This window comes from Streptomyces sp. NPDC050423, from assembly GCF_040655445.1.
Taxonomy (GTDB): Bacteria; Actinomycetota; Actinomycetes; order Streptomycetales; family Streptomycetaceae; genus Streptomyces.
On record NZ_JBFAJY010000034.1, the window covers coordinates 1 to 56,878 of the forward strand.

Genomic DNA, 56,878 nt, shown 5'->3' on the forward strand with positions numbered 1-56,878 from the left:
AGCTGCGGGGGCCTTCGACGTATTGCCCGGTGAGAGCAATGGCGGAGGATACGAGATTCGAACTCGTGAGGGGTTGCCCCCAACACGCTTTCCAAGTCTGTTGGTGCAGTACAGAGGCGTATCCGCAGGCATTCACGCACGTTCACGACGGTACTTCGGACTCCGGAAGGGCACAGCGCGCACGACTGCGGACGCCAACGTACGGAGCTGAATGAGACGGCAACTGAGACGGGATCCTGCTCACGTACGCGGAACGATGCCTACGATTTCGGCTCCCTTGTGGTTGCCCATGATGAAGGCAAAGCCGTGGCCGGCTGTGCATGTGAGATCTACGCGGACATACCCACCACGTGTTCCGAGGGGGCTGTCGTAGTCGTCCCGGTCGGGCTGGACGGTGACCGAACTTTGGTCTCTTCCCGAACCTGTCCGCTCGACCTCTGGGATCCCGCAGGCCGGACACAGAAGCCGCCACTGAAGGTTCCATGAGCCGCTGCCGCTGCCGCTCTCGGTCGGCACGAGGGTGCCGTCGTGAGACATGGGCATGGATCTCTCCTTAGGTAGAGGGCGATCGCTGACCATCACAGCGGATCAGGGGCGGCGTTGGTTAGCGTTCATCGAAAGTGGTGGCAGTAGTTGGCAGACAAGCAAAGCCGTAGCGACTAGGCCCTGAAGGGCTACGCACAATGCGCATAATTAGGGATGTCTCTCCATAAAAGCGGCATAGGGCAACTCTTCTTGTGCAAGAACGGGTCTAAGCGCCCCGTATCGCTCATACAATGCGGCCTACGTCACACGCAGGGAGGCCCTCATGGCTAGCGGTGGTTCGGTTCGGCGCGGCAATTTCAACATCGGCGGGGAGCAGGCCGAGGCAGACCCGATCCTTATGGAGGCTTTCTACGAATCGGATGACTACAACACCATCGCGTCCCGAGATGATTCCCATTGCTTTCTAATTGCGCGAACTGGCAGCGGGAAGTCTGCCGTATTGCAGCGCCTTCAGGAAGAGTACCCTGAGCGTGTTGTCAGAATCGCTCCGGAGGACCTTTCACTCAACTACATCACGAATCTCGGCGTTATGCGATTTCTTGATGAACTTGAAGTGAGTCTTGATCCGTTATTTATTGCGTTGTGGAAACATGTCCTACTTGTAGAACTGATCCGTCACCGTTACAAGGTTGACTCACCTGCAGCCAAAAGTAATTTTCTGGCAAGTCTTCGCGAAAAGATTAAGCGTGATCCCGGGAAGCGTGCAGCGCTGGATTATCTTGAAGAATTCCAGGACAGATTTTGGGTGGAAGCTGACGAGCGTGTCCGAGAAATTACGGAGAAGTTTGAAGAGAAGGTAAATAGAGAAGCGAAAGGTACAATCGGCTTCAGTGGAAGTACCGTGTCGAATGCATCTGCGACGGTAGGTGGTAGCTCTGCGGACGTTTCCTCAACCGAGACGAGAAGAGAGCTCACGGAACGATTTCAGCGAATCGTCAATGAGACACAGATGGCCCGTCTCAACAAGATGCTCAAGGTTCTCGATGAGGACATTCTAGAAAGTCGCCAGAACTTCACCTTCGTCGTGATTGATGATCTGGACCGCGACTGGGTGGATGAGAAGCTGGCTAATTCGTTGGTTAGATGCCTGTTCAGGGCTGTTCTGGACCTTCAACGAGTGAAGAATTTGAAGGTAATTGTAGCCTTGCGAACAAACATCTTCGAGAACCTGGACTTCGGGCATAGGAGCGGTGGGCAAGAGGAGAAATTTCGCTCTCTGGCGCTTCACATGCGCTGGAGCCCGGCAGAGCTACGCGAGCTCGTAACAGACAGAATGAGAGTAGTTTCTGCCAAGCGTGGCACGCCTAGTTCCATCTCGGATGTTCTTCCCCGCACAAACGTAGCGCGAGGGGATGCCTTTGATTACATGCTCGATAGAACCCTAATGAGGCCGCGAGATATCATCGCTTTCCTCAATGAGACATTCACTGTCATGAACGGGGACAGGGCTTCATGGGAGGACATTAAGACGGCGGAGGACTCGTATTCACATAAGAGGCTTCTTGCGCTTAGGGATGAGTGGAAAATGTCATACCCTGACATTGACCGAGTCTTCGCCGTGTTTAGTGGCTGTGTGGTCCCCATGTCTCGGGAGGAGTTCACGCGACGTATCGACGACGCCGCTCTCTTGTTGGCTGACCCATATTTTCGGGGATCAGAATGGCTGGATGAGATGACAGCTAATATGTGGAGTAATTCTACGGGGACGTGGGCTGAGTACTACGGGCCGCTAGTAACTCTGCTTTATAACATTGGTTTTATCGGCTGCAGCAGTGGGAGGAATGATGAAGTGAGGTATGTGCGAACATTTCCCGAATATGCGGAACGGCTTAGCAATCTTGAGGCCACTACGGGGTTCACGATCCATCCCACATTCCAGTCCGCGCTAGACGTCAGACTTGATGGCTTTCGCATCTGAGTCTGCATGCTGTTCCGGGGAGTCCTCGCTTCGTGTACTCCGTAGTTCGGAGCTGAATGCAGGGGAACTGGGAGATGGGCCGGGCCAGGTGGGTGCAAGTATGAGGTCAGACCCGTCTTGCTGTCGGCCGGCGATGGGACCCTTGACAGAAGGCAATGGAGAGGCGAGAGGAGCCCACGTGTCGGAGGCCAGTCCGCGCGGAACCTACCTGGTCATTTCAGCGGCGCTGCGGAAGGGGATTGAAGAGGGCGAGATCCGCGGCCCTCTGCCGTCCGAGGCCGATCTCATGCGCTCACATGGTGTCGCGCGCAACACGATCCGCCGTGCTCTCAAGGTGCTCGAAGCCGAGGGCACCCTTGAGTCCGCACCAGGGATCGGCTGGCGTGTCGCCCAAGGCGGCGACCGTCGTTCCCTTGCGGAGAGGATGACGGACGTGATTGCCGAGGATTCTCTGACGATCGGCGACACGTACCCATCCGAGGCGAAGCTCTGCGAGCGCTTCGGAGTATCGCGAACGGCGGTGCGGCGCGTGCTGGCCCACATGGAGGGAACCGGCCTGCTGGCCACCGTTCACGGCAAGGGGCGCACGGTGTGCGCCCTCCCGACTTCCGTCGGCCGGTCGTAGCCTTGGCCGCCATGGGACTGAATGAGTGGGCATACCCGCTATCCGAATCGCTGCTGTCCGAACCTCTCCCACGCCGGTGGGCCCACGTCCTCGGGGTCGCTGGACGCGCTCGCTCTCTGGCGCCGATCCTGGGCGATGATGCGGAGCTGTTGGAAGCGGCTGCGGTGCTGCACGACATCGGCTACTCACCGAGCATCGCCGCCACCGGCTTTCACCCGTTGGACGGGGCCCGGTTCCTGCGAGACCAGGAAGGCGCAGACGAACGAGTGGTCAGTCTGGTGGCTCACCACTCCTGTGCGCTCTTGGAAGCTGAGGAGCGGGGCCTCAGGCAAGAACTGGAGAGCGAGTTCGAGCTAGAACGCCCCGAGCTTGTTGACGCGTTGATCTTCTGCGACATGACGACCACGCCGACCGGTGGACACACCACACCGGCTCAGCGGCTGGGCGAGATTGTGCAGCGATACGGCCCCGACACGATCGTCGGACGCTTCATCCAACGTGCCGCGCCGGAGATCTACGCAGCCGCAGGGCGAGTGGAGAGCCGTATGGTCAGCGCTCCTGCTCGCGGTTAGCCGATATAGGGCTCGTGTCGTGAGTCGTCCAACCCGTGCTGGATGCGCAGCCGCATGGACGGGTGAATGTTCAGCTTGTCGAGGTCCGCTGGGGCAACCCAGCGGACCTCTTTCGACTCACTGCTCGTACGCAGGGTCCCGCCAGTTGGGTGCGCGCGGAAGCAGATGGAGAACTGCTGTCGAACCTCTCCGTCGTCGTACGCCAGAACGTGTTCGGGGTTCGTGTACAGACCCACGATGCTGTCGATCTGCACGGTGATCCCGGTCTCTTCCACTACCTCCCGGACGACCGTGTCCCCGATGCTCTCGCCGATGTCATGACCGCCGCCGGGAAGGGCCCACAGGTCGTTGTCGGTCTTGTGGATGATCAGAATCCGGCCGTCGCCGTCACGGACGACCGCAGTGACCGAGGGCACGACGGAGTTGGCCACAGGTGCGTTGGGATCTCGGAAGTAGTCGATGCGGCTCATGCCGGCAGACCTCCATCGGTAGGGGATGAGATGGGCCGGGCCGACTCCCAGACCCGCTCGATGCTCTCAGCGTATGCATCGAACAACTCGCCCCCTGGGACGCGCTGCAGGTGCAGCACAGGGGCCATGTACGCGCCGACGCCGTACAGATGGCCGTTGGCCAACATCTCGTCGTCGGCGCGGTAGATCGAGTTGTAGAGCGTGGTGTCGTGTAGCCGAAACTCCACCCCGGGCAGCCCGAAGAGCGAGCCGTAGTTGACGAGGGCGTTGCGAATCTTGCTGGCCATCGCGGGGCCGATTCCCTCATCCTCGCCACGAACCGCCACGGCGGCACTGTCCGGGTTTCCGAGCATGAACCGGATACGCACGCCGGCCGATGACTTCTCCTTGACGACTCGGTGGAACGCCGCGTCCTCCGTGAGCCAGAACCCCGAGTACACGAGCACGTCGAAGTGCTCCCGTGCCTGCGAGTAGAGCTGTGGCCACAACCGGTTCGGCACGACAGACCGGTGTGGGTACAGCTTGATCAGCTCAGCGTTCCCGGCCTCGGTGACCTCGGCTGAGGTCCGCTCTTCGGGCCACAGGTAGGACACTTCGCATTGCAACAGTGATGCGGTGGCGAACTGGAATCGCCGGTAGGGCTTGCGCTTCGGGTCGCCGATCCACCGCTCGACTGTCTTCGCCGACACCCCTAAGCAGGCGCCTACTTGATCGAGGGTGAGGCCGCTCTCAACGATCGCGCCTCGAAGCCTCTCGTTCGCCATGTCGGGCTCTCCCTGCTGGGACGACTTGGGACGACTTCACCCTAGCGAGGTCGTCCGCAGGTCGTACATGTACGGGGTCGATCGTCTTCCCTTCTGAGGCCAATCTGTAAGCACATCGACAGCGAGGGGCTCGCGGAACCCGAACAGCCGAAGGGCTTGACGGAGCGAATCTCTCTCTGCATGATGAGGAACACGTACTACATGTTCCTCTTGTTCGGCAGTACCCGTTCGGTGGCGCTGACTCAGGCCCTGAGCTGCATGACCGCAGAGCGCCCGGCGGGTCCCGTGAGGACGGGAGCCCCTTTGACCAGGGGTTACCGCGCTTGCCGGGGAGCGACTGTTCTTTGACAACTGAATGAGGATCACGCCGCCTCTCCTTGGCCAAGTAGGCGGCCACGCGGTTCTTCCGCGTGATGCACAGCGCAACCCACACCACCGCAGTGCTTCGGCGCTTCGGCCGGTTGCCTCCCCTGTCCGACCGGTCCGCATCACGTGGGGCTGTACGGGCGGGGCTGAGGGGAGCCGGGTTCCGCCGGTACCAACAAGCGCGCCGCCCGGAGATGCAATTCCGGGCGGCGCTGACAGGCACCTGACTAGGAGGTCCCTGTGGTCACGAGTCTGACAGATGCGGAGCGAGCCGATCTGGCCCGCAAGAACAGCGATGCGAACAAGCGCAGCCAGGACAACGCCCGCACACAAGGGCGCCGTTGAAGACCTCACCGCAGTGCCGCCCCGATGGTCGCAGGCCGGGTTCGACTCCCGGCCGGGGCACTTACCCCGCCGCACTCGCGGCCCGGGGTTCTCGCCGGGGCGGTCGCCTCTCACCACTTCTCGACCACGACCGCCCCGGCCTTCTCCGTCCCTTCGCAGCTCTGGAGTACTCAATGCGCACATACATCGGCGGCCATGAGGCCGTCTCGGACACCGACTTCGTGGAACTGGCCCTGGGCACCCCGCTGGATCTGTGGCTGGGTGTGGAGGGCGAGAGCGAGATGGAGGCAGCGGCCCGGATGGACGCGGCCCGCGACATCCTCGCCGCCAACCCGGACTTTCCCGACCGTGTGAGCCGCGTCGCCGCTGAGGCGATCGAGGCGTTCGCGCCGGACATCTTCAACGTCATCCCGCTTCCCGTCCGCCGGCCGGTCCGCCGCCGTCAGTCCCGAGGCGGGGTGGCGGCATGAGCGCCCCGACGCTGAACACGGATCGGCCGGCCGTCCCGCCGCTGACCCGCCCGGAGATGGGATTGGCCGGTGTCGGTGCGCTCGCCGCGGCCGGGGTCGGCGCTCTGGGCCTCATCTCCTCCTTCGACGCAGTGTCCGAGGCGGCGGCCCGGTGGGGGTTCGGTGAGCCGTGGATGGTGCCGGTCGGGATGGACGTGTCCATCCCGGTGTTCTCCGTGGCCAACCTCCTACTCATCCGAATGGACATGGCACTGGCGTGGGTGCGGTTCGTGCCCTGGATCCTCACCCTGGTCACCTGCGGACTGAACGTCTCCGCAGGACAGGGGATGTGGGCGAAGGTCGCGCACGGGACGATGCCGCTGCTGTGGGTGGTGTTCTCCGAGATCGGCGCGCACATCTACGCCTCCCGCATCGGCGCGGTGACCGGTCGGCGCATGGACAAGATCCGCGCCTCCCGGTGGCTGCTCGCCTTCCCCTCCACCTTCGCCCTATGGCGCCGCATGACGCTTTGGGAGATCACCTCGTACGCCGATGCGCTGGCCCGGGAGCGGGAACGCGTGCTGGCCCGCGCCGAACTGCGCGAGCAGCACGGGCGCCGGTGGAGGTCGAAGACACCACGCCGCGCCCGAGTGCTGCTCAAGCTCGGGGAGGTCGGCCCCGAAGCCGAGGAAGAGGCGCCGGACGTCGAGCCGCAGCCGCAGCCCGAACCGGAGCCGGAGAGCAAGCCGAAGCCGACTGCGAAGCGGCCCGCTCGCCGCGCCCAGGGCAAGGCGAAGGGGAAGCGGACCCCGGAAGAGATCCTCTCCGAGGCGCGAGAGACCACCAAAGCGTGGCCGGACACGGCACTGACCGCGGACCGTATCCGTACCGAACTGCACGTCTCGCAGGACACCGCCCGCACCCTGCGCGACACCCTCAAGGCCGAGCGCGCCGCCACCCCGCTGCACTCCGTCGACACCGAGCAGGCAGACGACGGTGACGACGCCGGGGCGGTGGCGGCATGAACACGCTCTTATGGGTGCTCGCCGTGGCCGGTCCGCTCGCGGCCGGATGGTCCGTCCACACCATGTGGATGCGCCGCCGCCTGCACACCGCCCGCCTCGACCCGCTGACTGGGTTGCACACCCGCGACGGCTTCACCCGCCGCGCCACCGCCCTGCTCAAGGATCCGCGGGCGGTGGTGGCCCTCGCTGACGTCGATCACTTCAAGCAGATCAACGACCGCTTCGGCCACGCGGCGGGGGATGCCCTGTTGCAGGCGACCGCGGCCCGGCTGGCCCACTACGTTGGCCGGACCGGTGTCGCCGGGCGGCTCGGTGGCGATGAGTTCGCCGTCGTCGTCATCGACGACCACGGCACCGTCGGAGATCTGCTCGCCGTACTCCACGGGGTGCTCGCCCGACCGGCCAGCAGCACGACACAGGACGTCCACACCACGGTGTCTCTCGGCTGGGTCCGCGCCGAAGACCACCCCGGCGAGGACCTCTCCGCACTGCTGCACCGGGCCGATGAGGCCATGTACGCGGCGAAGCAGGGACGGGCCGGGGTCCGCCGGGCGGGGCTCGGCAGGCTCTTCGCCACCTGGTCCGGCCGTCGTGCCGGCCGACGCGGCACCCGCGCCGAATCGGGGGCGGCGGCCTGATGTCCTTCACCTACGCCAAGTGCTACGACCCGACCGGCGCCCGACACGGGATACCGACGTTCCCGTGGTGGCTTGCCCCGGACGGCTACGCGACCCGCCGCCAACTCAGGGCCCGCGGACTTCGGCCCGGAGGCCAACAGGTGCAGGCGCAGTTGATGCGGCGCTCCCGCGGCCGGAAGTCCGGCGTACTGGTCGCCTACCTCTACCGCATCGAGCACGCCAAGCCGGTCCGCCCCATGACCCCGGGCCGAGCCGGGGCGCTCGCCAAGGCGATGACCGCCCGCCGCACCTGCCCCGAATGCCGGATCGATGTTGGGTACTGCATTCCGACTTCGCTCGGCATGTGCCCTGGCTGCGCCTACATCAACGAGCCGCGCGCCGCCTGACAACCGCAAAAAATCATCCCCACAAACTGTGGGTAACGGGGCCCCTTCTGCGGGCCATTCTGAACGCACGGGTCCGGCCGCTCACCTCTCACAGCGTTGGCCGGGCCCGTGCCTACTCCCCTTGTCCAGGAAGGACATTCAGTGAATCACGACGACGAAAGTGAACTCTTCACCCGACTCGAAGCCGATATGAACACCCCCTCCGCAGCCGACTCGGGTGGGGACGTGGTCGACCTCGAGAAGGCGCGGTCGGCCCGTTCCAAGTCGGCCGACTCCCGCGCCGACCGGTCGGCCGACCCGACGCACCCCCGGGCGGGTGCCGGATCGGATGACGAGTCGGGCGGCCCGACCGAGCCGATGATGGTGGACGGTCCGGCGGAAGTCGGCCCCGGGTTCCTGGGCCGACTCATGGGTGCGAAGCGGCGGGCGATCCTGCCCGTGTGGATGCGCTCCACCACCGAGCTGCGGATCGCAGCCCGTTGGGCCGCAGGCCACTACGGGCACCTCGCCGGGTACCACTCGCTTCGCTCCCCGTACTACGCCACCCGCCTCGCCTTCCAGGCACCGCGGGGCGCCGCCCGTTTCGTGGGCGGGACGATGCGATGGGTCGCCGACCGGGAGGGCGAGCCGGTCCGACTCGCATCCGTCCGGCGCGAGGATGCAGCCGAGTACCTCAAGCTCTCCCGGCAGCGGGACGGCCGGGTGCGCTTGCGGACCCTGGTCACCGTCCTCGGCATGTTCGTCGGAGCCGGTGCCGCCCTTGCCATCTACGTACTCGCCCCCGGCTGGCTCCAAGCCCTCTCCACCGGGGCTGTGCTGCTCGCGTTGGGGTCGGCCGGCACGCAGGCCGATGCCCCGGTCATCACCCGCGCAGTGGAGATGACCAAGGCGCCCAAGCTCACCTCAGACATCGTGCTGCGGGCCCTCGGTGCGCTCGGCATTCCGGCGATCAACCACGCCCAGGGCAAGGGTCGGGACGGGTTCACGTTCACCGCCCCGATCACCAGGGACGGGCCCGGCTGGCGTGCAGAGGGTGACCTCCCCTACGGCGTCACCGCCACGGACGTCATCGAGCGCCGCGACAAGCTGGCCTCCGGCCTGCGCCGCAAGCTCGGGTGCGTATGGCCCGAGCCCGTCCCGGACGAGCACACCGGGCGTCTGGTGATCTGGGTCGGGGATCAGGACATGTCGACCGCGACCAAGCCCGCGTGGCCGCTCATCAAGGGCGGGTCCGTCGACCTGTTCAAGCCGGTGTCCTTCGGCACTGACCAGCGCGGACGCTGGGTCGACATCACCCTGATGTACATCGCCGGTGTCATCGGGGCCATCCCCCGCATGGGTAAGACGTTCCTGCTCCGCCTGCTCCTGCTCATCGCCGCACTCGACTCCCGCGCCGAGGTCCACACCTACGACCTCAAGGGAACCGGCGACCTCGACCCCGTCGGCGAGCGCGTCTCGCACCGCCACCGGGCCGGAGACGATGACGACGACATCGAATACGCACTCGCTGACCTGCGGGAACTGCGCACCGAGCTGCGCCGCCGGGCCAAGATGATCCGCTCCCTGCCCCGGGACATCTGCCCGGAGTCGAAGGTGACGTCCGAGCTGGCCGACAAGCCGAAGCTCGGGCTGCACCCGATCGTGATCGGGGTGGATGAGTGCCAGGTCTGGTTCGAGCACCCCAAGCACGGCGCAGAGTTCGAAGAGATCTGCACCGACCTGGTCAAGCGCGGCCCCGCCACCGGCATCGTCCTGCTGCTCGCCACACAGCGCCCGGACGCAAAGGCCCTGCCCACCGGCATTTCCGCGAACGCGTCGGCCCGGTGGTGCCTCAAGGTCATGGGCCAACTGGAGAACGACATGGTCCTTGGCACCAGCAGCTACAAGCGGGGGATCCGGGCCACGATGTTCTCGTGGAAGGACAAGGGGATCCACTACTTCGTCGGTGAGGGCGCCGACGCGCGGATCGTCTCGTCTGTCTACGTCGATGCCCCCATGTCCGAGGTGATCGGGCTGCGGGCCCGCCGCCTGCGCGAAGCCGCCGGGCGCCTCACCGGTCACGCCGCGGGCGAGTCGTTCGAGGACCGCGAGACCAGCGGGTTCGACCTGCTCGCGGACATCCTCGCGGTCGTGCCGGCCGAGGAGCCCAAGCTGTGGTCCGAAGTCGTCGTGGCACGCCTCGGTGAGCTTCGGCCGGACGTTTACGGCGGGTGGGAGCCCGAGCAGCTGGCCGCGGCGCTGAAGCCGCACGGCATCAACACCGGTCAGGTGTGGGGCAAGACCGAGGCCGGGAAGGGCGCCAACCGGCGTGGTATCGAGCGCTCCCGCATCCTCACCGTTATTGCGGAGCGTGACGGAAACCGGGACGCGAGCTAGTCGAGTTCGCCGCTAGACCTAGCAGCACACCCCGCTAGGTCTAGCGGCACCGCTAGCGCCCCAAACCCGCGTTGATCAGGGAGCTAGTCACTAGCTCCCCACCTGCGAAAACCCTTGAAACAGGCCCGGGAGGCCCTCCATGACCCCTGCCCTGCTCGCTAGCGCACTTCTCCTGTTCGTCACCCTCGGTTACGTATCCCTGTGTGCGGCCTCGCCGTTCGGGGACTGCCGCAAGTGCGGCGGCTGGGGCTTCGCGACGAAGACCGACCGCAAGGGCCGCGCCAAGCGCGGCAAGGACTGCCGCCGCTGCAAGGCCACCGGCAAACGCATCCGCATCGGACGCCACCTCTACAACGTCGCCGCCCGACTCCACCGCGACGGCACCCACTAACCACGCAGAGGACCGGCGGTCACCCGCCCTGAGGCGATCCCGACCATGTCAGGCGCTCGCCAGCGTGACCGCCGGTCCAAGCCCCGAACTTGCGAGCACCCGGGGCCCACGCACCCTATCCAGCACTTTCCATCGGCCTCAAAGGAGTTCTTGACGTGGCTGTCACCGTCTCGCTGGTCCTGCTCTTCGGACTGGTCCTGTTCTTCCTGCTCCGCTCCAACACCCTCGGCTGGGGCTCCGCGTTCATCGCCGTCATGTTCGGGTTCTTCCTCGCCTCCACCGGCGCCTCCGGACCCATCAACGAACTCACCACCGCCGTCATCAACGCCGTACCCGACCTGTAGGAGGCACCGCCATGAACGAACCTCTGATCCAGCACCATTGGGTGGCGCTCGCCGCCCCGCGGGTGGCCCCGGCGCTCGCCACGTCCACCGTGCTCATCCTGGGCCGGATCTGGAACGCCAACGGCGCCGAACACAGCACCGGCAACGCCGCGTTGATGATCGTGCTCGCGGCCGGTGCAGCAACGGCCGGCGCGTTCGCCGCCGGGGGCCGCGGCGGGGGTGACGGGGTACTCGCCGCGACCGCGTTCGCGACGTCCGGCGGGCTCGCCCTCGCCGGGGTCGCCGGATACGCCGACGGCTGGTCGCTCCCGATCCTGCTGTGGGCCGTCGCCACCGCCGTCGCGTACGGAATCGCCGCCCGCTACTGGCGCACCGACCGACGCGACACCCTCGCCCACACCCGGCAGACCACCGTCCGGCGCGAGGAACACGGCCACATCGAGCGCGTCGAAGCCCTGCGCGCCGGAGCACAGATCGAAGCCGCCCGTACCGGCGCCGCCTACGCCGAACAGCTCGCCACCGCACTCATCACCCGCGCCGCCCTGCCCGGCTACGACCCGCAGGCACTCACCAACGCGGGCCTGCCCGAACTCACCGCACACAACACCAGCAAGGAGCACTGACCCCATGAGCAACACCCCGAGCGATTTCGCCAACACCGCTGCCGAAGCGATCCGCGACCTCAACCACGCCACCCAGAGCATCAAGGGAGAGCTGACCTACCCGGGAGACGCGTACGAGGTGGTTGCCTCGCTCAAGGTGCTCACCCAGCGCCTGCCGCAGAGCTTCGAGCAGCTCTCCCGCTTCCTGCGGGACCTGGACGAGTCCGGGGCGGTCACTGCGGACTACGGGGACCCGGGCGAGCACCTCGCCGAGGCCCGATCCGCCCTCGCTTCGGGGGTGCTGGTCGCACAGACCCTCGCCGAGTTCCTGGATCACGCGCACAACTCGCTCGCCCCGCTCGGCTACGACATCGGAGCCTGAATTCGCCCGGGGCGGTCGCCCTCTCACCACAAGACAACGACCGCCCCGGCTCTCCGTCCCTTCGCAGAAACAGGAGAACCACCAGCATGACGCATGCGCACAACCCCACGTCGCCGTCGGCGACACTGCGCGTCCCGGAGCCCTACCGCGACCTTGTGAGAACCGCCCTGTCCCTCGCCACCGCCGGGGTCCCCGCACTGCCGCTGCGGGCGGGGAAGGTCCCGTTCGGGAACTGCCGCGCCTGCACCGGCAACGTGTGCGGCGGCCGGCCGAACATGAAGCGCCCCGGATTGTGCCGGTGCCCCGCTGTGTGTCACGGCTGGGCCGCCGCGACCACGAACCCGGACGTGCTCACCTCTCCCGCCTGGGCGGGGCCGTGGCGTGAGGCGCAGGCGCTCGCCTACCACCCGGGCGGGGCCGGGCTGACCGTCGTCGACCTCGACAACGCCGACGCCGTCGCCTGGGCCCGCGAAGCACTGCCCGCCACGCGGACCGTGGCCACCACCCGCGGCGAGCACTGGATCTACCAAGGCGTGATGCAGTCCGCGAACGCCGTCCGGCCCGGTGTCGACATCAAGTCGCGGATGTCCTATGCACGTTGGCTCGGCCCCGGCAGCGGCACCATGACCCGCCTCCCGGTTGCCGTCCGCGTGCTGGCGGAGAGGGAAGAGACCACCCCCGCCCGCGGGGAGGTGGTCTCTTCCTCCGGCCGTACCGAGTGGGACCGCAGCGTGGCCACCGGCTGCCGCCACACCGAACGCTTCGTACGCACCGGACTGGAACGGGGCCTGGCCCTGGTACGGGCCCACACGGAGTCCGGGGCCGGTTCGCAGGCGTTCGGCGTCGCACAGTTCCTCGCCGCGCAGCACACCGCGTGCCCGGGGCCGTGCGGCCTCGAAGAGCTCGGGTGGCAGGTGGTCGCCGCGGCCGTCTCCGTCGGCGTCCCCGAGCCCTACGCCCGCCGGGCCGTCACCAACGGCCTCAACGGCACTCCCGCCGCCGGACGGGTCTCATGAACACCACCAGCCGCCCACCAGCCGCCACTCCGGCCGCTGCGAAGACGGGGGTAGGCGCGGGAGTCGCCGCCCGCAAGGGCGTCCTTTCTGCTGTTCGTCCTGACCCGCAGCCGGTCCCGGTGCGATGGCTGCACATCGTGGCCCCGCCCTCGTTCAGCGCGGCACCGTCGGCGCGGTCCTGGTGCCGGTGCGGATACGACCACACCGCCCGGGGGCGAGCCGGGGTCCTGGCCCTGATCGAGGCCCACACCCACCACCCCGAGCACTGCCCGCAGTCCAGCCACGCGGAAGGGAGCAAGGCCGCATGACCGCCGATCTGTGGGAGGGCTTCGACGCCCTGGACCCCGAGACCATCACCGGGCCCGTGTGGGACGAACCCGTTCCCCTCAACCACCGCCGCACCCTCCCGGACTTCCCCGTGCACACGCTGCCGGCGTGGCTGGGTGACATGGTCGCCGCCGTCGCGGAGGAGACGCAGACGCCTCCCGACCTCGCCGGGTGCCTCGCTCTCGGAGTCCTCGCGACAGCGGCCGGCGGGCGTGCGACCGTGTGCGTGCGCGGGCACTGGCGGGAACCGGTGAACCTCTACACCGCCGTCGCCCTGCCCCCGGGCAACCGGAAGTCCGCCGTGTTCGCCCTCATGACCGGGCCCCTGCTCGCCGTCGAGAAGACGCTCGTGGAGCTCTCCGGACCGCAGCGTGCCGAAGCCGAGACCACCGCCCGGCTCGCCAAGTCCGCGGCGGACAAGGCCGCGCAGAAAGCAGCGGCGGCCGAACCCGGACTGCGCGACCAACTCACCGCGGAAGCCGTCCACCTCGCCCAGCAGGCCGACGAACTCACTGTCCCCGCCAAACCCCAACTGGTCGCGGACGATGTGACACCGGAGAGCCTGGCCACACTGCTCGCCGAGCAGGGCGGCCGGATCAGCGTCATGTCGGCCGAGGGCGAGATCTTCGACATCATCGCCGGGCGCTACTCCGGGGCCCCGAACATGGGCGTGTTCCTCAAGGGACACGCAGGGGACATGGCCCGCGTCAACCGGCAGGGCCGCGACCCCCAGCACATCGAGCACCCCGCCGTCACGATGGCACTGGCGATCCAGCCCGAAGTCCTCGACTCCATCGGCCGCGTCAAAGGCGCCGACGGGCGCGGCCTGCTCGCCCGGTTCCTCTACGCCAAGCCGCCGTCCCTGGTCGGGCGCCGCAACCTCACCCCCGACCTCATCACCGAAGAGACCACCGCCGCCTACGCCCGTCAGCTCGGTGGGCTCACCCTTGCCCTCGCGGACTGGACAGACCCGGCGGTCCTGACCCTGACCCCCGAGGCGGACACGGTGATGCTCGCCTATCAGCGGGTCACCGAATCCCGGCTCGGCAAGGGCGGTTCCCTCGCCCCGATCGTGAAGTGGGCATCCAAGCGAGACGGGGCAGTGGCCCGCATCGCCGGACTGCTCCACCTCGCCGCCCACCCCGACAACGGATGGGCCCTGCCCATCGAGGCAGCCACCATGGCCGCGGCAACAGAGCTCGGTGACTACTTCACCGCGCACGCGCTCGAAGTCTTCGACGACATGGGATCCGACCCCGCGCAGGAAACCGCCCACCAACTCCTCACCCACATCCGGGAACAGCGGCTGGAGGGGTTCACGAAGCGGGAGCTGTTCCGGGGCCTGTCACGCGGCGACTTCCCCGCGATGACCGATCTGGACCCGGCACTGGCCCTGCTCGAAGAACACGGATGGGTAAGGCAACAGCCCCTGCCCCCGCGCACCGGACGCGGCGGCCGGCCGCCCTCGCCCCGCTACGACACCCACCCCAGCCTCACCCCGCCCGTCGTCGGCGCGTGACACAACCCCCAATCCGCTGACAGAACTGACACAACCCCCGCCCCACCCTGCTGACCTGCACAAACAGCCATGATCACGGTTGTGACAAAACCTCCGGAAACTCCGACAGAACCTCCCCGCCCGAAACCGGGCGCTCTGACAGAACCCCCCGCCCGGAGGTTCTGTCAGAGTTTTCCGAGGTTTTGTCACGACACACGAAACCGGAGAAACAACAGGTCAGCGGCCTAACGGCGAGGTTCTGTCAGTTCTGTCAGCGATTCCAGCCCCCTCAGCATCGGTGCACATGCCCGAGGAGTCGCATTGACCATCAACACCCTTGCGCCCGAAGTAGCCCCCGAGCCCGCCGGCGTCGACCCTTCGCCCCTTCTCCTCACGGTCGAAGAGGCCGCGCGACGGCTCCGAATCGGCCGGACGCTCTGCTACAGCCTCATCCGATCCGGCGACCTGGAGTCCGTGACCATCGGATCCCTTCGCCGAGTGCCCCCCGAGGCGATTCCGGCCTTCGTCGCCCGCCTCCGTAAGAGCAACTGCGCCGCCGCATAGGAAGAGATCTCATGGCAAGCGAAGAGAAGAAGCGCACGCGGCAACCCAACGGCGCGTCGTCGATCTACCTCGGAAGTGACGGGAAGTGGCACGGTCGCGTCACTGTCGGCGTCAAGGCCAACGGCAAGCCGGACCGGCGGCATATCGAGCGGAAGACCCGCCCCGAAGTCACGGAGGCAGTCCGCGAGCTGGAACGCCAGCGCAAGGACGGGAAGGTCCGGAAGGCGGGGCAGCAGTGGACCGTCAAGACGTGGCTTGAGCACTGGGTGCAGAACATCGCCAAGAAGTACGTCAGTGAGAACAGCTTCGACGGCTACGAGGTAGACGTCAGGGTCCATCTCGTTCCCGGGCTCGGAGCTCACAAGCTGGAACGTCTGGAGCCGGAACACCTCGAAGCGTTCTACGAGCGGATGCAGCAGAGCGGAAGTGCCGCGGGGACCGCCCACCACGTTCACCGGACCATCCGCGTCGCGTTGAGCGAGGCGGTCCGGCGCGGGCACGTCACGAAGAACGTCGCCGAGATCGCCAAAGCCCCGAGCCTTGATGAAGAGGAGATCGAGCCGTACACCATTGAGGAGATTCAGAGTCTTCTGTTGGAGGCGTCGAAGCTTCGCAACAGCGCCCGCTGGGTCATCGCCTTGGCGCTCGGCTTGCGCCAGGGCGAAGCGCTCGGGCTGATGTGGGAGGACGTGTACCTGGACGCGGGGTACATCCGCATCCGCAAGAACCGCCTGCGCCCGAGGTACGAGCATGGGTGCGGCGACACATGCGGCCGAAAGCCGGGTTACTGCCCGGACCGCAGGCAGATCCGCCGGGAGTTCAAGAAGACCAAGTCCCGCGCCGGCCGACGAACCATCGGTCTCCCGAGCCCGCTCATCAAGCTCCTGCGCAAGCACATGGAAGAGCAGGCCCGCGAGCGTCAGGAAGCGGGGGAGTCCTGGGAGGACAAGGGGTACGTCTTCGCCCAGCCTACGGGCGGGCCGCTCATCCCCAACACGGATTACCACCGCTGGAAGCAGCTGCTAACAGACGCCGGGGTCCGGGACGGGCGCCTGCACGACGCACGGCACACGGCGGGGACCGTCCTGCTCCTGCTCGGGGTTCCCGATGTGGTGGTGGACGCAATCATGGGTTGGGAGCCGGGCGGCTCCGCCCGCATGAGGGCTCGGTACATGCACGTGACCGGTCCCATGCTGCAGAACGTCGCACAGCAGGTCGGTGACGCGCTCTGGGGCGCTGGCTCGGAGGCCGACGAAGCGGAGCCCGAAGGCTCGGAAGGTGGCCCCTCAGACCTCAACTGAGACGGAAAGTGAGACGGAAGATCGCTGAGAGCCTGTCGCCCCGCGGCTCGCGATCTGCGGTTGCACCGTCTCGGGCTGGGACGCGAAGAAGGCCCTGACCAGTCGGAACCGGTCAGGGCCTGCTTCGTATTGCCCGGTGAGAGCAATGGCGGAGGATACGAGATTCGAACTCGTGAGGGGTTGCCCCCAACACGCTTTCCAAGCGTGCGCCCTAGGCCACTAGGCGAATCCTCCGCGGCAAACAATACAAGACGTTGAGGAGTGCTCGCGAACCCGTTCCCCGTTCGCGGTCCCGGCGGGGTCCTGAGGGGTGGGGAGGTGGACTTGCGGGGGCGGGGATCGGCTAAGGTGGGCGTCAGCCCCTCACGTGGCGCTATCTGACTGAACTCCCCCAGGGCCGGAAGGCAGCAAGGGTAGGTTGGCTCTGGCGGGTGCGTGGGGGGCCCTTACGTTTCCGGGGCCGTCCGGTACGCGTCCGGGACGCCCGGTCTTCGCCGTGACGGTGCTCTCGGGGCCGGTGGTGTGCCCGGCCCGGGGCCGGTTGTCGGTCCGCCCCTATAGCCTCGTATGTGTGTCGTCCCTTGCGCTGTACCGCCGCTATCGCCCCGAGTCGTTCGCCGAGGTCATCGGTCAGGAGCATGTCACTGACCCCTTGCAGCAGGCCCTGCGGAACAACCGGGTCAATCACGCGTACCTGTTCAGCGGGCCGCGCGGCTGCGGCAAGACGACCAGTGCGCGCATTCTCGCCCGCTGTCTGAACTGTGAGCAGGGGCCCACGCCCACGCCGTGCGGGGAGTGCCAGTCCTGCCAGGACCTCGCGCGCAACGGACCGGGCTCGATCGACGTGATCGAGATCGACGCCGCTTCGCACGGTGGCGTGGACGATGCCCGTGATCTGCGGGAGAAGGCGTTCTTCGGGCCCGCGTCGAGTCGTTACAAGATCTACATCATCGACGAGGCGCACATGGTCACGTCGGCGGGGTTCAACGCCCTGCTGAAGGTGGTCGAGGAGCCGCCGGAGCACCTCAAGTTCATCTTCGCGACCACGGAGCCCGAGAAGGTCATCGGCACCATCCGGTCGCGTACCCACCACTATCCGTTCCGGCTGGTGCCGCCGGGGACGCTGCGCGACTATCTCGCCGAGGTGTGCGCCAAGGAGGACAGCTTCGTCGAGGACGGGGTGCTTCCGCTGGTGGTGCGGGCCGGTGCGGGGTCCGTGCGTGACTCGATGTCGGTCATGGACCAGCTGCTGGCCGGTGCGGCCGATGACGGTGTGACGTATGCCATGGCGACGTCCCTGCTCGGTTATACGGACGGCTCGCTGCTCGACTCCGTCGTGGACGCCTTCGCCTCGGGTGACGGGGCGGCGGCGTTCGAGGTCGTGGACCGGGTCGTCGAGGGCGGCAACGACCCGCGGCGCTTCGTCGCCGACCTGCTGGAGAGGCTGCGCGACCTGGTGATCCTGGCCGCGGTGCCGGATGCCGGGGAGAAGGGGCTCATCGATGCCCCGGCCGATGTCGTCGAGCGGATGCAGGCCCAGGCGTCCGTCTTCGGGGCCGCCGAGCTGAGCCGCGCCGCCGACCTGGTCAACGAGGGGCTCACGGAGATGCGCGGGGCGACCTCGCCGCGGCTCCAGGTCGAGCTGATCTGCGCCCGGGTACTGCTGCCCGCGGCCTTCGACGACGAGCGCTCGCTCCAGGCACGGCTGGACCGGCTGGAGCGTGGCGCGTCCTTCGCCACCACCGGACCGGGGCCCGCTATGGGGTACACCCCGGGCCCCGAGGCGCTGGCCCACGCCCCCGTCGCCCCGCAGGCTCCGCAGGCAGCTCAGGCCCCTGCTCCCGCGCCGTACCCCGCCGCGCAGCCGGACGCCGGGGCGGGGCCCGCCGCCGCGCGTGCCGCCGCACGCGGGGAGGCAGCGCCGCCCGCCCCGGTGCAGGAAGCCCCGCCCGCCCCGGCGCAGGCGGCCCCGCCCGCCGAGCCCGTACAGCCGCCGCCCGCCGAGGCTCCCGCGGCCGGTCAGCGGCCCGGCGCCTGGCCCGCCGCGTCCGCGCCCGAGCAGGGGCGCCGGCCCGGAGGCTGGCCGACCGCCTCCGCCCCCGGCCAGGCACCGGCCCCGCAGGCCGCCCCCGCGCCGTCCGCGTCCGTGGCACCCGCTCCGGGGCCCGCCGCCCCGGAGCCCGCCCCGGGTATGACGCAGGGCGCCGGACAGGTGCGCAACATGTGGCCCGACATCCTGGAGGCGGTCAAGAACCGCCGCCGGTTCACCTGGATCCTGCTCAGCCAGAACGCCCAGGTCACCGGCTTCGACGGCGCCACCCTCCAGATCGGATTCCTCAACGCGGGTGCCCGCGACAACTTCACGAGCAGCGGCAGCGAGGACGTGCTGAAGCAGGCACTGGCAGAGCGGTTCAACGCCCAGTGGAAGATCGAGGCTATCGTCGACCCGTCGGGCGGCGCCGGACAGCCCCCGCAGACCGGCGGCGGCCGCCCCCCGGGCCCGCCCGCACCGCAGCGCCCGGCGTCGTCCGCGCCGCAGCAGCAGTACGAGCCACGGCCGGCCCCGGAGCGGCAGCAGCAGGGGGGCGGCGAGTCCGCCGGGGCGCCCGCGTCGCCGCCGTACACCGCTCCCGAACCACCCCGTTCGGTCGCCCCGGAGGACGACACCGCCGAGGCCGACGACCCGGACCTGGTCGACTCCGCGCTCTCCGGCCACGACTTGATCGTCCGCGAGCTGGGCGCCACGGTCGTCGAGGAGTTCACCAACGAGTAGAGCGGGCCGACGAGTAGAGCGGGCCGACGAGTAGAGCGGGCCGACGAGTAGTGCGGACCATCGAGTAGTGCGGACCATCGAGTAGCGCGGACCATCGAGTAGAGCGCGCCAACGAGTGAGCGCGTCCCGATCCGCCGGGCGGGCCCTGGCCCGGTGTCCACGGACCGGCGCCCGTCAAGGCCGCCCTGCCCCGGCGGCTAGGCTGCACCCCGTGAAGGTCCTCGTCATCGGCGGCGGCGCCCGCGAACACGCCCTGTGCCGCTCTCTCTCCCTCGACCCCGATGTCACCGCTCTGTACTGCGCCCCCGGCAACGCCGGCATCGCAGAGGTGGCCGAACTGCACCCGGTCGACGCACTCGACGGCGCTGCCGTCGCGCGCCTCGCCACTGAACTGGGCGCCGAGCTGGTGGTCGTCGGCCCGGAGGCACCGCTTGTCGCAGGGGTCGCCGACGCCGTGCGCGCCGCGGGCGTCCCCTGCTTCGGCCCGTCCGGCGAGGCGGCCCGGCTGGAGGGTTCCAAGGCGTTCGCCAAGGACGTGATGGCCGGGGCAGGCGTTCCGACCGCCCGTAGCTACGTCTGCACCACCTCCGCCGAGATCGACACGGCCCTCGACGCGTTCGGTGCTCCGTACGTCGTCAAGGACGACGGTCTCGCCGCCGGCAAGGGCGTCGTCGTCACCGATGACGTCGAGGCGGCCCGTGCCCACGCGCTGGCCTGCGACCGCGTGGTCATCGAGGAGTTCCTCGACGGCCCCGAGGTGAGCCTCTTCGCGATCACCGACGGCACCACCGTGCTGCCTCTCCAGCCCGCCCAGGACTTCAAGCGTGCCCTCGACAACGACGAGGGCCCGAACACCGGCGGCATGGGCGCGTACTCCCCGCTGCCGTGGGCCGACCCCAAACTGGTCGACGAGGTCATGCAGTCGGTCCTCCAGCCGACCGTCGACGAGCTCCGCCGCCGCGGTACGCCCTTCTCCGGGCTGCTGTACGCGGGTCTCGCGATCACCTCGCGCGGCGTACGGGTCATCGAGTTCAACGCCCGCTTCGGCGACCCGGAGACCCAGGTGGTCCTGGCCCGTCTGAAGACCCCGCTGGCCGGTGTCCTGCTGGGCTCCGCCAACGGCACCCTGGACGAGCTGCCCCCGCTGAAGTGGCGCGACGACGCGGCCGTCACCGTGGTCATCGCCTCCCACAACTACCCGGACACCCCGCGAACGGGTGACCCGATCGAGGGTCTCGAAGACGTCGCGGCACAGGATGCCCCGCATGCGTACGTCCTGCACGCCGGGACCCGGCGGGACGGCGACGCGGTCGTCAGCGCGGGCGGCCGGGTGCTCTCGGTGACCGCGACCGCCAAGGACCTCGCGGGCGCCCGCGAGCGCGCCTACGCGGCGGCGGCCCGGATCCGGCTCGACGGCTCCCAGCTCCGCACGGACATCGCGAAGAAGGCCGCGGAGAGCTGAGCCCGCGGACAAGCACCTGACGACGAAGACCGCGGAGGCCTGAGCCCGGAGAAGCACCTCGCGACGAAGACCGCGGAGGCCGGAGTCGTCCACCGTCGAGAGGACGCGGAGGTCTGCGCCCTCTCGCACCCGGGTCACCGCCCTGCGCACCCGGTCCCGGCCCTTACGCACCCCGGTCCCGGTCCTGCCTCCGCTGACGCGCCGTTGCCCCATGGACAGCGGCGCGTCAGCAGCTTTACCCAAAGCCATTCCATCGAGTGACGGCTGAGCCATCCGGATGACGCCCGCCGAAGCCCCAACTAGGGTGCGGCGCAAGCTTTCCGGCACTTGGCCCACCGGCATTGCGATGTCAGTGACGGGTGCCACAGTGGGGGAGTGAGCAACACCGTCGCGAGGGCAGAGGGGGTGACATCCAGCCGTGTCCGATACCGGTACAGGTGAGGAGTTGGGTGCGCAGGCTGCGCGCGCCCGCGCGCTCGCTCTGCTGCGCATCCGCAGCAGGGCGACGGCAGTGGCGCTGCTGCCCGCGGCCGTCGCCGTCGTGCTGTTCGCCGCGGGCGCACAGGGATTCGTCGGCGGCGGCGGCTGGGACGCGGTGCGCTGGTCCGTGACGGCCTGCGCCGTCATCGTCCTGCTGGTCGCGGCAGCCGTCGCGATCGCGGTCGTACGGGCGAAGCCGGCGGTCAGCCCGACCGTCCCGCTCAGCGAGAAAGCGGCCCCGGATCTCTACCGGCTGGTCCGTGATCTTGCCGACCGCCTCGAGGTGCCCGCGCCCTCGGCCATAGCGCTGACGCCCGACTGCGACAGCTGGCTGGAGGACCGCACCCATCCGGCCGCCGACCGTGTGGCCAAGGAAGCCGCCCGCCCGGACCCGGACGGGCCGGGGAGCGGGCCGGGACGCCGCCGCAGAGTGCAGGCCGCGCCCGTGCTGGTGATCGGTTCGCCGTTCCTCTGGTGGATGCGGGTCGCGGAGCTGCGCGCCGTGCTGGCCCCGGTCGTCGCGGGCACAGGCCCCTCCGCCCATCCCGACATAGCCGCGGCCCGGCGCTTCGTCCGGGGACTGGACGGGGCCGTCGCCGACGCGGCCGCACCCGCTCAGGGGCCGGTGCGCGGGGTTCTGCGGCTGCCGCACGCCTTCATCGGCCGGATCGCCCGGCTGCTGCTGCGCAGCTGTCACAGCCATGCCGCGGAGATGGAGCGCGGCGTCGCCGCCGCCGCGTCCACCCGCGCCCAGGCGGTGGACTACGGACTGCGGATCGTCGCCCAGGAGCAGGTCGGGCTCGCCTACGCGGGCTGGGACCGGCTGCTCACGCGGGTCGCGCTGCCCGCCTGGCGGATGGGGCGCTGGCCGTCCCGGCTGGACGCCGGTGTCGTCTCCGCCCTCACCGAGCTCTCCCGGCGCGACCGGCTGGCCGACGGGTTCACCTCCCGGCTCGGCGAACGGCCCGCCTGCGACCTCCTGGAGGAACCGGGAGCGGCCGACGAGGCGGCGTCCCTGCTGGCCGCCCGGCTCTTCCACGGCGGTCCCGCGGAGACGGGGCCCGACTGGTCCCCGGTGGACTGGCAGCAGTATCCGGAAGAGGTCGTCGACCGGAAGTGGCGCACCGAGGCGGCCCGTCTGCACCGCGTCCTGGACGACATGGGCGTACCGCCCGCGTCCTCCGCCGGCGCGTCCGACGTCGCCGGTGCCGCGGTGCCCACGCTGGCCCGCGTCGTCGAGCATCTCGCCTCGGGCAACGGCAGAGGCAGTGGCAGCGCCAGCGGTGAGGAGCTCGCGGCAGGGATCAGCGCCGCAGTGGCCCGTGACGAGGCCGAAGCCCAGGCGCAGGCCCGGAGCCAGGGGCAGCCCCAGGGGCAGCCCCAGGGCCGGACCCCGCAGCCCGTGCCCGGCGGTATCGGCGGGGCCGGGCCGTCCGGCGGCTCCGGCGGGTCCGGTGGGGACGTGCTGGACTTCTGGGGGCCGGACCCCCTCCCGCTGTTCCCGCTCCAGCCACCCCGTACGGGGACCGAGCTGCTCGCCGACCACGTCGCGGCGATGGTCTGCTGCGCCGCGGTCGACACGGCGGGTGCGGCCCCCGGCCTCGACTGGCTCGACGGTCCCGCGCTGCTGGTCGACGGGGCGCGCCGGTCCGATCTCGGCATCCCGGTCCTCAGCCTCGTCGAGGACGGCGACGCCGGCCCCCTGCACTCCTGGCTCGCCTCGGTCGGTGTGCGCACCGACAAGCCCGTTCGCCTCGTCTGAAACGGGTTCAACCCGAACGCACCCCGGACGTATCGAAGACGAGTCCCGCAGGCACCCGGCACGCACTCCCCGCGTCCTGCACGCACTCCCCGCGTCCCGAGGAGCAACTGGGGTGTAATCGAGGCATATCACCACTCCTCGGCACTCAATACCCGGAAGGCCAGGTTCCGTTAACGTCAATTCGCGACGAACGGTGACGGGGTGGATGCGTTATGTGATGTGCTGGGGACCGGCGCTGACAGGCAGCGCACCACTGTTGTTCCGGGGGCCCGAGAGAGGGAAGCGCATTATGGGGGCGGAGCAGATTCGTCGTTGGGAATCAGGTGCCCTCGCGCACGCCGTCACCGACCCCTTCGGGCAGGGGCCACTTCCCTGGCTGCGCGGCAGTGAGAACTACTTCGACGACACCGGCCAGGTGGTGCCCTGGTACGCCGACCCCACGCTGCCCCGCGGTTCCACCGGCGGCGGCACCCGTACCGCCGACGACGTGCACCGACAGATCAAGGGTTTCAGTTCCACCGGCGCCGCGGCCCCCGGTGAGGCGATCGACTTCCACATCACCGTGGACCCGCCGCAGCAGTTCTCCGTGGACATCTACCGCATCGGCCACTACGGGGGCGACGGCGCCGCCAAGATCACTACGAGCCCGCGGCTCTCCGGCATCGTCCAGCCCGCGCCCCTCGCCGCCGACCGCACGGTCTCCTGCCACCACTGGTGGCAGTCCTGGCGGCTCCAGATCCCCACCTACTGGTCGATCGGCGCCTACGTCGCCGTGCTCACGACGGTCGACGGATACCGCTCGCACATCCCGTTCACGGTCCGGGACGACCAGCCGGCCGATCTGCTGCTGATCCTCCCGGACATCACCTGGCAGGCGTACAACCTCTACCCGGAGGACGGCCGCACCGGCGCCAGCCTCTACCACGCCTGGGACGAGCAGGGCCGGCTGCTGGGCGAGGAGGACGCGGCGGTCACCGTCTCCTTCGACCGCCCCTACGCCGGCGCCGGCCTCCCGCTGCATGTCGGCCACGCCTACGACTTCATCCGCTGGGCCGAGCGCTACGGCTACGACATCGCCTACGCCGACACCCGCGACCTGCACGCGGGCCGCATCGACCCGACCCGTTACCGGGGCCTGGTCTTCCCCGGCCACGACGAGTACTGGTCGGTCCCCATGCGCCGCACCACCGAACGTGCCCGCGACAACGGCACCTCCCTCGTCTTCCTCTCCGCCAACACCATGTACTGGCAGGTCAGCCTCGTGCCGTCGGCGTCCGGCGTCCCCGACCGGCTCCTCACCTGCCGCAAGCGGCGCGGCCCGGGAAAGCCCGCCCTCTGGCGCGAGGTCGACCGCGCCGAGCAGCAGCTCCTCGGCATCCAGTACGCGGGCCGGGTCCCCGACCCCCACCCCCTGGTCGTGCGGAACGCGGAGCACTGGCTGTGGGACGCGACCGGCGCGGGCGAGGGCGACGAGATCGACGGCCTGGTCGCGGGCGAGGCCGACCGCTACTTCCCGCGCACCACGCTTCCCGAGCACGACAACCGCATCCTGCTGGCCCACTCCCCGTACCAGGACACGGAGGGCGTGACGCGTCACCAGGAGACGTCCCTCTACCGGGCCCCGTCCGGCGCGCTCGTCTTCGCCTCCGGCACCTTCGCCTGGTCCCCGGCCCTGGACCGCCCCGGCCATGTGGACCCGCGCATCCAGCGCGCCACCGCCAACCTCCTCGACCGCATCTGCAAGCGCGCCTGAGGACCACGGCACACCCCCTCGCCAGGCCGCACCCCTTCCGCGCCACTGCCGCACCCCTGCGCAGCCGTCCGCACCCGGATACGGGACAATCGGAACGACTCCTGGATCAACCTACGCGGAGGCAGCGTGTCCGGATTTGTAGAAAAGCCCGAGCCCGTACAGGTGCCGGGGCTCACCCACCTGCACACGGGCAAGGTGCGCGACCTGTACCGGAACGAGGCCGGTGACCTCGTCATGGTCGCCAGCGACCGGATTTCCGCGTACGACTGGGTCCTGCCCACCGAGATCCCGGACAAGGGCCGCGTGCTGACGCAGCTCTCGCTGTGGTGGTTCGACCAGCTCGCCGACCTCGTGCCGAACCACGTCCTGTCCACCGAGCTGCCGGCCGGTGCCCCCGCCGACTGGGCCGGCCGCACGACGATCTGCAGGTCGCTGCGGATGGTCCCGGTCGAGTGCGTCGCCCGCGGCTATCTGACGGGCTCCGGTCTCGTCGAGTACAACGCCTCGCGCACCGTCTGCGGCCTCGGCCTGCCCGAGGGCCTCGTCGACGGCTCCGAGCTCCCGGGATCGATCTTCACCCCCGCCACCAAGGCGGCCGTCGGCGACCACGACGAGAACGTGAGCTACGAGGAAGTGGCCCGCCAGGTCGGCGCCGAAACGGCGGCGCACCTGCGCCGGACGACGCTGGACGTGTACGGCCGGGCCCGTGACATCGCACGCGAGCGCGGGATCATCCTCGCGGACACGAAGTTCGAGTTCGGCTTCGCGCCCACCGCCGACGGCGGCGAGGAACTGATCATCGCGGACGAGGTGCTGACCCCGGACTCCTCGCGCTTCTGGCCCGCCGCCACCTGGGAGCCGGGCCACGCCCAGCCGTCGTACGACAAGCAGTTCGTGCGCGACTGGCTGACCTCGCCGGTCTCCGGCTGGGACCGCAGGAGCGAGCAGCCGCCGCCGGCGCTGCCGCAGGAGATCGTGGACGCGACCCGGGCCAAGTACCTGGAGGCGTACGAACTCCTCACCGGCATGCCCTGGCAGTAGCCGCCCCCGTCCCGGCACACGGACGAGCCCCGCACACGAAGAAGCCCCCGGCCGAAAGGCCGGGGGCTTCTTGCTGAACCGAGCGGACGACCAGGTTCGAACTGGCGACCTCAACCTTGGCAAGGTTGCGCTCTACCAACTGAGCTACGTCCGCAAGCGCCGAAGCGCGAGAACCACTATACCCAACCCCGCTCCCGCGCGAGACGCACCGCCGCGTGACGGTTCTCGGCCCCGAGCTTCGAGGCCGCGGACGAGAGGTAGTTCCGTACCGTTCCCTGCGTCAGCGAGGCCCGCTCCGCGATCTCCGCCACCGGCGCCCCGTCCGCCGCCAGCTCCAGCACCTCGGCCTCGCGCACGGTCAGCGGCGAGTCCCCGGCCGCGATCGCGTCGGCCGCCAACTCCGGATCCACGTAACGGTTCCCGGCGTGCACGGTACGGATGATCCCGGCCAGCTGCCGGGCGCTGACGGTCTTCGGCACGAACGCCCGCACGCCCGCCGCGAGGGCCCGTTTCAGATGTCCCGGCCGACCGTGGCTGGTCACGATCATGGTGCGGCAGCCCGGGAGTTCGGACCGCAGCGATGTGGCGACGCTCACACCGTCCGCCCCCGGCATCTCCAGGTCCAGGACCGCCACATCGGGACGGTGCGCGCGGGCCATGGCGAGCGCCTCGGGCCCGGTCGCCGCCTCCGCGACCACCACCAGGTCGTCCTCCAGCGCGAGCAGCGCGGCGAGCGCGCCCCGGATCAGGTGCTCGTCATCGGCGAGCAGCACCCGCACCGCAGTCATCGTCGCTCCTCCAGAAAGGCCGTACGCGTTTCCGTACCCGGCACGTCGGCGGAAGCCGTACCCGGTGTGTCCTCGGAGGTCGTGCCCGGTACATCCCCGACGGTCGTGCCCGACGCGTCCTCGGAGGCCGTACGCGACGCGACTCCCGAAGCCGTCCACGACGCGGCGCGGGTCCTTCGGCCCGTGTCCGGGCGGGGCAGCGGGATTCTCGCGGTCAGCCGGAAGAGCCCGTCGCCCGCCGCTCCCGCGTCCAGCGAGCCGTCGAGGGAGCCGAGCCGTTCGCGCAGTCCGGTCAGCCCGGAACCGCTCCCGCCGGAAGCGAAATCACCGGTCGTGGCCGTGGCCGACGCGCCGTCGTTCTCGACCTCCAGCACCACCTCGTCCGCCGAGGCGGTGAGCCGGATCGTGCAGCGTCGGGGGTCGCCGTGCCGCAGCACGTTGGTGGCCGCCTCGCGCACCACCCAGCCGAGGGCGGCCTGGACGGGCGCGGCCAGTTCGGCGCCGCTGTCGCCCACCACCGCGCACTCGATGCCGGCCGCCCGCAACACGCCTTTCGCCCCGGCCAGTTCCGTACTCAGATCCGCCTCCCGGTAGCCCCGTACGACATCCCGGACCTCCTGCTGGGAGGCGCGGGCGATGCGCTGCACCTCGACCATCTGGTCCACCGCCTGGGGCCTGCCGCGCTGGGCCAGCTCCACCGCCAGCTCGCTCTTGAGCGCGATCACGGCGAGATTGCGGCCCAGTACGTCGTGCATGTCCCGCCCGAACCGCAGCCGCTCCTCGGCGACAGCGAGCCGGGCCTGCACGTCCCGGGCCTCCTCCGCCTGCCACATCACGCTCAGGCTCCAGGTGCTCGGACGTACGGAGATCAGGACCAGCACACAGCCGAAGAGCGTGGCCGGCACCACGCCGGCCAGGACTCCGCCCCGCACCCCGGCGGCCGCGAGGACGCCGGTGGTCAGCGCGACGAGGCCGAGCGACTGGACCAGGAACGTGCGGACCGGGACCAGCAGGACCTGTGTCATCACCAGCGCCATCGGTGCGTTCATGGTCATCATCAGCAGCCCCGCTCCGCCGACGCCGTCCACGGCGGCCAGCGCCGCCAGCAGTCCCAGCCCCACCAGCAGCAGGGCGAGCGGTGCGATCATCCGCTGCCGGGGGAACACGGAGGTGCCGACGTAGTGGTCGTACGACGGCCGCACATTGCGGCTGCTCAGCACGCACTGAGCCAGGCAGACCACGAGCAGGGCCAGGCCCAGCGCCAGCGGGAGCGGCGCATGGCGGATGTCCTCCTTCAGCGGAGCCAGCTGCCACGTCAGGGTGAAGATCCAGGGGATCGTCGACATGGTCAGCCGCGAGTACAGGTCGATCCGTTCCAGTTTGCTGCGTTCCTGCCAGCCGCGGCGCCAGCCACGTACGCGCGTCAGCACTGCATCACACCCCTCAGCGTCGCGGATCCCAGCGGAACCAGCGCTTGACAGCAAACACCGCGAGCAGGGTCCAGACCAACCCGGTCAGCGTGGCCCGCAGCAGGTCGGTGCCCTCCGCGCCGCCGAGCCAGCCGGCCCGTACGAGTGTCATCACTCCGGTCAGTGGCAGCAGCTCACACACCGACGCGAGCCGGTCCGGAAGGATCGCCAGCGGCACGAAGAGTCCCGAGCCCGTCAGTGAGGCGAAGAACAGCGGGAGGGTCGTGAGCTGGGCGGTCTGCACGGTGCGGGTGATCACCGAGGTGGCCGCGGCCAGCGCCGTCAGCAGCACCACGCCCATCGCCAGCCCCAGCAGGAGCAGCTCGGGGCGTTCGGGTGCGCCGAGGCCGAAGAAGGCGGTACCGGCCACGACGATCACGGTGGTCTGCGCCAGGGCGAGTGCGGCCGCAGGCAGCGCGGTTCCGGTCAGGATCTCCCCGTCGGTGACCTCGCCGGTACGCAGCCGCTTCAGGACCAGTTCCTCGCGCCGTGCCACGTAGGCGGCGACCATGTTCATGTAGACGGCCTGGAGCAGCACCGTTCCGATGCCGCCGGTGAGCGCCGCTCCGGCCACGGTCAGCCCGGTCCCGCCGAGATCCATCTGCTCGAACGTCGACTTCATCGCCAGGACCATCACGGCGGGCATGAACAGCGCGACGAAGACGGCCGTCTTGTTGCGGAGGAGCAGCGTCAGCTCGGCCCGTCCGAGGGCGGTCAGCCGGCCTCGGGCCGTCGTGGTCGGGGATCCGGTCGTCGCGGTGTTCGCACGCGTTGTCACGGTCGTCATGCCACAGCCACCTTTTCGGTTCCGGTTCCGCTTCCGGTCTTGTTCTCGGTCTCGGCCTCGGCCGTGTTCTCGGGTTCGTTCTCGGTCTTCGCCGCGGACCTGGCGATGTCGAGGAATGCCTCTTCGAGCGAGGCCGACCGCGCATCGAGCCCGATCAGCCGGACGTCCGACTCCGTTGCCCAGCGCAGCAGTTCGGCCAGTGACTCCTGGAGACGGTGGGTACGGATCTCGATCCGCGGGCCGTCGGCCGCGGCGCGCAGACTCAGCGGCAGCTGTCCCGCGGCGGTCCCGGCGGGCAGCTCGAACCGGATCCGGGACGGCCGCGCGGCCGTCACCTCCGCGGTGGTGCCCGAGGTCACGATCCGTCCCCGGTGCATGATCGCCAGCCGGTCGGCGAGTGCCTCGGCCTCCTCCAGGTAGTGCGTGGTGAGCAGCACGGTGATGCCGCCCTCCTGGAGCCGTCGCACCAGCGCCCAGGTGTCGCGCCGCCCCTCGGCGTCGAGGCCGGTGGTCGGTTCGTCGAGGAAGAGCACCTCGGGCCGTCCGAGAACGGCCAGCGCCAGATCCAGCCGCCGCCGCTCACCGCCGGAGAGCTGTTTGACCCGGACGCGCGCCCGGTGGCCGAGCCCCACCAGGTCCAGGGCCTCGCCGGTGGGCCGGGCCCCGCTGGTGCAGCCCGCCCACATCCGTACCGTCTCGGTGGTCGTCAGGTCGGAGGGGAAGCCGCCCTCCTGGAGCATCACCCCGATCCGGGGGCGGACTGCGGCGCGTTCCTCGTACGGGTCGTGGCCGAGCACCCGGATCGTTCCGCCGTCGGGGCGGGCCAGACCCTCCAGCAGTTCGACGGTGGAGGTCTTGCCGGCGCCGTTCGTGCCGAGCAGGGCGAACAGCTCGCCGCGTGCCACGGAGAAGGAGACGCCGGTCACGGCCTCGAAGCCGCCCGCATAACTGCGTCGGACACCGTCCGCCTCGATCACGCACTCATGGGGAATTTCGTCGAAGGCCATGACTCAAGGCTTCCTCCCGGACGGCGCCGGGAGCAGTGCGAGCTGTCATCGCAGTCCATGACAAACGTCATGGGGGGTGCGGACGGTGTGGATATGACCGAGATCGAATACGAAGAAGCCCCCGGCCGAAAGACCGGGGGCTTCTTACTGAACGAGCGGACGACCAGGTTCGAACTGGCGACCTCAACCTTGGCAAGGTTGCGCTCTACCAACTGAGCTACGTCCGCATTGCGACCACTCGGCTTTCACCGGTGGAGCGAGCACTACTCTACCTGATCCACTGGAGTGGTTGAGGAAGAGTGATGCAGAGCGGGTGACAGGAATTGCACACTGCGCCTTCCCCCTGGAAGGGGGATGTTCTACTACTGAACTACACCCGCACGCTGCTTGGGGCCCGGCTTTTCGGCCTTGCCCTTCGGCGTGCTCCAGACTCTAGCCGACCTGCAGGGGTGTCGCGCAAGTCGGCTTCCGCGAGGTGTCCACGTCGGCTCCCGCGAGGTGTCGTCGAGGAGGCCGGTGCCGGGCGGTCCGATACCCCCGCCCGGCACCGGCCGTCCGGCGCTTCCGCTCAACTGGCTTCTTGGAACGCCTCGTAGACCTTCTTGGGAATCCGGCCGCGGGCCGGCACCTCCATCCGGTGTGACCGGGCCCAGGCGCGCACGGCCGCCGGGGCGGGTGCGAGCGAGGTGTGCCGGTACGAGACGGGAACCTTGCCGTGCTTGCCGGCATTTGTCTGCTTACGGCCCGCCGCCATGTACGGGGCCAGAGCCTTGCGCAGTTTCTTTGCATTGGACGGATTGAGGTCGATCTCGTACGACTTCCCGTCCAGCGCGAAGGTGACCGTTTCCGCTGCCGCTCCCCCGTCGATGTCGTCGGAGAGTGTGACCACTACGCGCTGAGCCACGGATATCGGTCCTTTCCTGCGGCATCTGCGCGTCTGACATGCGCGGATGCCGGCCTTCCGGCTGTGAGCGCGGATGAGGGCCGGCTGGTGCCGGCCGTTCCGGGGCAATGTCGCTTTCCCCGGTAATCATTTGTACAGCGATGGGCACCGCATTGTGAAGCCCACCCAATTACGTGCGCGTGTCAGCCTGCTATGTGTGCTGCTGGTGGGGATTTTTTCCGCAGGATTTTCCGTATCCGTTGCCACATCCGTTCCCGCGTGCGTTCCCGGTTCCGTTCCCTCCGCACCTCCCCGGTTCACGCCGATATCTCGGCGTGAACCGGCCCGCCCTATATCTACCCGCGTAGAATTTCTGGACAGGTACGCTGAGGGGACCCGCGGGGGTCCTGGGGAACCCCCCGGAGAAACAGCCGCACCACACCACCACACCGGGAGTGCCAGTGGCACGCGTCGTAGTCGACGTCATGCTCAAGCCCGAGATCCTCGACCCGCAGGGACAGGCTGTGCAGCGTGCGCTGCCCCGTCTCGGCTTCGAGGGAATCGCGGACGTACGTCAGGGAAAGCGTTTCGAGCTGGAGGTCGAGGGGCCGGTCGACGAGGCCGCCCTCACCCGTATTCACGAGATGGCCGAGACGTTCCTCGCCAACACCGTCATCGAGGACTTCACCGTGAAGGTGGAGAAGGCCGAGGAGTCGAAGTGACTGCTCGTATCGGAGTCGTCACCTTTCCGGGCACCCTCGACGACCAGGACAGCCTGCGAGCCGTACGGGTGGCGGGCGCCGAGCCCGTTTCGCTGTGGCACCGCGACAAGGATCTGCACCAGGTCGACGCGGTCATCCTGGCGGGCGGTTTCTCCTACGGCGACTATTTGCGGGCCGGAGCCATCTCCCGCTTCTCGCCGGTCATGGAGACCGTGATCGAGCAGGCGAAGGCGGGCATGCCGGTTCTCGGTATCTGCAACGGCTTCCAGATCCTGACCGAGGCACATCTGCTGCCCGGCGCGATGCTGCGCAACAACCACCTGCACTTCATCTGCCGCGACCAGAAACTGCGCGTCGAGAACGCGGACACCGCCTGGACCTCGGACTACTCCGAGGGTCAGGAGATCTCCGTTCCCCTCAAGAACATGGACGGCCGCTACACCGCCGACGAGCACACGCTCGACGAGCTGGAGGCCGAGGGCCGCGTGGCGTTCCGTTACGTGGACGTCAACCCCAACGGCTCGCTGCGCGACATCGCCGGCATCTCCAACGCCGCGGGCAACGTCGTCGGTCTGATGCCGCACCCCGAGCACGCCGTCGAGCCGCTGATCGGCACCGGTCGCACCGACGGTCTCGGGTTCTTCACCTCGATCATCAAGAAGCTGGTCAACGCATGAGCCTGGACACGGTCAAGCACGCGGCCGAAACCCCGGACACCGAGCAGCCCTGGAAGGAACTCGGCCTCAAGGAGGACGAGTACGCCAAGGTCCGCGAGATCCTGGGCCGCCGTCCCACCGGCGCCGAGCTCGCCATGTACTCCGTGATGTGGTCCGAGCACTGCTCCTACAAGAGCAGCAAGGTCCACCTCAAGCAGTTCGGCGAGAAGGTCCCCGCCAACGACGCGATGCTCGTCGGCATCGGCGAGAACGCCGGCGTGGTCGACGTCGGCCAGGGGTACGCGGTCACCTTCAAGGTCGAGTCGCACAACCACCCCTCGTACATCGAGCCCTACCAGGGCGCGGCCACCGGCGTCGGCGGCATCGTCCGCGACATCCTCGCGATGGGCGCGCGGCCGATCGCGGTCGTCGACCCGCTGCGCTTCGGCGCGGCCGACCACCCCGACACCAAGCGGGTCCTGCCGGGCGTCGTCGCGGGCATCGGCGGTTACGGCAACTGCCTGGGCCTGCCGAACATCGGCGGCGAGGTCGTCTTCGACGCCTGCTACCAGGGCAACCCGCTCGTCAACGCCGGCTGCATCGGCGTGATGAGGCACGAGGACATCCACCTCGCCCAGGCCTCCGGCCCCGGCAACAAGGTCATCCTCTACGGCGCCCGCACCGGCGGCGACGGCATCGGCGGCGTCTCCGTGCTGGCCTCGGAGACCTTCGAGTCGACCGGTCCGGCCAAGCGCCCGGCCGTCCAGGTCGGCGACCCGTTCCAGGAGAAGCTCCTGATCGAGTGCACCCTGGAGATCTTCAAGGAGAAGCTCGTCGCGGGCATCCAGGACCTCGGCGGCGCCGGGCTCTCCTGTGCCACCTCCGAGCTGGCCTCGGCCGGTTCGGGCGGTATGCGCGTCGAGCTGGACACCGTGCCGCTGCGCGACTCCTCCCTCTCGCCCGAGGAAATCCTCATGAGCGAGTCGCAGGAGCGCATGTGCGCGATCGTCGAGCCGCAGCACGTGGACCGCTTCCTGGAGATCTGCGAGAAGTGGGACGTCATCGCCACCGTCATCGGTGAGGTGACCGAGGGCTCGCGGCTGGAGATCTTCTGGCACGGCGAGCAGATCGTGGACGTGCCGCCGCGGTCCGTCGCCCACGAGGGCCCGACGTACCACCGCCCGTTCGCCCGTCCGTCCTGGCAGGACGCCCTCCAGGCCGACGACGCCGGCAAGCTGGCCCGTCCGGCCAACGGCGCCGAGCTGCGCGAGCAGGTACTGCGGCTGGTCTCCTCGCCGAACCAGGCCTCCAAGTCCTGGATCACGGACCAGTACGACCGCTTCGTGCAGGGCAACACCGTGCTCGCGATGCCCGAGGACGCCGGCATGGTCCGCATCGACGAGGAGTCCAACCTCGGCGTGGCCATGGCGACCGACGGCAACGGCCGGTACGCGAAGCTCGACCCGTACACCGGTGCGCAGCTCGCGCTGGCGGAGTCGTACCGCAACGTCGCCGCCTCCGGCGCCAAGCCGCTCGCCATCTCGGACTGCCTGAACTTCGGCTCGCCCGAGGACCCGGACGTCATGTGGCAGTTCGCCGAGGCCACCCGTGGTCTGGCCGACGGCTGCCTGGAGCTGGGCACGCCGGTCACCGGCGGCAACGTGTCGCTGTACAACCAGACCGGTGACACGGCGATCCACCCGACGCCGGTCGTGGCCGTGCTCGGCGTGATCGACGACGTCACCCGGCGTACGCCGGTCGCCTTCAAGGAAGAGGGCCAGCTCCTCTACCTGCTCGGCGACACCCACGAGGAGTTCGGCGGCTCGGCCTGGTCCGAGGTCGTCCACCAGCACCTCGGCGGCATGCCGCCCAAGGTCGACCTGGGCCGCGAGAAGCTGCTCGGCGAGATCCTGATCTCGGCCTCCCGCGACGGCATGATCGACGCGGCGCACGACCTGTCCGACGGCGGTCTGATCCAGGCGGTCACCGAGTCCTGCCTGCGTGGCGGCAAGGGTGCCCGGCTGGTCGTGCCGGACGGTCTGGACGCGTTCACCTTCCTGTTCTCCGAGTCGGCGGGACGCGCGATCGTCTCGATCCCGCGCAGTGAGGAGCTCCGCTTCAACGACATGTGCGGGGCGCGGGGTCTGCCCGTGGCCCGGATCGGTGTCGTGGACGGCGAGGAGATCGAGGTCCAGGGCGAGTTCGGCATCCCGCTGAGCGAGCTGCGTACGGCGCACGAGGGGACGATCCCCGCGCTGCTGGCGTAGTTCCGGCCCGCGCACTGTCGCAGAGGCTCCCACCCGGTCCGCTTCCGTCCGGGTGGGAGCCTTTCGGTTTTCCGCTTTCCACGCGCCGGTTCCCGTGCGCGGCCCCCTTGCGCTGGATTACGTAATTACGTAATCTAGATGAATGGAACTGGAAGAGCGTGTCTCGGAGCTGGAGCGGCGGCTTGAGGCGCTCGTGGGTGACCGCCCGGATGTCCCGCGCCCGACGGGGGCCGATTTCTGGGCCCTGGAAGGGCTGAAGCAACAGCTCTCCGGGGCCGGGACCGCCGATGGCGGTGTGTTGTACACGGGCGCGGTACGACTGCCGACGGGCGAGCGGTACGAGTGGCAGTACAGCGCGCTGACGGAACAGCTGCTGGAGGTCGGGGAGGCGGGTGATCCCGGGGAGCCGGGCGCCGACTGGTCGAATGCCGCGGAGTCGTTCGCCGCGCTCGGACATCCGGTGCGGCTGCGGTTGCTGCGGGAGATCCTGGGCGGCCGGCGCACGGCCGCAGAGCTCGCCGCGCTCGACGAGACCGGCACGACGGGGCAGATCTACCACCATCTGCGTCAACTGACCGGTGCGGGCTGGCTGCACACGACGGGACGGGGACGGTACGAGGTCCCGGGTGCCCGGGTGGTGCCGCTGCTGGTGGCCCTCACAACAGCCAGATCCTGAAGAACGCGTACGACGAAGCAGGCAATCCGAGGAACGCGTACGACGAAACAGACGATCCAGGGGGAAGTCATGTCTGTCCGTAAAGCTGTCATGGTGCTGTACCGGGTCTGCTGGATCGCCTTCTTCGTGATGGTGGTCATCAGCCTCTTTCCCCGGCCGCCGTTCCCGTACTGGCTGACCTGGGTGCCGGCTGCCGCCGCAGTCGCCCTCGGTCTGACGACGGGCCGCAGGGGCCGGGCAGCGGCGGCGGACCCACGGCCCGCGGTGGAGGTCGAGCCGCCGGTGACGGGGCGCTGGACGGCACTGAACAGCCCGGCGGACAGGGTGCCCAGCCATGGGGTGCACGCCTATGGGCAGACGTACGCGATCGACATCGTGGCCGAGCCGGAGCCGGAGCCGGAGCCGAGGTCGGGATCGGGGTCGGGGCCGGAGCCAGGGCCGGATCGTGGGCCTGGTTCTGGTTCCGGCCCCGAGGGGCGCGCCGTCCTGTCCCGTCCGAAGTTCCGCGTTCTGTGGCCCGTCGCCCGGCGCAACCACCACTTCCCGGCCTTCGGGGCTCCGCTCCTCGCGGTGGCCGACGGCACGGTGGTGCACGCCTCGCACGGCCGCCGCGACCACCTCAGCCGCAACTCCGGCCCCGCGCTCGCCTACTTGATGCTGATAGAGGCGTCCGTGCGGGACGTGCGGGGCGCTGGCGCCATCGTCGGGAACCACATCGTGCTGGACCTGGGCGACGGTACGTATGCCATGTACGCCCATCTGCGGCACGGCTCGATCCGGGTGCGGGCGGGGGAGAGGGTCCGGGCCGGCCAGCCTCTCGCCGAGTGCGGAAACTCCGGGAATTCCACCGAACCACATGTGCATTTCCAGCTGATGGACGATCCGGATCTGGATGTGGCGGTCGGAATTCCGTTCACCTGGCGGGGGATAGGCGTTCCGGCGAACGGTGAGGCATTCACGGCCGGGGCAGCGGTTCACGGAAGTCCGGCCGGGGAGCGCGGAGGGGAGCCGGGAGCGGCTCAGGCCTCCTGAGTCCGGACGGCCCCGGGCAGCCGGGTGGCCAGGAACGCGGCGAGGATCATCACGCCGGTGGCGCAGTAGAACACCACGTTGGTCGAGGAGACGAAGGCGCGCAGCGCCTGCTGGTGGGCGGCTCCCGTCAGCTCACCGATCCCGCCGGCCGGCCCGCCCGGCCCGCGGGCCGCGTACACCCGGCTCAGCACGGTGCCGAAGACGGACGCGCCCAGGGCGCTGCCGAGGGTCTGGAAGAAGCGGACCCCGGTGGTGGCCACGCCCAGTTGGTGGGCCGGTGCGGTGTCCTGGACCAACTGGATGAGCTGCCCGACCAGCTGGCCGAAGCCCAGGCCCATCATCAGCATCGCGGTACGCACCATCCACAGGCTGGTGCGGTACGCACCATCCACAGGCTGGTGTCCGTCGTGAGGGTGGCCAGCAGGGCGAGGGCGGCGGAGGCGCAGACCGTGCCACTGACGACGAACGTCTTCTGCGACCAGCCGGCCGCGGTGAGACGCCCCGAGGCCAGGCCGACCACCGTCATGCCGACGGCCATCGGGAGCAGGAAGAGCCCGGCCGAGGATGCGGCGACCCCTCGTGCGACCTGGAGATAGATCATGACGTAGACGATCGTTCCCATCATCGCGGCGCCGACCAGGCCCTGGATGGCGAAGCCGTTCCGCATCGCCGGGACGGTGAACAGGGAGAGCGGAAGGATCGGTTCGGCCGCGGTCGCCTGGCGCCACAGGAAGAGCCCGAGGGTGACGGCCGCGGTGACGAGGAGGCCCGCGATCAGCGGCGAGGACCAGGCGTACTGCTGACCGCCCCACTCGGTGACCAGGAGCAGCGTGGTGGAGAAGGCGGCGGCGAGAGCGGCGCCGGGGAAGTCGATGCGGCGGCGCGCGGTGTGAGCGGGGAGCTTCAGCAGGGTGATGGCCGCGACCAGTACCGCGATGCCGACCGGAAGGTTGACGTAGAAGATCCACCGCCACCCGGCGTGGTCGGAGAGGGCTCCGCCGATCCAGGGTCCGAGCGCCATTCCCGCACCGGCGATGACGCCGCCGAGGTTGCCACCCTTGCTGCCGCCCGCACCGCTGTCCCCGCCGCTACCGCTACCGCTACCGCTACCGCTGGCGCTGGCGCTGGCGCTGTCGTTGTTGCGGTTGCCTTCTTTGTCTCCGCTCTTGGTGCTGCCCGCGCCGGTGTCGTGGTCCGCGCCGCCGGCCTCGTCCTTCGGACCTCCGAGTTGGCGCAGGACGACCATGGTGACGCTCATCAGGCCGCCGCCGCCGATGCCCTGGAGGGCGCGGGCGGCGATCAGTTCGCCCATGGACTGGGCCATTCCGCACAGGGCCGAGCCGGCCAGGAAGGTGGCGAGTGCGCCGATGAAGATGTTCTTCGAGCCGAGCGAGTCGCAGAGCTTCCCGTACAGCGGGAGCGCGGCGGTCGCGGCGAGCTGATAGGCGGCGATCAACCAGGCGATCCGGTCGACACCGTGGACCGGATCGAGATCGCGGACGATCGGCACGGTCGCCGAGGAAACGATGTTCGAGTCGAGCACGGCCAGCAGGATCGTGGTGATGCAGAGGACGAAGCCGATGACGCGGTTCCGGCTGGTGGGCTGCGAACTGCTGGTGGGCCGCGAGCCGGTGGGTTGCCGGGCCGTGATGGCGGTTGTCCCGGGCTCGGTCTTCGCTTCGGGCATGGCAGGGCTCCCCTCCGGAGCGGCATGGCGTCGCTGTGGTGGGCACCACTCTCCCGACTAAAATGAACTCGGTCAAGTTTTAATCCGAGATTAAATTTCATCCTGGTACAGTGATGTCATGACCGAGGGGCTGAGCCTGCGTGAGCGCAAGAAGATCCAGACGCGACGCCGTCTGCTGGCCGAGGCCACGAAGCTCTTCACCGAGCGTGGCTTCGACCAGGTCTCGGTCGCGGAGATCGCCGAAGCGGCCGAGGTGTCGAAGATGACGGTCTTCAACTACTTCGACAGCAAAGAGGATCTGGTCTTCGCGCCGATGGAGGAGCACATCGATGATGTCGCTCAGGTGGTGCGGGACCGGGAGCCCGGTGAGTCGGCCGTGGCCGGCGTGCGCCGCCACTTCCTGACCGCCATCGAGAACCGGGACGCCTCGGTGGGGATGAGCGATTCGCCGGTGGCGCTCGGACTCCTTCAGTTGATCCAGCAGACGCCCACGCTGCTCACCCGGGCCCACGCCTTCTTCGTGCTCTCCTTCGACCAGCTGACCGACGTTCTGGTCGAGGAGGGCGAGGAGCCGGCCATCGCGCGCATCGTGGCCGCCCAGCTCATCGGCACCCGCAACGCCCTGATCACGGAGAACCACCGGCGGCTGCTCGCCGGGGAGCCGGTCGAGGAGATCGCCGCGGACGCCGTGGTGATCGCCGGGCGCGGGTTCGACCTGCTCGAAAAGGGGCTGGGCGACTACGCGACCCGCGCCCCGGGCGGGAGCTGAAAATCCCGACCGCATCCCCTGCATCCCCCGCATCCCCCGCACCCCGCGCCCAGCCCCCGCAGGGGGCAGGGGCGAAGCCGTAGGCTCCTCGTCATGCCGCCGTCCCAGAAGCGCGCCCGCCGCTACGACCCGGTCAGGACCCGCGCCGCGGTCCTGGCGCAGTTCGCCCTTGTCCGGAAAGCCGTTGGTGCCCTCACGGACCAGCAGTTGGACGGGCCGAGCGGCCTAGGCGACTGGACGGTACGTGAACTGGCCGTCCACCTGACCATGGCGCTCTCGCACGTCAGCCGGAGTCTGGAGCTTCCCGAGCCGGCCCTCGCCAAGCCCGATGTCACGCTCCTGGAGTGGCCGTTCTCGACCGCCGGGCGGGCCGGACGGATCGCGGACGACACCGCGGCGCTCGCCGCCGGGCACCCGGATGTGAACGCGCTCTACGGGGAGGTCGCCGACCGCTTCGAGTCGCTCGTGGCCGGCGTGTCCGAGGACCGGCTGCTGCCCACCCGGGTCGGCGCGATGCGCCTGGGCGACTTCCTGGTCACCCGGACCGTGGAGCTCGTCGTCCACACGTACGACCTCAACGAGGCGGCCGGGCTCGACATCCCGTACGACCGTCAGGCGCTCGCCGCCTGCACCCGGTTGCTCGCCGACGCGCTGGCGGAGAAGGCGCCGGGCGGTTCGGTCGAGGTGAGGGTCCCGCCGTTCGCCGTCGTCCAGTGCGTCCAGGGCCCGAAGCACACCCGGGGCACCCCGCCCAATGTCGTCGAGACCGATCCGGTCACCTGGTTCCGACTGGCCACCGGGCGGACGGAGTGGGCGCGGGCACTCGACGCGGCGAAGGTCAGCGCCAGCGGCGAGCGTGCGGACCTCGCCGCACTGCTGCCCCTGATGGGCTAGGGCGGGTTTCGGAAGTCCCGCCTGCCCGGCGGTGTCTGGCACGCACGCTCGCCGCGTTGTCGGGATCGCGCCGATACAACCAGTATCGGGGCGACCCTCCGCCTTGCGATCGCACGCACCGGACGCCGCCGGGCCCGCCCTTCAGGCGGAGGGCGCTACTTTCGAAACACGCCCTGGACCCTGATGGGCTGGACCCGAACCCCTGGACCGACCGGTAGCAAAAGGCTTGCGACCGGCCGGCAGCCAAGGCTCGCAACCGACCGACGGCCAACGTCCGAGACCGACCGGCCGGTCTGCGACACCCCTGGCCCTCGCCCCCCTCCACGCCACGGCCCCCAAGCACGCCCCCGCGTCCGCCCCCCAGATACCGCATACCGGTCGCCCCGGTGTGAGGCTCACCACGAAACGAGCGTTCGGCCACCCCGCCGCACGCCCCCGGGGACCGGCTCACGGAGCGCCACGAAGCGGTCCGGGGAGTCCCCGGCGCCCTGGCCCGATCCAGTTGGCAATCCGCCGGTGATCCGGGCGACAACTGCCCTGCGGCCCTCGCGGCGGGCCGCCGTCCCTCGCACGGCGATCACTCCGGGTGACCGACCGGGCAGCATCGGGAAGGGGCCGCGGGGGCGCTCGCCCCGTGCCACGGCCGGGTGTCCCCATTCGGACCAGTGGTCGATCTCGCCTACACTCGGTGGTGTGCCTCGTGGTGATGGACGACTCAACCACGACCTGCTCCCCGGAGAGAAAGGCCCCCAGGACGCTTGCGGCGTCTTCGGTGTCTGGGCTCCGGGCGAAGAGGTCGCCAAGCTCACCTATTTCGGACTGTATGCCCTGCAGCACCGTGGACAGGAGTCCGCGGGCATCGCAGTGAGCAACGGGTCCCAGATCCTGGTCTTCAAGGACATGGGACTGGTCTCGCAGGTCTTCGACGAAACTTCTCTGGGATCACTCCAGGGCCATATCGCGGTCGGTCATGCCCGCTACTCCACCACCGGTGCCTCGGTGTGGGAGAACGCGCAGCCGACGTTCCGTGCGACCGCGCACGGCTCGATCGCCCTGGGTCACAACGGCAACCTGGTCAATACGGCGCAGCTCGCCGAGATGGTCGCCGACCTCCCGCGCAAGGACGGCCGTGCCACCCAGGTCGCCGCGACCAACGACACCGATCTGGTGACCGCGCTGCTCGCCGGCCAGACCGATGACGAGGGCAAGCCGCTCACCATCGAGGAAGCCGCCACCAAGGTGCTCCCCGAGGCGAAGGGGGCCTTCTCCCTCGTCTTCATGGATGAGCACACCCTTTACGCCGCCCGTGACCCGCAGGGCATCCGCCCGCTGGTGCTGGGCCGGCTGGAGCGCGGCTGGGTGGTGGCCTCCGAGTCCGCCGCCCTCGACATCTGCGGCGCCAGTTTCGTCCGCGAGATCGAGCCCGGCGAGCTCGTCGCCATCGACGAGAACGGCCTGCGCACCTCCCGGTTCGCGGAAGCGAAGCCCAAGGGCTGTGTCTTCGAGTACGTCTATCTGGCCCGCCCCGACACCGATATCGCCGGGCGGAACGTGTACCTCTCCCGGGTGGAGATGGGCCGCAGGCTGGCCGCCGAGGCTCCCGCCGAGGCCGATCTGGTCATAGCGACTCCGGAATCCGGCACTCCCGCCGCCATCGGTTACGCGGAGGCCAGCGGAATCCCGTTCGGTGCCGGACTGGTCAAGAACGCCTACGTCGGCCGGACCTTCATCCAGCCGTCCCAGACCATCCGGCAGCTGGGTATCCGTCTCAAGCTGAACCCCCTCAAGGAAGTCATCAAGGGCAAGCGCCTGGTGGTCGTCGACGACTCGATCGTCCGCGGCAACACCCAGCGCGCGCTGGTCCGGATGCTCCGCGAGGCGGGCGCCGCCGAGATCCACATCCGGATCTCGTCCCCGCCGGTGAAGTGGCCCTGCTTCTTCGGCATCGACTTCGCGACCCGCGCCGAGCTGATCGCCAACGGCATGTCCGTCGACGAGATCGCCACGTCGATGGGGGCCGACTCGCTCTCGTACATCTCGATCGACGCGATGATCGAGGCGACGACGATCGACAAGCCGAATCTCTGCCGCGCCTGCTTCGACGGCGAGTACCCGATGGAGCTTCCGGACCCGGAGCTGCTCGGCAAGCAGCTCCTGGAGACCGAGCTGGCGGCAGGCCCTGCGGCGACCGCCGCGGCCGACGCGCTGCGCCGTCCGTGACCCGGACCGTCCGGCAGCCTTTCCACCAGCCCCGTATCTCCACACGAAAGATCCCAGGCAATGTCTGAGACAACAGGTGCTTCCTACGCGGCAGCGGGCGTCGACATCGAGGCCGGCGACCGTGCCGTCGAGCTGATGAAGGAGTGGGTGAAGAAGACGCAGCGCCCCGAGGTCGCGGGCCTCGGTGGTCTCGGCGGCTTCGCCGGACTCTTCGACGCCTCGGCCCTCAAGCGCTACGAGCGTCCGCTGCTCGCCTCCGCCACCGACGGCGTCGGCACCAAGGTCGACCTCGCCCGCCGGATGGGCGTGTACGACACGATCGGCCGCGACCTCGTCGGCATGGTCGTGGACGACCTGGTCGTCTGCGGCGCGGAACCGCTCTTCATGACCGACTACATCTGTGTCGGCAAGGTGCACCCCGAGCGTGTCGCGGCCATCGTGAAGGGCATCGCCGAAGGCTGTGTGCTGGCGGGCTGTGCCCTGGTCGGCGGCGAGACCGCCGAACACCCCGGCCTGCTCGGCCCGGACGACTTCGATGTCGCCGGCGCCGGTACGGGTGTGGTGGAGGCCGACCGCATGCTGGGCCCCGACCGTATCCGCAAGGGTGACTCCGTCATCGCGATGGCGTCGTCCGGGCTTCACTCCAACGGGTACTCACTCGTCCGCCACGTCGTCTTCGACCGGGCCGGCTGGGCGCTGGACCGCGAGGTCGAGGAGTTCGGCCGGACGCTCGGCGAGGAGCTCCTGGAGCCCACCAGGATCTACTCGCTGGACTGCCTGGCGCTGACCCGTACGACCGAGGTGCACGGCTTCAGCCACGTCACCGGCGGTGGCCTGGCCAACAATCTGGCCCGGGTCGTCCCGGACGGACTGCACGCGACCGTGGACCGTTCCACCTGGACGCCCGGCGCGGTCTTCGACCTGGTGGGCAAGGCCGGTCAGGTCGAGCGGCTGGAGCTGGAGAAGACGCTCAACATGGGCGTCGGCATGATCGCGATCGTCCCGGCGGAGTCCGCCGACGCGGCCCTGACGACACTGGCGGACCGCGGCGTCGACTCCTGGGTCGCCGGCGAGATCACCGACCGCGGTGCGCACACGACGGGCGCGGAGCTCGTGGGCGAGTACGCGCGCTGAGTGTGGGCACGGAAGACGGCACCGGACGCCGGGCGGGTCGGCATGATCCGCCCGGCGTACCGGGACAGCGCGTTCGCCGAACCGAGCCGGCGTGCTCTTCGGACCGGGACAGCACAGAACCCGGTCCGGGACAGGCCCGGACCGGGTTGATGTGTCAGCGCGAGGTCAAGCGCCGCGGCGCTGTGACGACGGACCGGACTGGTCGTCCTCGTCCTCGTCATCGTTGTTGTACTGATCCGCGTACTGTGCGTACGGGTCATCTTCCTCGTCGTCGTCCTCGAACGGCTCTGCGTTCGGTGGTTGACTCGAAGGTGATGCGCCCAGCTCATTGGCCAGACGCGACAGGTCAGTCCCGCCGCTGCTGTACTTCAGCTGACGGGCGACCTTTGTCTGCTTGGCCTTTGCCCGGCCGCGCCCCATGGCTCGACCCCCTCGGTGACGGGGCTCGACGGCCCCAGAGTCTTGACACGCGTTCATGTTTCAGGACGGACTCTCGACAGAGAGACCGTGCCTGTAGAGCTTCAACGGTACCTGCTTCCGCGGCCATACGGTACGCCGCCCGCATCACACACCCCGGAAGAGGACCCGCGAGGAGCCCTGTCCTCGCTGGTCAACTGCGATTTTAACCTCTTCTGGGCATGCGACCCGCCGACCGGGGTGAGGCATGTCTCCCCGATCGGCGGGTACAGCAGGCTCTGCGCAGGGAATGACCCCCTGTAGGGCCCCTGCCGCGCTCAGCGACGCCTGGCGTCTGCCATCCGCTGCTCGGCGATCCGGTCGGCCGCGGCGGCCGGCGGGATCCCGTCACTCTTCGCACGTGCGAATATGGCCAGCGTTGTGTCGAAGATCTTTGCCGCCTTGGCCCGGCACCGGTCGAAGTCGAAGCCGCGCAGCTCGTCGGCGACCTGGATGACGCCGCCGGCGTTCACCACGTAGTCGGGCGCGTAGAGGATCGAGCGGTCCGCCAGGTCCTTCTCGACGCCCGGGTGCGCGAGCTGGTTGTTGGCCGCGCCGCACACCACCGAGGCGGTGAGCACCGGAACGGTGTCGTCGTTCAGCGCGCCGCCGAGCGCGCACGGGGCGTAGATGTCCAGACCCTCGGTACGGATCAGCGCCCCGGTGTCCGCCGCCACGGCGACCTCGGGGTGCTTCTCGGTGATCCGGCGCACGGACTCGTCCCGCACATCGGTGATCGTGACCAGCGCGCCGTCCGCCAGCAGGTGCTCGACGAGGTGATGGCCGACCTTGCCGACTCCGGCGACCCCCACTTTTCGGCCACGCAGCGTCGGGTCGCCCCAGAGGTGCTGGGCCGAGGCCCGCATGCCCTGGAAGACACCGAACGCGGTGAGCACCGACGAGTCGCCGGCGCCGCCGTTCTCGGGGGAGCGGCCGGTGGTCCAGCGGCACTCGCGGGCCACGACGTCCATGTCGGCGACGTACGTGCCGACATCGCACGCGGTCACGTAACGGCCGCCGAGCGAGGCCACCGCCCGGCCGTAGGCCAGCAGCAGTTCGGTCCGCCGGGCGCCCTCGAAGGACTCCGGGTCGCCGATGATGACGGCCTTGCCGCCACCGTGGTCGAGCCCGGCCAGAGCGTTCTTGTACGACATGCCGCGCGCCAGGTTCAGCGCGTCCGCGACGGCTGCCTCCTCGGAGGCGTACGGATAGAAACGGGTACCGCCCAGGGCCGGGCCCAGGGCGGTGGAGTGGATGGCGATCACGGCCTTGAGGCCGCTGGCGCGGTCCTGACAGAGCACGACTTGTTCGTGTCCCCCCTGATCCGAGTGGAACAGGGTGTGCAGGACGCCGTCGGTCACATCGGTCACTGTGGTGACTCCCAATTACGAAGCGGCGGGAAGACTCTCCTGAAGGTGGGGAGAGCCCCGGACCGACCGGCAGGGACGGTCCGTGGGCATGAGCTTAAGGCCGCTCGTCCCGTACGGACGGAGATGTGATCCGGTGCCGCGGATCACCCACGACCGGAGTACGGGCGTGACACGATCGCTGCATGTCGGTGGTGTCTTCGGTGCCCGTCCCATACGCGTCCTACCTCAGGGTCTACGAGCCACTGGCGGCCTTCCCGGAGGCCGAACGCGCGCACTGGGCGCGCTATGCGGGCCGTGCCCGGATCCCCACGGCCCAGGACGAACTGCGCCGTTCGCTGGCCGATCTGGCGGCGACCCCGCCGGTCGGTGTCCCGGCGCACGAGAGCGCCGACGCGTTCGTCGCCGAGGTGGACGGTGTGGTGTGCGTCTGCCCGTGGCGGACCCGGCTGCGCGGCTGGCTGGCGCTGGACGGTCTGGCGGACATGTTCCCCGGCCCGGTGCTCGACGCCGTGCTGCCGCCGGTGGTGCGCGGGCAGGCACTGGCCGACCACGAGCGGTGGTCGGAGCGCAATCCGGACGCCCGGCCCTGGATCAGGACGGCGGTGTGGCAGGTCCCGGTGCGCTGGTTCGTCCTCGTCTCGGACGAGGAGCGCGAGCACCGGCCGGCGGCCGAGGACGGCGAGCCGGCCGTGCTGCGCTACCGGACGCCGATGGTCCAGGCGCGCCGCCGGCTGGCGCGGGGGCTGAAGACGTTGCGCGAGACGATGGAGGAGGGGCCGCTCACCGACGGCCTGGTGGATGTCGGCCGCTGGCTGGAGGAGTTCCATCCGCGCGCCCTGGTCGAGCTGGACTACGGCGGGCTGGTGCACGCCCTGCCGGCGCGGCACCTCGCCGAGGACCGGAGTGCCGCGGACGTGGCCGAGGGCATCGCGGCGCTGCGGTCCGGTGACACCGAGGGGGCAAGTGCGGCGTACGCCCGTCTTTCGGAACGCTGGAGGTCCGTAAGAGATCGTCAGTTCGCGAACTGACAAGCGATGAACCTGCGTCCTGTGTGACACGTGAGGGTGAAGGGGCGGGAGCGTATACCTGATGTGTCAGGACCTACGTCCCGAACCGGGCCTTTGCCTCAAGCGTGATGGATAGCACTTACGGGGCCCTTGCGCCCTTACCTACTCCTCGTGCCAAAATAGGACAAGGAGTCCGGGGAGGACTCCATTCGTCCAATTATGGGCGGAGTGCTCTGCATTGCGTTCTATAGGGGGTCTGACGACTCCTGATCGCTCTGTGACTGATCGTCACGGTGGTGTGACTGTCCGCTATGGCATGGTCCATCGGCTTCCGTCGCTGATGAACACCTGGGAGGGCAATTCCATCGGTTTGGCCGACGTGGCTGGACGGATGGTGTAGTTGTAGTGCCGAGGACAAGCCGTTCGTCCTATAACCGACTCGGCCCGCGTCCGCCATATCGGGCAACGTGGGTCAAGGTGCAGAATTTAGAGGAAAGAACCGAGATGGTTCGGTTCTCCCGAGGAGGCCGCTCATGACCGCTCGCACCCCTGATGCCGAGCCGCTGCTGACCCCGGCTGAGGTTGCCACGATGTTCCGCGTGGACCCGAAGACGGTTACCCGTTGGGCCAAGGCAGGCAAGCTCACGTCCATCCGCACGCTCGGTGGACATCGCCGGTACCGCGAGGCAGAGGTCCGCGCACTGCTTGCGGGTATTCCGCAGCAGCGCAGCGAGGCCTGACAAACCCCTGTCGCCGCAGCACAACTGGGCTTTTGGGTCCCCCAACCCATGTAGCCCGCCCATAGCTCCATATGACGGGCGCCCGCCCCAACGGGCGCCGTACCTGTGTCATACAGGTCACGTCGTCAGATCGCGCTGGACTCCGCCGGGTCCAGCGCGATCTTTTTTTGTGCGTACGCGGCCGGCCGCGAGGTGTGCTCCGGGCCGTGGCGCCCTGCCTGTTCAGGCCACTGGAAACCGCACGCCCGGTTGGCTCCCGATGGGTCTCGTGCGGGCTTGCTCGGGTCTGTGCGGGACTGTGTGGCCTCGTCCCGGGAAGGCCGGGCGAGGACGGTTCGGGGGCTCCTGGGCGGCTCCCGTCCGAGTGGTGCAATTGCACATATTAAATTCGCCAGTTGTAGGAAGGGCGTAAAGTCACCCCTTCTCAAAACGAATTCAGTGACTCCCGTCACACGGCAGGACTCTTGCCAAGTACGAGCCTGCCACTGCATAGGGGTGCGACAGCACGCCATTGGTCACGTGGCGGGAGGACTTTCGTCCCGCGGGGTGGCGGACCGGCCGCCATGGACCGGTCCGGGGCCGCTCGGCGCCGGCGCCTCGCCGCGCGGCGCTCCGGCGGCCCGCGCGACGGCCTTCGGGGGCCCTGTGGGTGCCCCGGAAGGATCGGGCGGCTCCTCGGTCGGTTCCGCCGCCTGAGAGGCCGTCAGGGGGTCCGTGGCGAGCCGCAGCAGCCGGGCGCAGACCGCGCAGTGCCGGGTGAGGTGGCGGTAGCGGGTGGCGGCCGCCAGATGGCCGCGCAGCAGGGCGTGGATCTCGTGCCGGGGCGTCCTCCGTCGGGCGCGGGGCAGCGGCCGGGCCGCTTCGAGGGTGCCGCCCCCGTCCGCCCGGGGGTCCACGGCCGCCCGCGGCCTCTCGTCCGCTCGCGGTCTCTCCTCCGTCCGGAGGGCCCCGTCCGTCCGGAAAGCGGTGTCCGTCCGGAAACCGGTGTCCGGACGGAATCCGGTGTCCGGGCGGAAACCGTCACTCGTTCCGGATTCCTCGTCCGTCCGGAATGCCTCGTTCGTCCGGAACCCCTCGCCCGTGGATGCCGCCATCCGCGCCACCTCCCGGTGGATGCGCGCTGCCCCGCGCCGAGAAAACAGGGACAGCCCCTGTTTTCTGAGTACTCGTCGGCGGACGCCGGAGTCAATACGCGCGAAAGCCCGGATCCAGGGGATCCGGGCTTTCGTTACTGCGGTCCTGACGGGATTTGAACCCGCGGCCTCCACCTTGACAGGGTGGCGAGCACTCCAAACTGCTCCACAGGACCAGGTTTTCGCGGCTGCCTCGCGGCCGGCTGCGAAGACAGACTCTACAGGAGGTCAGAGGGTGCGGTCGACCTCACTTCCGGTGGCCGGCCGGTCACCCGGCCACCGGCGCACGGTTACGGGGCGGCGGCGTCGATCGCCTTCACGATCCGCTTGTCGGATACGGGGAACGCGGTGCCCAGCGCGTGCGCGAAATAGCTGACGCGCAGCTCCTCGATCATCCAGCGGATGTCCAGGACCTCCTGCGGAACGGGCCTGCCCTGCGGCAGCTGTTCGAGCAGCCAGGCGTACTCGTCCTGCATCTCGTGGACCTTCTCCATGCGCGAGGTGTCGCGCTGGACGTTGGTCGGCATCTGCTGGAGCCGGCGGTCCTCCGCGACCAGGTAGCGCATCAGGTCGGGCAGCCTGCGCAGCCCGGTCGCGGTCACGAACCCGGGCGGGACGAGACGGGCGAGGTGCTCCCGTACATCGGTGACGTTGTTGATCAGGACCAGGCTGTTGGTGGCCTTCAGCCGGCGCTCGCACGCCTGCCAGGCCGCCAGGATCTGCTGGACCTGGCCGATCGTGCGGACGGTGAGGTCCACCAGATCGGCGCGCACCTTGTCGTACAGCTTCCGGAACGACGCCTCGTCCCAGGCGGGGCCGCCGTGCGCGGCGATCAGCCGGTCGGCGGCGGCGGTCGCGCAGTCGTCGAAGAGCGCCTGGATGGAGCCGTGCGGGTTGCGGGACAGGGCCAGCTTCTGCTGGTTCGTCAGCTTGTCCGAGGCGAACTTCGCCGGGTTCACCGGGATGTTCAGCAGGATCAGCTTCCGGGTGCCGCGCCACATCGCCTGCTGCTGCTCGGCCTCGGTGTCGAAGAGCCGTACGGCGACGGTCTCGCCCTGGTCGACGAGCGCCGGGTACGCCTTGACCGGCTGGCCGGCCCGCCGGGTCTCGAAGATCCGGTCCAGCGTGCCGATCGTCCAGTCCGTGAGGCCTGAGCGCTCGATGGACTCGCCCGTGGGGCCCGCGGTCGCCGCGGCGGCCTTGGAGAGCGCCTGCCGGGCCTTGGGGCGCAGCTGGATCTTCAGCGCCTCCAGGTCCTTGTCCTCGGCGACCGTGCGACGCCGCTCGTCGACGATCCGGAAGGTGATCTTCAGGTGGTCCGGGACCCGGCTCAGGTCGAAGTCGTCCGCGGTGACCGGGACGCCGACCATCCGCTGGAGCTCGCGGGCGAGGGTGACCGGCAGCGGCTCCTGGAGGGGCACGGCCCGGTCGAGGAACTTGCCCGCGTAGTCCGGGGCGGGGACGTAGTGCCGGCGGATCGGCTTGGGCAGGGAGCGGATCAGCTCGGTGACCACTTCCTCGCGCAGGCCGGGGATCTGCCAGTCGAAGCCCTCCGACGTGACCTGGTTGAGCACCTGGAGCGGGATGTGGACGGTCACGCCGTCGGCGTCCGCACCGGGCTCGAACTGGTACGTCACCCGGAACTTGAGTTTCCCCTGCCGCCAGGAGTCCGGGTAGTCGTCCTTGGTGACGTTCCCGGCCTTCTCGTTGATGAGCATCGAGCGCTCGAAGTCCAGCGCGTCCGGCTCGTCCCGGCGCTTGTTCTTCCACCACGAGTCGAAGTGCGCACCCGAGACGATGTGCTCCGGGAGCCGCTGGTCGTAGAAGTCGAAGAGCGTCTCGTCGTCCACGAGGATGTCGCGGCGCCGGGCACGGTGCTCCAGCTCCTCGACCTCGCCCAGGAGCTTGCGGTTGTCGTGGAAGAACTGGTGGTGCGTGCGCCAGTCGCCCTCGACCAGGGCGTTGCGGATGAAGAGGTCCCGCGAGATCTCCTGGTCGATACGGCCGAAATTAATCTTGCGCTGGGCAACGATCGGCACGCCGTACAGCGTGACCCGCTCGAATGCCATCACCGCCGCCTGGTCCTTCTCCCAGTGCGGCTCGCTGTAGGTGCGCTTCAGCAGGTGCTGGGCCAGCGGCTCGATCCACTCCGGCTCGACCCGGGCGTTGACCCGCGCCCACAGCCGGGACGTCTCCACCAGCTCGGCCGACATCACGAACCGCGGCTGCTTCTTGAAGAGGGCCGACCCCGGGAAGATCGCGAACTTGGCGTTGCGGGCACCGACGTACTCGTTCTTCTCGGTGTCCTTCAGCCCGATGTGCGAGAGCAGGCCGGCCAGCAGCGAGGTGTGCACGGACTGCTCGGGAGCAGCAGCGCCCGTCGAGGACTCGTCGAGATCGAGGCCCATCTGCTTGGCGACCGTGCGCAGCTGCGCGTAGATGTCCTGCCATTCGCGGATGCGCAGGAAGTTCAGGTATTCCTGCTTGCACATCCGGCGGAAGCTGGAGGAGCCGCGCTCCTTCTGCTGCTCGCGGATGTAGCGCCACAGATTCAGGTACGCCAGGAAGTCCGACGTCTCGTCCTTGAACCGGGCGTGCTGCTGATCGGCCTGTGTCTGCTTCTCGGACGGGCGCTCGCGCGGGTCCTGGATGGAGAGCGCGGCGGCGATGACCATGACCTCGCGGACACAGCCGTTGCGGTCGGCCTCGATGACCATCCGGGCCAGGCGCGGGTCCACCGGCAGCTGGGAAAGCCGGCGGCCCAGCGGGGTGAGCCGCTTTTTGGGATCCTTCTCCTCCGGATCCAGCGCCCCCAGCTCCTGGAGAAGCTGCACACCGTCGCGGATGTTGCGGTGGTCCGGCGGATCGATGAAGGGGAACTTCTCGATGTCGCCCAGACCGGCCGCGGTCATCTGGAGGATGACGGAGGCCAGGTTCGTCCGCAGGATCTCCGGGTCCGTGAACTCCGCACGGGTCAGGAAGTCGTCCTCGGAGTACAGCCGGATGCAGATGCCGTCCGACGTACGGCCGCAGCGGCCCTTGCGCTGGTTGGCGCTGGCCTGCGAGATCCGCTCGATCGGCAGCCGCTGGACCTTGGTGCGGTGGCTGTAGCGGGAGATACGGGCGTTGCCCGGGTCGATCACGTACTTGATGCCGGGGACGGTCAGCGAGGTCTCGGCGACATTGGTCGCCAGCACGATCCTGCGACCGGTGTGGCGCTGGAACACCCGGTGCTGCTCGGAGTGCGACAGGCGCGCGTAGAGGGGGAGCACCTCGGTGTGTCTGAGGTTGCGTTTGCCCAGCGCGTCCGCGGTGTCGCGGATCTCCCGCTCCCCGGAGAGGAAGACCAGGACGTCGCCGGGCCCCTCCGACTGGAGCTCGTCGACGGCGTCGCAGATCGCGGTGATCTGGTCGCGGTCGGAGTCGTCGCCCTCCTCTTCGAGGAGCGGGCGGTACCGCACCTCCACCGGGTACGTACGGCCGCTGACCTCGACGACCGGGGCCTCGCCGAAGTGGCGCGCGAAACGCTGGGGGTCGATCGTCGCCGAGGTGATGACGACCTTCAGATCCGGGCGCTTGGGCAGCAGCCGGGCCAGATAGCCGAGGAGGAAGTCGATGTTCAGCGACCGCTCGTGGGCCTCGTCGATGATGATCGTGTCGTACGCGAGCAGCTCGCGGTCCGTCTGGATCTCGGCGAGCAGGATGCCGTCCGTCATGAGCTTGACGAAGGTCGCGTCCTGGTTCACCTGGTCGGTGAAGCGGACCTTCCAGCCCACCGCCTCGCCCAGCGGCGTCTTCAGCTCCTCGGCGATCCGCTCGGCCACCGTGCGCGCCGCGATCCGGCGGGGCTGGGTGTGTCCGATCATGCCGCGGACGCCACGCCCCAGCTCCATGCAGATCTTGGGGATCTGGGTGGTCTTGCCGGAGCCGGTCTCACCGGCGACGATCACGACCTGGTGGTCGCGTATCGCCTCCAGGATCTCGTCCTTCCTCTGGCTGACCGGAAGCTGTTCGGGGTACGTGAGGGCAGGCAGCCGCGCGGCCCGCAGGGCGAGCCGCCCGGCTGCCTTCGTGGCCTGGGCGGCGATCTCGTCCAGCGCGCCTTGCTGGGCCTCGGGCTGACGGATGCGGCGCGCCCCTTCGAGGCGGCGGCCGAGCCGGTGGGCGTCGCGCAGCGAGAGCTGCCCGAGCTGGGACTGGAGATCGGCGAAGGAAGTAGACATACGGGTACCAGGATCTCACCCGGGCCCGAGGAACGGCGAACGTATTTCGCGCGGGCTCGGTCACGGAGTCGGCACGGTGGGGGGCGGCGCGATCACAGCACGTACCATTCCGGACAGTTGAACTCCCATGAACTTCCGTGAACGCCCATGCAATCCCGTTGAACCCCCGTGAACCCTGTCCGCAGAACAGCCCCAGGAAGGCCGGTCGCCGTGACCCGTTCGCAGTGGTCCTGCCTGGTGGCGGCCCTCGCGGTCGTCCTCGGGCTGTTCTGCGGACAGGCGACGGTGGCCCGGACGGCAGTCGCCGCGGCGGTTCCGGCGGCGGCCGTCGTGCCGTCCCCGGTGTCCGCCCACGTTTCCGCCCGGGTATCCGCCCAGGACCCGGTGCCGGTCGTGACGGTCACCGCGGACAGCGGGGACGGGATTCCGGGCTGCGGCAGGGGCGGTAAGCGCGAGGGCGGCGAACCCGCCGTTCCCGGCCGGGCCCGCGCGGCCCAGGACCAGGCGCCGGGCCTCGCCGAATGGGGCCTGCCCGTCGCCGCCGGGCCGGGGCCGGTCCGGCCCCCCGCTCCGACGGCGCTGCGCGGGCCCGACGCGAGCGCGCCCACTCCGGTGGAACTCTCCGTACTGAGGGTGTAGACGGCCCGCGTCTCCACGGCCGTCCCCTCACCTCTCCCGCATCGCCAGCACGGAGTTCCGCATGCCCAAGCCCATGCCCAAGCCCATGCCCAAGCCCATGCCCACGTCCAAGTCCACGTCCACGTCCACGTCCAAGCCGTCCCAGAAGTCCCGTACGACCGGCGGGCCGAACAAGGCCGGCAGGTCCAGGAAGCCGCTCGTCTACGGCGCCGGGATCGTCGTGGCCGCAGCCCTGCTCGGTTATGTCTCCTACCGGGCCACCGCCCCCGACTCCCCGGGCTCCGGCTCCTCGGCGGTCGCCGACGTCACCGCCGAGCCGGAGGCCGGCGTCTACCCCGAGCTGGCGGAGCTGGCCAGGCGCGACGCCGGCGACAAGCTGGCACAGGGCCGGCCGGACGCGCCCGTCGTCCTCATCGAGTACGCCGACTTCAAGTGCGGCTACTGCGCGAAGTTCGCCCGCGACACCGAACCCGCCCTGGTGAAGAAGTACGTCGACAACGGCACCCTGCGCATCGAGTGGCGCAACTTCCCGATCTTCGGCGCCGAGTCCGAGGCCGCGGCGCGCGCCTCCTGGGCCGCCGGACAGCAGGGGCGCTTCTGGCAGTTCCACCGTGCCGCGTACGCCGAAGGGGCCAAGGAGAAGGGGTTCGGCAAGGACCGCCTGAAGGCGCTCGCCCAGCAGGCGGGGGTGGCCGACCTGGACCGCTTCCAGGCCGACACGGACGGCGCGGCGGCAGCGGCCGCGGTCAGCAAGGACCAGGAGCAGGGGTACGGAATCGGCGCGACGTCCACCCCGTCGTTCCTGATCAACGGCCGCCCGATCGCCGGAGCGCAGTCGACGCAGACCTTCGCCCAGGCCATCGAGCAGGCGGCACAGCAGGCGAAGAGCCTCGGCAACGGTGGCGAGGACGCCAAGCCGTCCGCAGACACCACAGACACCGCAGGCACCACAGACACCGCAGGCACCGCAGGCACCGCAGGCACCGCAGGCACCGCAGGCACCGCAGACACCGCAGGCACCGCAGGCACCGCAGACACCGCAGGCTCCGCGGGCGCGACGAAGTGACGGCCGGGATCGGCTACTTCGCCGCGCTCCTGGGCGGACTGCTGGCACTGCTCAGCCCGTGCAGCGCCCTGCTGCTCCCCGCCTTCTTCGCGTACTCCATCAACTCCACCTCACGGCTCCTCGCCCGGACCGGGATCTTCTACGCGGGCCTGGCCACCACCCTCGTCCCGCTGGGTGCGGCGGGTTCGTACGCCGGACGGCTCTTCTACAGCCACCGCGACGCCCTCGTCCTCGGAGCGGGCTGGCTGATCATCGTTCTCGGCGTCGCCCAGATCGTCGGTCTCGGCTTCGCCTCGCGCCGGATCGCCGCCCTCAGCGGCCGGATCCGTCCCACGACCGCCGTATCGGTCTACGCGCTCGGCGCGGTCTACGGACTGGCCGGATTCTGCGCGGGACCGATCCTCGGAAGCGTGCTGACCGTGGCGGCCGTCAGCGGCAGCCCGGCGTACGGGGGACTGCTGCTCGCCGTCTACGCCCTGGGCATGGCGGTGCCGCTCTTCCTGCTCGCGCTGCTCTGGGAACGGTTCGAGCTGGGCCGCCGCGCGTGGCTGCGCGGGCGGGTCGTGCGGCTCGGCCGCTTCGAGCTGCACACCACGTCGCTGCTGTCGGGGCTCTTCTTCATCGGGCTCGGCGCGATGTTCCTGGTGTATGACGGGACGACCGCGCTGCCCGGACTGCTGGACGTGGACCAGTCGTTCGCCGTGGAGCAGTGGGCCCAGGGCGTCGGCGAGCACGTACCGGATGTGGTGATGCTGGTCGCGGTGGTGGCCGTGGTGCTGCTGGTGCTCGCGGTACGGGCCGGGCGCCGCCGCCGTGCGGAGGCCGGGGACGAGCTGAACACCGCTGACCGGGAGGGTGCCTGACACGGCGAAGGCCCCGTCCACCGGACGGGGCCTTCGGGTGGTGGCTGGGGCCGGGATCGAACCGGCGACCTATCGCTTTTCAGGCGATCGCTCGTACCAACTGAGCTACCCAGCCACGCAGCTCGTACGGGCTGCAGCGGTCCTGACGGGATTTGAACCCGCGGCCTCCACCTTGACAGGGTGGCGAGCACTCCAAACTGCTCCACAGGACCAAGCTTTGTGCGACTAAGTGTCGCACAGGTTGTGCGTGCCCCCAACGGGATTCGAACCCGTGCTACCGCCTTGAAAGGGCGGCGTCCTGGGCCACTAGACGATGAGGGCAGAACTGCTAATACAGCCGCTTCTTCATCTGTCACCCGAGGGAACGTGAGAAGCATGTGACTCCGCTTCCCCCCGAGAGGTTCCGCTTCTCCTGCAACCTGTGAGGTTCCAGAACGGTCGAGCCCTGACCGGCACCCTTGGGCACGTCGGAGACTGTACACGTGCATTTCGGTGTCAGCCAAACCGAAAAGGCGAGGGCGTCGCGCCGGCAGGTTTCCCCTCCGGGAGATGGCGGCTGACCTCGGCCGTCGTCAGGCCGAGCCCGCCCAGTGTGATCTCGTCCCAGGCCTGCAGACGCCGGGTGGCGCGGTCCAGATAGAGCACGGACGCGAGCACCTGTTCCGGCTTCTTGTTCTGTACGGCGCGCAGCCCGCCGCCGCCCGTGGAGCCCTCGACCTTCAGCCGGGTGCCGAGCTTCATCACCTCGTTCTGCCGGTGGTGCACATGGCCGGCCAGCACGAGCGGGACCGTGCCGTCCGTCTCCCGGGCCGCCGCCGGCTCGTGGGTGACGGCGATGTCGACCGGGGTGCCGGCCCGCTGCTGGTCGCGCAGCGCGGCCGCCAGCCGCAGGCCCGCCGTCCGTTCGACGTCCTCGGCCTGTTCGGGCCCGGTGCGGTCCGGGGTGAACTCCGGGTCCCCGATGCCCGCGACCCGCAGCCCGCCGACGTTCACCGCCCGGCCCCCGTCCAGCACGTGCACGTTCTTGAACCGCTTCGCGTGCTCCAGGTACTTCTGGGTGATCGCGGAGTCGTGGTTGCCGCGGACCCAGACGTAGGGGGCGCCCAGATCGCCGACCGGGTCGAGGAAGCTGTTCTCGACGGCGGCGCCGTGGTCCATCGTGTCGCCCGAATCGATGATCACGTCGATGTCGTACTGCTCGACGAGCGAGCCGATGATGTGCCAGGCCGCGGGGTTCAGATGGATGTCGGAGACATGCAGGACGCGGAGGGTGGCGGGGTCCGGGCTGTAGACGGGGAGCGTCGAGGTGGCGTCGTACAGCTTGGTGACGTTGGTGACCAGCCGGGCCAGCTCCCGCTGGTAGACGTCGAAGTCGGTGACGATCGAGCGGGCGTCGCCGACGACCGAGGGGGCGCTGGAGAGCAGGCCGGAGAACCGGGGCTCCAGGACCGACTTCGGGTTCCAGGTGGCGTACGCGCTGACCCCCGAGGCGGCCAGCAGCGCGAGTGCGAGCCCGCCGGCCGCGAGGGCGCGGCGGGGCCTGCGGTAGACCGCGAGGCCCAGTGCGGTGGCTCCGGAGACGACCGCGACGCAGGAGCGCAGGGCGAGCTCACGGGTGCCGGCGGCGACGTCGCCGGTGACCTCGTCCTCCAGTCCCGACAGCCGTTCGGGGTGCTGGACCAGGGACTCGGAGCGGACCGGGTCGAGGCGGTCGACATCGACGTCGAGCCGGACCGGGGCGCGGTGCGAGTCCAGTTCCAGGGCGCCGAGCGGCGACACGTTGATCTTGGTGCCGCCGCTGAGGGAAGGGCGCAGGGTCATCGTCGTGTCCATCGGGCCGACGGTCGTACGGACACTGCCGACGGCCAGCAGCCCGAGCCAGGCGCCGAACAGCACGACGGTGACCAGACCCAGCGCGCGGGCGAACGGGCGCGGCGAGGCGACGGGCGCGCCGCCGGTGCGGCGGATGCGGAGGCGGCGGACACGGGCTGCTGCGGCACGGAACGGGTCGCGGGCCATTGGGCGACTGTGCCCCGGTCCGTGGGGAGGTATGCGCTCCGGGCACCTCGGGGCGTATTCGGCCCCGGTACGTGACAATGACGGGGTGCTGGAGATGACGCGGGAAGAGTTCGAGGAACTGGTCGGCGAGGCCCTGGACCGGATCCCGCCGGAGCTGACCCGGCTGATGGACAACGTCGCGGTCTTCGTCGAGGA

Annotated in this window: 49 protein-coding genes, 8 tRNA genes, 1 other RNA gene and 1 pseudogene (1 of these 59 cut by a window edge); 38 read left to right on the forward strand and 21 right to left on the reverse strand. The window is 69.4% G+C overall.

All coding sequences use genetic code 11. The features are described 5' to 3' along the window. Positions 1–808 precede the first annotated feature (808 nt). The 3 genes from AB0I52_RS23590 (at position 809) to AB0I52_RS23600 (ending at position 3,661) form a co-directional block, all read left to right on the forward strand. Entirely contained in the window at positions 809–2,464 is a 1,656-nt protein-coding gene (locus AB0I52_RS23590) for a hypothetical protein (protein WP_363075613.1), read from the forward strand. Positions 2,465–2,642: 178 nt separating this feature from the next. Then, positions 2,643–3,089 carry a GntR family transcriptional regulator gene (locus AB0I52_RS23595; protein WP_363075615.1) on the forward strand — a complete coding sequence of 149 codons (447 nt, stop codon included), beginning with the start codon at positions 2,643–2,645 and terminating at the stop codon, positions 3,087–3,089. 11 nt (positions 3,090–3,100) lie between these two features. Then, positions 3,101–3,661 (forward strand): HD domain-containing protein, encoded by a 561-nt coding sequence (locus AB0I52_RS23600; protein ID WP_363075617.1) that lies wholly within the window; start codon positions 3,101–3,103, stop codon positions 3,659–3,661. On the opposite strand, the gene AB0I52_RS23605 is transcribed toward AB0I52_RS23600, so the two are convergent. Continuing rightward, on the reverse strand, positions 3,658–4,131 hold the full coding sequence (locus AB0I52_RS23605) for an NUDIX domain-containing protein (protein ID WP_363075619.1): 474 nt from the start codon (positions 4,129–4,131) through the stop codon (positions 3,658–3,660). The two genes, AB0I52_RS23600 and AB0I52_RS23605, sit on opposite strands and share 4 nt — an antisense overlap. Then, the gene (locus AB0I52_RS23610) at positions 4,128–4,895 is read right to left on the reverse strand and encodes an XRE family transcriptional regulator (RefSeq protein WP_363075621.1); all 768 of its coding nucleotides are present in this window, start codon (positions 4,893–4,895) and stop codon (positions 4,128–4,130) included. The genes AB0I52_RS23605 and AB0I52_RS23610 overlap by 4 nt, the downstream gene beginning before the upstream one ends. A gap of 884 nt (positions 4,896–5,779) precedes the next feature. Between AB0I52_RS23610 and AB0I52_RS23615 the strand changes: the two genes are divergently transcribed. From AB0I52_RS23615 to AB0I52_RS23680, 14 genes are all read left to right on the forward strand, one after another. Next, complete coding sequence (locus tag AB0I52_RS23615) at positions 5,780–6,076, forward strand: hypothetical protein (RefSeq protein ID WP_363075623.1); 297 nt, start codon at positions 5,780–5,782, stop codon at positions 6,074–6,076. Further along, entirely contained in the window at positions 6,073–7,080 is a 1,008-nt protein-coding gene (locus AB0I52_RS23620) for a DUF2637 domain-containing protein (protein WP_363075625.1), read from the forward strand. Before AB0I52_RS23615 ends, AB0I52_RS23620 begins: the two co-directional genes overlap by 4 nt. Next, on the forward strand, positions 7,077–7,718 hold the full coding sequence (locus AB0I52_RS23625; protein WP_363075627.1) for a GGDEF domain-containing protein: 642 nt from the start codon (positions 7,077–7,079) through the stop codon (positions 7,716–7,718). The genes AB0I52_RS23620 and AB0I52_RS23625 overlap by 4 nt, the downstream gene beginning before the upstream one ends. Continuing rightward, entirely contained in the window at positions 7,718–8,104 is a 387-nt protein-coding gene (locus AB0I52_RS23630; RefSeq protein WP_363075629.1) for an RRQRL motif-containing zinc-binding protein, read from the forward strand. Before AB0I52_RS23625 ends, AB0I52_RS23630 begins: the two co-directional genes overlap by 1 nt. A 141-nt stretch (positions 8,105–8,245) precedes the next feature. After that, complete coding sequence (locus tag AB0I52_RS23635; RefSeq protein WP_363075631.1) at positions 8,246–10,480, forward strand: cell division protein FtsK; 2,235 nt, start codon at positions 8,246–8,248, stop codon at positions 10,478–10,480. A 139-nt stretch (positions 10,481–10,619) separates the two neighbouring features. After that, complete coding sequence (locus tag AB0I52_RS23640; protein WP_330828823.1) at positions 10,620–10,871, forward strand: hypothetical protein; 252 nt, start codon at positions 10,620–10,622, stop codon at positions 10,869–10,871. Between the two features lie 155 nt (positions 10,872–11,026). Beyond that, positions 11,027–11,215 (forward strand): hypothetical protein, encoded by a 189-nt coding sequence (locus AB0I52_RS23645; protein WP_363075634.1) that lies wholly within the window; start codon positions 11,027–11,029, stop codon positions 11,213–11,215. An 11-nt stretch (positions 11,216–11,226) separates the two neighbouring features. Continuing rightward, on the forward strand, positions 11,227–11,838 hold the full coding sequence (locus tag AB0I52_RS23650) for a hypothetical protein (protein WP_363075636.1): 612 nt from the start codon (positions 11,227–11,229) through the stop codon (positions 11,836–11,838). Positions 11,839–11,842: 4 nt separating this feature from the next. Continuing rightward, positions 11,843–12,199: a hypothetical protein gene (locus tag AB0I52_RS23655; RefSeq protein WP_363075638.1), complete on the forward strand. Its 357-nt coding sequence runs from the start codon at positions 11,843–11,845 to the stop codon at positions 12,197–12,199. 86 nt (positions 12,200–12,285) lie between these two features. Continuing rightward, positions 12,286–13,215 carry a bifunctional DNA primase/polymerase gene (locus AB0I52_RS23660; protein WP_363075640.1) on the forward strand — a complete coding sequence of 310 codons (930 nt, stop codon included), beginning with the start codon at positions 12,286–12,288 and terminating at the stop codon, positions 13,213–13,215. Next, positions 13,212–13,523, forward strand: a complete 312-nt coding sequence (locus AB0I52_RS23665) for a hypothetical protein (RefSeq protein WP_363075642.1) — start codon at positions 13,212–13,214, stop codon at positions 13,521–13,523. Before AB0I52_RS23660 ends, AB0I52_RS23665 begins: the two co-directional genes overlap by 4 nt. Further along, positions 13,520–15,061, forward strand: coding sequence for a YfjI family protein (locus AB0I52_RS23670; protein ID WP_363075644.1), 1,542 nt, complete (start codon positions 13,520–13,522; stop codon positions 15,059–15,061). The genes AB0I52_RS23665 and AB0I52_RS23670 overlap by 4 nt, the downstream gene beginning before the upstream one ends. Before the next feature lie 306 nt (positions 15,062–15,367). Next, positions 15,368–15,604 carry a helix-turn-helix domain-containing protein gene (locus AB0I52_RS23675; RefSeq protein ID WP_363075731.1) on the forward strand — a complete coding sequence of 79 codons (237 nt, stop codon included), beginning with the start codon at positions 15,368–15,370 and terminating at the stop codon, positions 15,602–15,604. Positions 15,605–15,615: 11 nt separating this feature from the next. Beyond that, a complete protein-coding gene (locus tag AB0I52_RS23680; protein ID WP_363075646.1) occupies positions 15,616–16,905 on the forward strand; it encodes a site-specific integrase in 1,290 nt (429 codons plus the stop codon). 146 nt (positions 16,906–17,051) lie between these two features. Here the strand turns inward: AB0I52_RS23680 and AB0I52_RS23685 are convergent. Next, positions 17,052–17,139: transfer RNA gene (locus AB0I52_RS23685), tRNA-Ser, on the reverse strand. Positions 17,140–17,259: 120 nt separating this feature from the next. On the opposite strand from AB0I52_RS23685, the gene ffs reads away from it, so the two are divergent. From ffs to AB0I52_RS23715, 6 genes are all read left to right on the forward strand, one after another. Next, an RNA gene (gene ffs / locus AB0I52_RS23690) (signal recognition particle sRNA small type) lies at positions 17,260–17,356 on the forward strand. Positions 17,357–17,476: 120 nt separating this feature from the next. Then, positions 17,477–19,678, forward strand: a complete 2,202-nt coding sequence (locus AB0I52_RS23695; protein ID WP_363075648.1) for a DNA polymerase III subunit gamma and tau — start codon at positions 17,477–17,479, stop codon at positions 19,676–19,678. Between the two features lie 211 nt (positions 19,679–19,889). After that, complete coding sequence (purD, locus tag AB0I52_RS23700; protein WP_363075650.1) at positions 19,890–21,140, forward strand: phosphoribosylamine--glycine ligase; 1,251 nt, start codon at positions 19,890–19,892, stop codon at positions 21,138–21,140. Between the two features lie 418 nt (positions 21,141–21,558). Then, complete coding sequence (locus AB0I52_RS23705; RefSeq protein ID WP_363075652.1) at positions 21,559–23,382, forward strand: hypothetical protein; 1,824 nt, start codon at positions 21,559–21,561, stop codon at positions 23,380–23,382. A gap of 289 nt (positions 23,383–23,671) precedes the next feature. After that, entirely contained in the window at positions 23,672–25,135 is a 1,464-nt protein-coding gene (locus AB0I52_RS23710) for a N,N-dimethylformamidase beta subunit family domain-containing protein (RefSeq protein ID WP_363075654.1), read from the forward strand. A 126-nt stretch (positions 25,136–25,261) separates the two neighbouring features. Continuing rightward, the gene (locus tag AB0I52_RS23715) at positions 25,262–26,176 is read left to right on the forward strand and encodes a phosphoribosylaminoimidazolesuccinocarboxamide synthase (protein WP_363075656.1); all 915 of its coding nucleotides are present in this window, start codon (positions 25,262–25,264) and stop codon (positions 26,174–26,176) included. An 81-nt stretch (positions 26,177–26,257) separates the two neighbouring features. On the opposite strand, the gene AB0I52_RS23720 is transcribed toward AB0I52_RS23715, so the two are convergent. The 8 genes from AB0I52_RS23720 to AB0I52_RS23755 form a co-directional block, all read right to left on the reverse strand. Next, positions 26,258–26,330, reverse strand: a tRNA-Gly gene (locus AB0I52_RS23720). Between the two features lie 22 nt (positions 26,331–26,352). Further along, positions 26,353–26,964 (reverse strand): response regulator transcription factor, encoded by a 612-nt coding sequence (locus tag AB0I52_RS23725; RefSeq protein WP_123460567.1) that lies wholly within the window; start codon positions 26,962–26,964, stop codon positions 26,353–26,355. Further along, complete coding sequence (locus AB0I52_RS23730) at positions 26,961–28,394, reverse strand: histidine kinase (RefSeq protein ID WP_363075658.1); 1,434 nt, start codon at positions 28,392–28,394, stop codon at positions 26,961–26,963. Before AB0I52_RS23730 ends, AB0I52_RS23725 begins: the two co-directional genes overlap by 4 nt. A 13-nt stretch (positions 28,395–28,407) precedes the next feature. After that, entirely contained in the window at positions 28,408–29,220 is an 813-nt protein-coding gene (locus AB0I52_RS23735; RefSeq protein WP_363075660.1) for an ABC transporter permease, read from the reverse strand. Further along, a complete protein-coding gene (locus AB0I52_RS23740; RefSeq protein ID WP_363075662.1) occupies positions 29,217–30,227 on the reverse strand; it encodes an ABC transporter ATP-binding protein in 1,011 nt (336 codons plus the stop codon). Before AB0I52_RS23740 ends, AB0I52_RS23735 begins: the two co-directional genes overlap by 4 nt. Positions 30,228–30,381: 154 nt before the next feature. Next, positions 30,382–30,454: transfer RNA gene (locus tag AB0I52_RS23745), tRNA-Gly, on the reverse strand. A gap of 81 nt (positions 30,455–30,535) precedes the next feature. Beyond that, positions 30,536–30,607: transfer RNA gene (locus tag AB0I52_RS23750), tRNA-Gly, on the reverse strand. Between the two features lie 188 nt (positions 30,608–30,795). After that, positions 30,796–31,131, reverse strand: coding sequence for an Lsr2 family protein (locus tag AB0I52_RS23755; protein WP_363075664.1), 336 nt, complete (start codon positions 31,129–31,131; stop codon positions 30,796–30,798). Between the two features lie 434 nt (positions 31,132–31,565). On the opposite strand from AB0I52_RS23755, the gene purS reads away from it, so the two are divergent. From purS to AB0I52_RS23780, 5 genes are all read left to right on the forward strand, one after another. Beyond that, positions 31,566–31,832, forward strand: a complete 267-nt coding sequence (purS, locus tag AB0I52_RS23760) for a phosphoribosylformylglycinamidine synthase subunit PurS (RefSeq protein WP_078617732.1) — start codon at positions 31,566–31,568, stop codon at positions 31,830–31,832. After that, the gene (gene purQ / locus AB0I52_RS23765; RefSeq protein WP_363023096.1) at positions 31,829–32,509 is read left to right on the forward strand and encodes a phosphoribosylformylglycinamidine synthase subunit PurQ; all 681 of its coding nucleotides are present in this window, start codon (positions 31,829–31,831) and stop codon (positions 32,507–32,509) included. Before purS ends, purQ begins: the two co-directional genes overlap by 4 nt. Further along, positions 32,506–34,755: a phosphoribosylformylglycinamidine synthase subunit PurL gene (gene purL, locus AB0I52_RS23770; RefSeq protein ID WP_363075666.1), complete on the forward strand. Its 2,250-nt coding sequence runs from the start codon at positions 32,506–32,508 to the stop codon at positions 34,753–34,755. Before purQ ends, purL begins: the two co-directional genes overlap by 4 nt. Positions 34,756–34,897: 142 nt before the next feature. Continuing rightward, positions 34,898–35,431 carry a helix-turn-helix domain-containing protein gene (locus AB0I52_RS23775; protein WP_363075668.1) on the forward strand — a complete coding sequence of 178 codons (534 nt, stop codon included), beginning with the start codon at positions 34,898–34,900 and terminating at the stop codon, positions 35,429–35,431. A 69-nt stretch (positions 35,432–35,500) separates the two neighbouring features. Next, entirely contained in the window at positions 35,501–36,463 is a 963-nt protein-coding gene (locus tag AB0I52_RS23780) for a M23 family metallopeptidase (RefSeq protein WP_363075670.1), read from the forward strand. Here the strand turns inward: AB0I52_RS23780 and AB0I52_RS23785 are convergent. Further along, positions 36,451–38,045: pseudogene (locus AB0I52_RS23785) on the reverse strand (MFS transporter). The gene AB0I52_RS23780 and the pseudogene AB0I52_RS23785 overlap by 13 nt on opposite strands. Before the next feature lie 223 nt (positions 38,046–38,268). Between AB0I52_RS23785 and AB0I52_RS23790 the strand changes: the two are divergent. From AB0I52_RS23790 to purM, 4 genes are all read left to right on the forward strand, one after another. Further along, positions 38,269–38,919, forward strand: a complete 651-nt coding sequence (locus AB0I52_RS23790; RefSeq protein WP_363075672.1) for a TetR/AcrR family transcriptional regulator — start codon at positions 38,269–38,271, stop codon at positions 38,917–38,919. Between the two features lie 93 nt (positions 38,920–39,012). After that, positions 39,013–39,813, forward strand: coding sequence for a sterol carrier family protein (locus tag AB0I52_RS23795; RefSeq protein ID WP_363075674.1), 801 nt, complete (start codon positions 39,013–39,015; stop codon positions 39,811–39,813). 693 nt (positions 39,814–40,506) lie between these two features. Continuing rightward, entirely contained in the window at positions 40,507–42,033 is a 1,527-nt protein-coding gene (gene purF, locus AB0I52_RS23800) for an amidophosphoribosyltransferase (protein ID WP_363075676.1), read from the forward strand. A gap of 60 nt (positions 42,034–42,093) precedes the next feature. Further along, positions 42,094–43,167: a phosphoribosylformylglycinamidine cyclo-ligase gene (gene purM / locus AB0I52_RS23805; protein WP_363075678.1), complete on the forward strand. Its 1,074-nt coding sequence runs from the start codon at positions 42,094–42,096 to the stop codon at positions 43,165–43,167. A gap of 165 nt (positions 43,168–43,332) precedes the next feature. On the opposite strand, the gene AB0I52_RS23810 is transcribed toward purM, so the two are convergent. Next, on the reverse strand, positions 43,333–43,587 hold the full coding sequence (locus tag AB0I52_RS23810) for a DUF3073 domain-containing protein (protein ID WP_327338098.1): 255 nt from the start codon (positions 43,585–43,587) through the stop codon (positions 43,333–43,335). A gap of 314 nt (positions 43,588–43,901) precedes the next feature. After that, positions 43,902–44,993 carry a Glu/Leu/Phe/Val dehydrogenase dimerization domain-containing protein gene (locus tag AB0I52_RS23815; RefSeq protein ID WP_363075680.1) on the reverse strand — a complete coding sequence of 364 codons (1,092 nt, stop codon included), beginning with the start codon at positions 44,991–44,993 and terminating at the stop codon, positions 43,902–43,904. A gap of 182 nt (positions 44,994–45,175) precedes the next feature. Between AB0I52_RS23815 and AB0I52_RS23820 the strand changes: the two genes are divergently transcribed. Together AB0I52_RS23820 and bldC are read left to right on the forward strand one after the other, a co-directional pair. Continuing rightward, on the forward strand, positions 45,176–46,021 hold the full coding sequence (locus AB0I52_RS23820) for a hypothetical protein (RefSeq protein ID WP_363075682.1): 846 nt from the start codon (positions 45,176–45,178) through the stop codon (positions 46,019–46,021). A 512-nt stretch (positions 46,022–46,533) separates the two neighbouring features. Beyond that, positions 46,534–46,740 carry a developmental transcriptional regulator BldC gene (gene bldC / locus AB0I52_RS23825; protein ID WP_003949541.1) on the forward strand — a complete coding sequence of 69 codons (207 nt, stop codon included), beginning with the start codon at positions 46,534–46,536 and terminating at the stop codon, positions 46,738–46,740. Positions 46,741–47,255: 515 nt separating this feature from the next. Here the strand turns inward: bldC and AB0I52_RS23830 are convergent. From AB0I52_RS23830 to hrpA, 3 genes are all read right to left on the reverse strand, one after another. After that, on the reverse strand, positions 47,256–47,588 hold the full coding sequence (locus tag AB0I52_RS23830) for a DUF6274 family protein (RefSeq protein ID WP_363075733.1): 333 nt from the start codon (positions 47,586–47,588) through the stop codon (positions 47,256–47,258). A gap of 386 nt (positions 47,589–47,974) precedes the next feature. Continuing rightward, positions 47,975–48,049 (reverse strand) — tRNA-Asp (locus AB0I52_RS23835). A gap of 114 nt (positions 48,050–48,163) precedes the next feature. Continuing rightward, positions 48,164–52,096 (reverse strand): ATP-dependent RNA helicase HrpA, encoded by a 3,933-nt coding sequence (gene hrpA, locus AB0I52_RS23840; protein ID WP_363075684.1) that lies wholly within the window; start codon positions 52,094–52,096, stop codon positions 48,164–48,166. A gap of 210 nt (positions 52,097–52,306) precedes the next feature. On the opposite strand from hrpA, the gene AB0I52_RS23845 reads away from it, so the two are divergent. The 3 genes from AB0I52_RS23845 (at position 52,307) to AB0I52_RS23855 (ending at position 54,664) form a co-directional block, all read left to right on the forward strand. Beyond that, positions 52,307–52,735 carry a hypothetical protein gene (locus AB0I52_RS23845; protein WP_363075686.1) on the forward strand — a complete coding sequence of 143 codons (429 nt, stop codon included), beginning with the start codon at positions 52,307–52,309 and terminating at the stop codon, positions 52,733–52,735. A 73-nt stretch (positions 52,736–52,808) separates the two neighbouring features. Beyond that, a complete protein-coding gene (locus AB0I52_RS23850) occupies positions 52,809–53,801 on the forward strand; it encodes a thioredoxin domain-containing protein (RefSeq protein ID WP_363075735.1) in 993 nt (330 codons plus the stop codon). After that, on the forward strand, positions 53,798–54,664 hold the full coding sequence (locus tag AB0I52_RS23855) for a cytochrome c biogenesis CcdA family protein (protein WP_363075687.1): 867 nt from the start codon (positions 53,798–53,800) through the stop codon (positions 54,662–54,664). The genes AB0I52_RS23850 and AB0I52_RS23855 overlap by 4 nt, the downstream gene beginning before the upstream one ends. 38 nt (positions 54,665–54,702) lie before the next feature. Here AB0I52_RS23855 and AB0I52_RS23860 read toward each other — a convergent pair. The 4 genes from AB0I52_RS23860 to AB0I52_RS23875 form a co-directional block, all read right to left on the reverse strand. After that, positions 54,703–54,779: transfer RNA gene (locus AB0I52_RS23860), tRNA-Phe, on the reverse strand. A 22-nt stretch (positions 54,780–54,801) separates the two neighbouring features. Further along, positions 54,802–54,876: transfer RNA gene (locus tag AB0I52_RS23865), tRNA-Asp, on the reverse strand. Positions 54,877–54,912: 36 nt separating this feature from the next. Beyond that, positions 54,913–54,985: transfer RNA gene (locus AB0I52_RS23870), tRNA-Glu, on the reverse strand. A 174-nt stretch (positions 54,986–55,159) separates the two neighbouring features. Continuing rightward, positions 55,160–56,683 (reverse strand): metallophosphoesterase, encoded by a 1,524-nt coding sequence (locus AB0I52_RS23875; protein WP_363075689.1) that lies wholly within the window; start codon positions 56,681–56,683, stop codon positions 55,160–55,162. An 85-nt stretch (positions 56,684–56,768) separates the two neighbouring features. Here AB0I52_RS23875 and AB0I52_RS23880 point away from each other — a divergent pair, with 85 nt between their 5' ends. Continuing rightward, positions 56,769–56,878 carry the 5' end (the start) of a metallopeptidase family protein gene (locus AB0I52_RS23880; protein WP_311304231.1) on the forward strand. Its footprint extends 241 nt past the window's final position, so the window shows 110 of its 351 coding nt (coding positions 1–110); it begins with the start codon at positions 56,769–56,771; its stop codon lies off the right edge, out of view.

Excerpts from the sequence above, each read along its gene's own strand:
- AB0I52_RS23590 (WP_363075613.1), top strand. The coding sequence starts at position 809 with ATGGCTAGCGGTGGTTCGGTTCGGCGCGGCAATTTCAACATCGGCGGG.
- AB0I52_RS23600 (WP_363075617.1), top strand. The coding sequence starts at position 3,101 with ATGGGACTGAATGAGTGGGCATACCCGCTATCCGAATCGCTGCTGTCC.
- AB0I52_RS23605 (WP_363075619.1), bottom strand. The coding sequence starts at position 4,131 with ATGAGCCGCATCGACTACTTCCGAGATCCCAACGCACCTGTGGCCAAC.
- AB0I52_RS23610 (WP_363075621.1), bottom strand. The coding sequence starts at position 4,895 with ATGGCGAACGAGAGGCTTCGAGGCGCGATCGTTGAGAGCGGCCTCACC.
- AB0I52_RS23615 (WP_363075623.1), top strand. The coding sequence starts at position 5,780 with ATGCGCACATACATCGGCGGCCATGAGGCCGTCTCGGACACCGACTTC.
- AB0I52_RS23620 (WP_363075625.1), top strand. The coding sequence starts at position 6,073 with ATGAGCGCCCCGACGCTGAACACGGATCGGCCGGCCGTCCCGCCGCTG.
- AB0I52_RS23625 (WP_363075627.1), top strand. The coding sequence starts at position 7,077 with ATGAACACGCTCTTATGGGTGCTCGCCGTGGCCGGTCCGCTCGCGGCC.
- AB0I52_RS23630 (WP_363075629.1), top strand. The coding sequence starts at position 7,718 with ATGTCCTTCACCTACGCCAAGTGCTACGACCCGACCGGCGCCCGACAC.
- AB0I52_RS23640 (WP_330828823.1), top strand. The coding sequence starts at position 10,620 with ATGACCCCTGCCCTGCTCGCTAGCGCACTTCTCCTGTTCGTCACCCTC.
- AB0I52_RS23650 (WP_363075636.1), top strand. The coding sequence starts at position 11,227 with ATGAACGAACCTCTGATCCAGCACCATTGGGTGGCGCTCGCCGCCCCG.
- AB0I52_RS23655 (WP_363075638.1), top strand. The coding sequence starts at position 11,843 with ATGAGCAACACCCCGAGCGATTTCGCCAACACCGCTGCCGAAGCGATC.
- AB0I52_RS23660 (WP_363075640.1), top strand. The coding sequence starts at position 12,286 with ATGACGCATGCGCACAACCCCACGTCGCCGTCGGCGACACTGCGCGTC.
- AB0I52_RS23665 (WP_363075642.1), top strand. The coding sequence starts at position 13,212 with ATGAACACCACCAGCCGCCCACCAGCCGCCACTCCGGCCGCTGCGAAG.
- AB0I52_RS23670 (WP_363075644.1), top strand. The coding sequence starts at position 13,520 with ATGACCGCCGATCTGTGGGAGGGCTTCGACGCCCTGGACCCCGAGACC.
- AB0I52_RS23680 (WP_363075646.1), top strand. The coding sequence starts at position 15,616 with ATGGCAAGCGAAGAGAAGAAGCGCACGCGGCAACCCAACGGCGCGTCG.
- AB0I52_RS23710 (WP_363075654.1), top strand. The coding sequence starts at position 23,672 with ATGGGGGCGGAGCAGATTCGTCGTTGGGAATCAGGTGCCCTCGCGCAC.
- AB0I52_RS23725 (WP_123460567.1), bottom strand. The coding sequence starts at position 26,964 with ATGACTGCGGTGCGGGTGCTGCTCGCCGATGACGAGCACCTGATCCGG.
- AB0I52_RS23735 (WP_363075660.1), bottom strand. The coding sequence starts at position 29,220 with ATGACGACCGTGACAACGCGTGCGAACACCGCGACGACCGGATCCCCG.
- AB0I52_RS23740 (WP_363075662.1), bottom strand. The coding sequence starts at position 30,227 with ATGGCCTTCGACGAAATTCCCCATGAGTGCGTGATCGAGGCGGACGGT.
- purL (WP_363075666.1), top strand. The coding sequence starts at position 32,506 with ATGAGCCTGGACACGGTCAAGCACGCGGCCGAAACCCCGGACACCGAG.
- AB0I52_RS23775 (WP_363075668.1), top strand. The coding sequence starts at position 34,898 with ATGGAACTGGAAGAGCGTGTCTCGGAGCTGGAGCGGCGGCTTGAGGCG.
- AB0I52_RS23780 (WP_363075670.1), top strand. The coding sequence starts at position 35,501 with ATGTCTGTCCGTAAAGCTGTCATGGTGCTGTACCGGGTCTGCTGGATC.
- AB0I52_RS23790 (WP_363075672.1), top strand. The coding sequence starts at position 38,269 with ATGACCGAGGGGCTGAGCCTGCGTGAGCGCAAGAAGATCCAGACGCGA.
- AB0I52_RS23795 (WP_363075674.1), top strand. The coding sequence starts at position 39,013 with ATGCCGCCGTCCCAGAAGCGCGCCCGCCGCTACGACCCGGTCAGGACC.
- purM (WP_363075678.1), top strand. The coding sequence starts at position 42,094 with ATGTCTGAGACAACAGGTGCTTCCTACGCGGCAGCGGGCGTCGACATC.
- AB0I52_RS23810 (WP_327338098.1), bottom strand. The coding sequence starts at position 43,587 with ATGGGGCGCGGCCGGGCAAAGGCCAAGCAGACAAAGGTCGCCCGTCAG.
- AB0I52_RS23820 (WP_363075682.1), top strand. The coding sequence starts at position 45,176 with ATGTCGGTGGTGTCTTCGGTGCCCGTCCCATACGCGTCCTACCTCAGG.
- bldC (WP_003949541.1), top strand. The coding sequence starts at position 46,534 with ATGACCGCTCGCACCCCTGATGCCGAGCCGCTGCTGACCCCGGCTGAG.
- hrpA (WP_363075684.1), bottom strand. The coding sequence starts at position 52,096 with ATGTCTACTTCCTTCGCCGATCTCCAGTCCCAGCTCGGGCAGCTCTCG.
- AB0I52_RS23850 (WP_363075735.1), top strand. The coding sequence starts at position 52,809 with ATGCCCAAGCCCATGCCCAAGCCCATGCCCACGTCCAAGTCCACGTCC.
- AB0I52_RS23875 (WP_363075689.1), bottom strand. The coding sequence starts at position 56,683 with ATGGCCCGCGACCCGTTCCGTGCCGCAGCAGCCCGTGTCCGCCGCCTC.